The following is a 49,530-nucleotide window of genomic DNA, read 5'->3' on the forward strand; positions in this document are numbered from 1 at the left end:
AGCGGGTCATATTATTCTGACGTCCCGTCGGGAGTATATTGCATTTTTACACAAAAAGGTCGCAATCCCCTATGAGCGGGTCATATTATTCTGACACAAAAAGAATATAAGTTATGGGATTTTTCACGAGAGTCGCAATCCCCTATGAGCGGGTCATATTATTCTGACATAGAGAAATTAAATTTCAGTTCAATATATATATTTGGGTCGCAATCCCCTATGAGCGGGTCATATTATTCTGACAGTTTCGTGCATTTAAAGGAGCTTATGGCTGGTTGAGGTCGCAATCCCCTATGAGCGGGTCATATTATTCTGACTCAGTGCTATACCTGAAATTTGACCCGTCAGAAAGGGAGTCGCAATCCCCTATGAGCGGGTCATATTATTCTGACAATGAATAAAGGAAACTACTATAAAAAGAAGACAAAGGTCGCAATCCCCTATGAGCGGGTCATATTATTCTGACTGCGGCTTATCAAAGACCGCTTCTATCAAGGGGTTTAACCCCCTTTTCCGCAAATCCCCCTTTTTAAGGGTGTTTTTATATATACCATTTTTTTGTCAGTTTGTAAAATCCATTGTCTATCAAGGGTTTCGCTCTCCCGCAAAACCCCCCTACTTTTTGACCCAAAAGAGGTTTGCGGAAATTTTCATACTATATAAAAATCCATATCCTTTGTTATCTCTCCATTACCTGCTATATCTACCTTTTTAAGGCATATCTCGCACAATCTATAATATCTGATACTATCCTCTGCTTCATTTATAATATCTTTTGTTATTTCCTGAATCTCATCCAGTTGTTCTTCATCTATTATACATTCAAAAACAGAGTACTGAACACGAGTACCATAATTTTCAAGAAATTTTGATACTTTATTCCTTCTTTTATCATCCACTATGTCATAACTTATTATTACAAACATTATTTTATCTCAAAAGGGATATATGGTTCTTTTTTAATAAGCGTATTAGCAAATTTTTCTACCTGATAGTGGATAACCTCTCTATAGTTTATTGTTTTTTCATTATATACTATTACTGTTTGCATCCGTCTTTCATAGTTCATAAGATAGTTCTTTCTCGCTTTTTCATTAAGATAAAGTCCTTCTTCTTTCTCTTCAAACTCATCTGATTTTATGACTTCTTTATTTATTAATTCTAATACCAGACGGTCAATTAGTGGCTGTCTGAATTCTTCCATTAAGTCCAGTGCAAGTGCGGGTCTTCCATATTCATTGGAATGCAGAAACCCAAGATATGGGTCAAAACCTCTCGCTGATATAGAGGAGAACAGTTCATTGGTAAGTAATGCATATCCAAAACTTAAAAGTGAGTTAACAGGGTCTTTAGGGTGTCGTGGAATCCTTTCAGTAAAATTGAAATCTTTAAGTATCATCTTACCAAAACACTCAAAATAAACTGCAGATGCCCTGCCTTCAACTCCTAAGAGAGAAGATATTTTATTTTTTCTTGGGATTTCCTCCAGTAGTATATCTAATTCTTCTATATGTTTTACAAAATCAACTTCCGGATGATTACGGAAATATTTTAATAATATGGTCTTAGCATTTCTAATCTTACCTGTAATGATGGTCTTACTTATTTCCAACTTAAATTCCTCTGAGATATAATGATTATATTGGGCTATTCTTAAAGGGACATTCTTGGATTCTACAGGAACAAGCCGACCTAAAAATTTACCATAAAGTGTAAATAAAGATGTCTCTATCCCATTTTCTAACAGAAACTTCATTGCTTGAGTGGTTAACTGGATATTTCCAAAGATAAAAACTCTTTCTATCTTAAATTCTGGTATTTCAAGTAAAACATTATCATCCTTCTCAATGACAAACTTCTTACTCTCCTTCTTAAGTTTTGCCCCCTGCTCTATAAGGAACAATGTGGACATAACCTAAACTTCTATTAATTGCGGCAGTTGAATAAATATGGGCTGGATTTTTATTGATTTACAACACTCATCCATGATAAATTTTTTAAAAAAATTTTCTATTTCTATCCAATCTTTTTCAGAAACAGGTTCATCACCGTGCGCAAGTTTTGATTTATTTCTGACAGAAAGGACATTCAGCAATTCATTCTTAAAATTTTTATAAACTTCGCCAATAGGGTCTTGCAATTCCATAAGCAGTTCATATGCATCGGTAAGCCCAATAGGAATCTCTCCATTTTCTTTTCTTTTCTGTTCCCACCTTTCTTTGTTTTTAAGTTTCTCCACACTCTTTTCAAGGTGGGATGTATCTATATCATACTGTCTCTTTAATCTTATCTGCACAAACATTTCAATTGCTCTATATATTCTTGCTACTGCATTATCATAATAACCGTTATATGCCTGCCTCTCTGCATTACAATATAAGTCAAATACTTTTTCATATCCAGTATTTTTATCCTTTTCTGTAAGTTTTAATAATATCTCCCAATGCTCTGGAAACTTCATACAATAATTTTTGAATACATCATATGCTTTCTCATATTCAAATCTATCCCAGTAGTTAAATGCTTCACACAGATAACATTTTGCGTCTATTTTTCTGTGAATTTCACTATTTACTGCTATATTTGATAAAAATTCTCTAAGTAAAAGAGAGGCAGAGTAATAAAAGTATCTTTTTATGAATAAGTCAGCCATTTTGGAAATATGTTCTGCTCTCGGTAAATCTACTGGTATCAAAGAAGGGTGAGATATACCTTTAACCTTTTCTAAATCTTCCCTTGGTCCTGTTGTAAGAGATGGTGTTACATAAAAATCCAGAGTTGCAAGCATACAAAGGACAGAAGACATTGTCTTTGTACCGCCTGTAAAATCTGCAATTATATCTTTCCCTTTTGATTTTGCCTTATCAATAGTATCTTTTGTTTTTTGATATACCTCTTCAAAACTATCAGGGTCTGCAATTTCTACTTTTTCGTATAATCCTTTATAAGAACTTTGTTTGATGATACTTTCATTACATGTATCTACTAATGGAGATGATGATTTTTTTGGAGTTCCTGTAGAACAGATAAAATAGATATAATCTGTATCTTCTCCATGCGTTTTGATAAAAGAGACGATAGGTTGTATTGACCCACCTACTGTAATTATCAATATCTTTGACATATTAAGAAATTTTTATTAAATATTTTTCGTATGTAATAGAATGCTTCTTGTCTTTCTCCTTAGCTGCTTCAAATTCTCTCCTATATTCTTCCTTTTTAGATGCTTTAGCCCCGTATGCTATTGAGATTATATATATTTTGTCTTTTTCTTTGTATAATATTCTGCAGGTATGTTCACCATGCCCTGTATATTTAAAAATTTTATAACCTTCTTCTAAAAGTTCAATATCCGATGTATTTCTTTTTGCGAAATTATCTTTTAAAATTCTCTGGATAACTGGGTTATCATCAATTTTTATTTTTGACTCAGCCGTTATCCAGAAGATAATATAAGAATTTTTATATTCTTCCCATAATAATTTTCCTAAAGGTGTGAAATCACATAAATTTTCTTCAGTGTATATAATACTCTTGATAAAATAATTATCCTCATATCCAATTTTGTCTTTTATTTCATTCCACTGAACATCTTTCCTTCTTTCAAGTTCTATAAAGATATCATTATATTTATTAAATATCTCTTTATTAATAATTATAGGAACATTAGGAATTGATATCAGATTTTCTTCCTCTTCAAAAATATAATAAATTGGGACTTTTTTTATCTGGGCTATAATTGTTAAGTAGGGAATAGTGGCTTTATAACCACCTGTAATGTTTAATACTGGAACAGAAGATTGATAGAAATTAATGATATCTAATAATGTATCTACAAGATTGTAAAGACCTTCTTTTTGAAATATCTGTAAGGCCTTTACCTGTAAACCTTTAATCCTTTTAATGTCTGCTTCACTTGAGAATTTTTCTTTCATGTAATCCTTCAAAAACTCACTACATAATCTACATTCTGCAGTATCACTAACTAACAGATAATTTTTCGTATTTTCATCAACACGAAGTTTTGCTAAACTTTTTATTTCTGCAGGTAGTTTTTTTAAGTGCTCTGATACTTTTAAATTATACTTTGATAAATTTTCATATATTTCTCTTTTCTTTTTAGCCAGGTCTTCCCTGAAAGTATCAAAATATTCATAGGGTTTATCTTTGAAAGTATCCGTGTTAATACCTGCCTTTTCTATTGCAGATGTTCCCACAGTTGTAATTACACATTTCATTTTTGTATTCCTTTACGTCGTTCATACCACTTTCTTGCTTTTTCGTATTGTTGTTCTTTTTTTTAGAATATTCTTTACCCTGGCTCATTACATATTTCCTTTACTCTTCTTCTGTTTTGAGGGTTCCATCAGAATTTAGAAACTCATCTTTCAATTCGGTTTCACTTTTTAGATAAGCCGGTAGAGGTTGAACATTTTGTTTTTTATCCTCTAACAAATCTCCACTTTTCTCTTCAATGTTTAATATTTCAACCTCTTTGAAGTATCCATATCCAACAGCAGTTTTAGCACCTATACCTAAATTTTCCAGTGCTCCCTTGATTAATGTTTCAACATCCCTTTTCATTTCGTCGTTCTCTGTAATAAAAGGGAAAATAAATTTTGTGTCCTTTTTTACCGTTAGAAATTTTATAGGATTAGGAGAAAGCCAGTCAGCAGGTGGAGTAAGTTGTCCATTTTCTGTATCACCAGAATAATATGGTTGGTAGTGACAATTCATTACATCTATTTCTAACACAGGGAAGTTTTCAGGATATGCATCTAAAAATGTTACATTACCTTTATTCTTTTGATTTCCAAAGAGTTTTATGTAATTTTCATCTTGTTCAGATGCAAACTCTTCAATAGTCGCATATTTCTTCTTATTTTCATTCTCATCATTTTCTTTATATTCTCTTAATTTTTCTTCTAATTGTTCTCTATTTTGTTCTATGTAGTATGTACTCAACATACCTTTGACTGCAGTACCTGGTATATAAGGAACTCCTAAAATGTGGTGTAAAGTCATAGATGTTTCAAGAACACTATTTGTACCAAGTCCAACTACTAATCTCCAGTGGACCTTCCCGTATATCTGCGTTGCTTTTATCTGGGAAAGAAAGTATTTATATCTATTAACAAAATTCTTATAGAAGTTTTTACTTATAGAGGTAGATTTGGAATATGCCACTGCTCTATTTAAAACTTTGCTTTTGCCTTTTATTTGGTTTTTACTTCCTTCTTTTTCATATTCATATCTATTTTTATTTATTATCCAAAAATCTATATATTTATTAAGCAATAAACTTAGGTTTTCTATACCATTTATATTACTGGTCAGGATATTCTCTACATCTTTAGGTAAGATTATTCTTCCTTTCATAATTTGTTCTCCCTATGCTTTTGTTTCTAAATCTTCAAGTTCTGCTTCTGCAAATTTTCTAATCCATATTAAAAGTGAAAGAACTTCCTTTGTATATAAACGATACCTTGAACTATCACTATTTAAAATAGATTCTAAAATATCAGAAATTTTAAATTTTACTTTACACCACTCGTTGATATGTTCATATAACATTAAATGATGGTCTTTACCTTTTGCTTTAAGAAAAGCCAGAGATTGTCCCAATCCATTCTGTAAAATCATTGAAGCAAAACCCCTTGATAATGATTTATATTCTTTGTTGTTTTTATTCTTTACGTCCTGTATTTTAGTAAAAGCAAATTTAGCCCTTTCTTGTTCTATCGTCTTTAACATTTTCTATCCTCCTGTTATAACCAATTAATTCTGACAAATCCCTTTCCTACAGTTTCATTACCCCCTATTTGAATATAAGATGTCATTTCCGTTAATTTATCTACAATATTTTTCGCTTCAATAACCTGTTTTTTATCTCTTGTTTTAACTACAAAAAGAGAAAAGTAAAGTATTGTATCCATAGGGAGATACTCTTCTGACCATAAAGCACCTTCCTGAACTACTCCTGTGTTTTTGTCTATTCTTATTCTTGTAATAACCTCTGTTGACATCTCTACAAAGTCCCTGAAAACATCATCTGAAACAATACATATCTTCTTTTTGAGGGATTCTTTCAGATACTTATATTCATCCTCCTTAGGAACTATGGCTTCAATGATTGAATCAAAAGAAGATGGTTCAATATCCTGCTTATTAAATAGATATTCTTCAAGTACTACTTGATTACCTATACATATAGAATTATCCGAGACAATAATATGTTCATTCTCCACTGGTTCAACATCAGGAACCTGAATTGAATTTATACCTGCCATTGCGAGAGAACGTCTGAATTTTTCAAGAACATCTTTACAGGTAATCCATACATAAACATCCTTGAGGGATTTTACTGGATAAAAAAGCACTCTTGCATCACTGAAAGATACAGCAGATGCAAAATCACCACCTTCTTCTCCGCTTTTTTCAGGACCAAATATAGCATCAATATCGTCTCCTTTGTAATACTGTCTAAACACCCCTTTGATTTCTGACCCCTGAATTCTCGGATAGTTTGTGTATCTTTCCCGCTGGATTGGCTGGTCAATAATACCTACATCCTGTCCTACACCACAATGGATTGGACTTTCTGCAATCAAAAAACCGATTTTGTTTTGTTCAAACATTTATCCCTCCTATTAGTACTGTTCCAAATCCTGTTTTTTCGTTTTCATCAGAAAAATTATTGTTAAGAAAATAATCAAATATCTTATCTATTGCATCTTCAGAATTATCAGATAATTCAAAGTAATACACACTGCCAGATGGAACTACTTTCTTTATATGTTTTGGTTTCTGATTTGCAAGGTCCCAGCCAGATACAACCTCTGGTTTATTAAGGCATACTGAAATGAGTTTAATTTTAATTCCATATATTTCCAACTCAAAATTATCATTAAATCTCTCTGACAACCATCCTTTTTTGAATAAAGCAGGTGTAAGAAATATCAGTTTAAATTTCTTTGTATTTTGTACTATTTTTTTTATCTCATGAGTTATATCATAATAATACTTAAATGGGTTATCAGAAATTTCTTCATATTCACATACTCTATTTGCTCCTCCTAACTTTATAAATCCTCGTTTAGACAATAGAGAAAAATCTTTTACTTCAGCACACAGTGACCACTGGTCTTTATTACAATCCTTAAGTCGCACAAATCCCATAGTATAAAGCAATCCTTCTTCAGATACATTGGTTTCTCTGTTAATACCAAGTCCTGTGCGCATTTCATAATTGAATATCTCATCTGTACTCTTTATATCAGAAGTTTTAATAGAAACACCAAGAGAATATTCTGTGAAAGAAGAGATCGACATATAACCATTTATATCTTTTAGTCGTTTTTCTTTAATTGTATGGGGGAAAAAACATTCTAATTCCTTTAAATCTGTTGATATTCCATATCGTTTCCAGTCAAAAGGGGCTAATACACAAAGTTCATCGCTATCCTCTATTTTTTTAATATCAGATGGCACTCTTATAAAAACAGATTCACCGTTATGTAATAGAAATGGACCTTTTAGAGTAAAATCACCAAACTGGTTCGGAGTGCCTAATTCTTTTATTATTTTTTCTAATCCTGCTTTTTCAACCATTGCGGTATTGGAAAAACTGACATTGCCTGTTTTGTAAGTATCATAATCACAACCAAGTTTTTCAAGGACAGTAGTTCTCAATGCACCATATAGTGTCTGTGAGAAAGGTGGAAAAATTGATTTGGTAAAGTGTTCACTACCTCTACCAAATGGTTTTGAATCTCTGAAAAATAAAACATCAACCGGTTTAATATTGATAATCAATTTTTACCCCCTGATGATAAAAAACGTAAAACGAGAAAGAGATTTTCTATTGGCTCTTTACTTGTATTGTTGGATATAAGATTATTAAATTTTTGATACATCTTATTTATTAAAGAATTTTTTATTGCTATTTTTTCCTTCGCATCTTTTTTACTTTGAATAAGAATGTGTCTTGTCAATCCAAGTTTTAGTAAAGATTTTATTAAATCCTGACTCTCTCCAATCCTTCCAATATCGTTGAACATAGATTGGAAAAATGACATAGAAAGTCCATCACTATCTTGTTTTCCTGCAACATTTTCCAGGATGGTTTTTATCTCTTCTATAATCAAAGTATTCTCATTCTTCCATTTTGACCCATATTTTACAATATTACCTGAACGCTTTATTATTTTTATTACAAAAGCATCTCTTCCATAGATATCTTTTGCTTCTTTCTGAACACTCTGAACTGTCTTCAATGTATCTGTTAAATCGTGGTCTTTGTGGGCTATAACTATTCCTGCAGACATTGTTGCTTTATCTCCAAGCGTAGAATAGATCGTTTTATTTTTTCCTTCTCTTATTACAATATAACCATTTTTGTGGGCTAAAAATATATTGTTATCTTCGTTTATGTTGCCAGAAAATGTAAATCTTATTTTTTGCGCAACTTCAATGGCATATTCCACTGGAATAAAAGCAAGAACATCATCACCACCAGAGTATACCAGTTTACCAGGGTATTGATATTCAACAATATCTCTAACAAGTTTTAAAGAGAACTTGTTAAGTGCCCGGCTTATAAAAGAGTGAAGAGATGGAGATAAATTCCGCTTAAGATTTTGTGTATTTGGAGGGATTGATGATACAGCATCACTGTGAACTACTTCTTTCCATGAAGGAAAGTTCTCATGAGTTCCACTCAGCCATTTCCCCATATTATCTCCATCCATAGAGATAACTGCAAAATACTTGGAAGGTTTATCTCCAACATTTTTAATGATATGCTTGATTGAACCAATATCAGTTCCCCTGATTTGTTGAATAAAGTCCTTTTTCTCATTATACTTTATGCCATACTCAGATAAGTTTTTTTCAGTAAAACTTTCTTCAAAAAGCCATTGACCATCATAGCAAAGAAAATCTTTAATCGTATCATCATTAAGATTTAACTTCTTGATTTTATCTGAGATAAACCTTATAGAAAAACAGTTAAAAGTTTTTTGAATACCTATTTGTTTTAATAAATCTACATATTTTTTTACAGAACATGAGACATCAGGACTATTCCATTTTTCAATGACAGCAATTTTAAACGGAAGGGTGGCAATTGTTGCTGTAGAAGGGAAAGAAACTTCTTGATTATTAAATATCTCTTTAAAATATAGTTCACCTGCCATCCTTTTTATAAAACAAATTGCACAGAGTTTCTCTTTCCCATCAATATTTATCTTGAAATCACTCACTTTTGCAATTTCTTTCCAGAATTCTGTGGGATTTCCTTTGTTAACAAGAATTTCTCTTTCGCCACAGAGGGAACATTTATTAAGTTGTCTTGGTGAATTCGTTAATTGATTAAAAGTTCTGATATTTTTACGAGAGTTAAAAGCAGTATCTATTATTTTATAAAGGTGCTGCCAGAAATTTCCTATATTGGAATATTCTGTTTCTATCGTAGCTTTTGTTTCTTCTCCAAAGATGTCTTTATAGTTCTGCTGCAAGGTATCTATAGCAGGCAATTTATAAATTACATAATAGGTTTCAAAGAAATTTTCTATTTGACTAGACCAGATTTTTTCAACTTCACTATCAGAAAATTTATCTCTAAATGTTTCAGAATCTTTAATTTTCTTTGCTATTTCATAAAAAGATGTTTTTATTGTTTCTTGCATTGATTTTGCTATTGTTTCTGCTTGGTTATGAGGAAGTATAGCAAATATTATATTAGATAAAGAAGGTATAGAAATATTTCTCATAAAGTTATCATTGGCAATTTTTATTTCATATGTATTTTTCAAAAATCTATCAATTAGAGGTTGGTTTTTTATATTAGGTAATATTATATGTTCTGGTCCTGCATTATCTATTATAACTTCAATGGCTTTTGATGTAAGATATGAGATAATGTAACTACCCATCCAGTAGTCCTCAGTTCTTTTAGAAGTAAGGATAAAACTCTGAACAGGCCCAAAAGAGAATTTTAAAAAAGCAGGTTCTGGTAAAGAACCTGTAATAGCTACAGAAAGCCAATTATGGTCCAATATAGAATGGTCAGGAATTCTTGTATCAGCAGGTAATAAATTCCACAGATTTCCTAATTTAAATTTTTCTATTTCTAAATCTGTAAATATATCCGGGATATTCCGCCAGAGGTTAATTAAAAATGTTTTATCATTTTTAGAATTATTTTTGAGATTTACGATAGATTCAGATATAACTCTTTCTAATTCCTGATATTCAGGAGAAATATATCCATATTTAGATATCTCTAATCTTTCACTACCGAGTGGATGTGTTAGTTCTGGTTTTTTATTGAAATCTATTGTAATATTCTGTGTAAACCTGATTCTATCAGCAGCAGCCGAAATTCTATCACTCTCTTCAATTTCGTCTGTAAATAATTTTTCTTCTGGTTTTACAAGATTATAATATTCTTCTGCTTTTTCTTTATGTCTATAGATATTGAATGGTTTATCAATAGGGTCATGGAAAAACGCTCTTAGTTTGTTATTCATATCAATGTCTCCATTTTTTTACTCAAATAGTTATTAAAATTCTCACATATTTGTTCAAATTCTTTATTTTTCTGAATCCAGTCAGATAATTTCTTACCGTCACGGTCTTCTGTCATAGAAGCACAATAGTTTGATGGTAAAAATAATATATAAGCGGAGAATTTATTATCATCTTCCTTTATTACTTTTAAAAAATATGGCTTCGCATGTCTTTCTAAAAATGATTTAAACCCTCCATTTGGGTTATTACGTGTTGGGGTATTAAGTGGCGCTCCGATATATTGCCTTTTCATATATATGTGACTGCCTTCTAAATTCAATCTTGCCTCTCTATAAATTTTCCCTATTTCAGCAAGAGATTTATCCCAAGAGTCAAATATATTTTTTGCTTTGAACAGTCTTAATCCATTAGCAAAGGATAAATAATCAGTAGTATTTCTATTATTTATCATCTTATTTAAAATATCCTTTGTTGGTATAACATTTTTGATATATTCTTCTCCTATAGGCTTAAAAATTTCTCTATTTAACACTCTAAAACTCCCAAATCCATTTCTTGATTTTGCTCCAAGTCCACCAAAAGCATTGAGATAATAAAGAGATTTTAAAACATCTTTAAATTTATCAATGTTATTATAGAGGAATAAAATGATAAATCTTGTATTTGGAACAAAGTATTCAGAGATAACTTCATTACGTCGTATATTTTTATTGTATTCACAGCAACCATATGATAAATATTCAAGGATATTTATTTTAAAAGATTTCTTCCCAGATTTGACATCTATAAGGTGGCTCGGTAAAGAATTTTTAGAAGGATTAATAGAATCATATAGCAGTTTTATTGAAAAACTTGATTTTCCAGCATCACTGCTTCCAAAAATTTTATCTTCTTTTTCTTTCAATTGTTGAAGATTATCTGAATTGTTTATCGCACGCCACCAGAATCTCAACAGACCTTTAATTGATGGTGCTCTTAATTCAGCTGTCCTACCATCTGCACCTCCAAGAAACATAGGAGTTATTACTTCAACTTCACATTTCAATGTTTTCCACATTATCTCTTCTCCTTAGATTTTCTATCCTGTACTTTCCCAAGCCGAAGGTGGTGTTTTTGCCGGTATGGAGATAGGAACCGAGAATAATGAGAGGCAGGAAATCATCTATATTCCCTTTGTATGTTATCTCTCCCACAATTCCTCCAAGTTTCATTGTGGTTTTCTGACGGGTTGAATATCTTTCAAATTCAACCCATCTTGTTTCACATACTTCTATTCTAATATCTTCTGATTTTTTAATCAAGTCATTCCAGTGATATTCAATTTTTTTATCACACCAGTGTTCTGAAAGGAAAGTTATCCGATGGATTAAACTCCTTACAAGATAATGAAACTCAATTATAGAGACGAATTTTCCGTTATATTTTATTCTTGTTGGGGTTATAAACTTTAGAGTAAGTTTTGTAGTGGGTTCAGTCCCTATCTCTTTTACCCTTCCAATATCTGGTTTTGTCAGAGAACCTTCTTCTGCATTATATATTTCCTTTTCTTCAGGATATTGTTGTAAAACTGATTCTATTGTGAAATTTTTTCTCTGATATCCAAAACCGGTTTCTCCGAGGGTTTGTATGGAAACAAAAAAATAAGGAAGATATTTTATTGAATTCCCGATAAGTGTAAGTTGTAAAGGCAGGATATCATTTTTGTTATAGATATTCTTCCTATAAGTTTCAATATCTAAAATGTAAGGTCTTGGTATATCCAGTGTTTTGAGAGTGGCATTTGAGTTTTGTATTTTGCTTTCAAAGAGTAGAGAGTAAGCACATTCACCTGATAATATACAGTCAACACAGGTTGATTTATTTTTAAAAATACAGGTCGCTTTTTTAAAGGCATATCCAAAGCCACCTCTTATTGTACTTCCATAAAATTTATTTAATATAATTTCTTCATCAGGTCTTATTCTGAAAAGGAATATGGAGAATGGTATCTGCTGGAGCTGTTGCATAAGAGATGAAGATTTCATAGTTTCTTTATATCATAAAATAGAAATTCAGGCAAGATAATTTTTAAAGTATTTTAGAGTATGGTAAAGAATAGTTTTGTGAAAAAATGTGGAAGTGATGTGGGTGGAGGGAAGCCATACTATCGGAGGTCTTCCGAGTGCTTCCCACAGTTGGATTGTTGCTCTCACAGGAACGATAAGGTCAAATCTACCGTTAATCATAAGGACATTCCTCGGTTGGTTTAGATGTGCATATGTTAAAGGGTCTATTAAAAACCATTCTCTCGGACAGCAAATATCTTCTATTTCCTCAGGCATATTTACTCTTCTTACTTCTTTCAGGTATTCAATATAGTCCTTCGTCATATTTCTATAATCTCTGATACGGAGTCCTTTAATCATTTCACCCACAACGATGGGAAGTGTTGCAATACCTCTGGTGAATATGTAGTGAAGATTACCTCCTCCTAATATAGATACGCCTGCTTTAATACGTTTATCAATCCCCATTACGGTGTTAAGAATGATAGCTCCTAAACTTATTCCAACCATACCTATCTGTCCTTTAATTATTTTTTCTCCATCTTCCAGCCAGTCGCAGAGTGCCATAATATCTATTACTGCCTGACGATATGCATTTACAGACCGGTTTACATCAGTAGTAATAAATAAAGAGCCGCTTTTGTATCTTTTGTGTGCTCTGTTCATATGATAAGGAAGGTGTAAAAGGTATGCACCAAATCCTCTTTTTGCCAGTTCTCTGGCAAACCATTCAGTAGCACCATTTTTGTTTTCCATCCAACTATGTATAAGAACAATGGGAATCCATTTCTCCATATTTAAGGGCTCAAATACATCAACATATACAGTGTCATTGAAAGGATATCCTGAAGTAAAACCAGAAGGGAAAGAAAGCATGCCTTTATTGTAAAGGGCGCTTCTTTCTGTGATAACATAATGGAACCCAGTTATCTTTGCATATTGATAGAACTTTATCATAAAAGTATTTCTCCTACTTCTTAATTATCTATTCTATAAAGAGAATGTCAAGAAAATTCTTTTACCCCTATTCTCTCCCCCAGTTGAGTGAGAAAGAAAAGGGGAAATTAACTTGACTGGTGTATAATAGTTATAAGGAGAAATAATGAAGATAGGCGCACATATATGGATAGGTAAGGGACTGGGAAGTGTTGTTGAGACCGCTGATTTTTTGAGTTGTGATTGCTTCCAGATGTTTCTTCAAAATCCCCGTTCATGGAAAAGGAAGGAAAGAGAAAATACAGAAGTTATGAAGTTCAGAGAAGGAGTTAGAAAGCATAATATTGCTCCCGTAGTAGTTCATATGCCGTATATAATGAATCTATCTTCCCCTGATAGAGAAATTTTGTATAAGTCCAGAATGTTATTTGAATATGAAATGGCAGAAGCAGAAAAACTGGGTGCTGACTATTATGTTATACATCCAGGCAGTCATAAAGGAGAAGGGATTAAAACAGGTATTAAAAACCTTGCGGAAAGTATTAAATCGTTTGTTGTAAAAAAACCAAAGATACTTGTTGAAAATACTGCAGGACAGGGTAATACAATAGGTGGAAGGTGGGAGGACTTTGTTTATCTTTTTGAAAGATTTGGAGATAGCATTGGAATATGTTTTGATACCGCACATGCTTTCCAGTCAGGGTATGATATAAGAGATGAAGAGAAACTTTTAGAGATGCTGAAAATAATAGATGCGAAACTTATACGTAAAGGAATTCTTATAGTCCATTCCAATGATTCTTTTTCTCCTCTGGCTTCACATCTTGATAGACACCAGCATATCGGGAAGGGGCATCTCGGAATAAAAACATTTGAGATACTTATAAAAAATGGTTATATCGGAACACTACCATTTATAATTGAAACACCAAAGCTGGATATATCTGCGGATGAAAAAAATCTTGATATATTGAGAAAAATTGGTAGAAAATATCAACGTTATTAGGCATCCAGGGTTTTACCTTATAAGAACAGCATATTTGAATATGAAAAGTACTGCTATTACAATCAATATCCAGTTAAGTTCTCTGTATCTTCCCGAAGTAAGTTTGAAAATAACATAGGATATAAATCCCATAGCCATTCCATCTCCGATATTATATGTAAGAGGGATACCTAATAGAGTAAGGAAGGCGGGGATACTTTCTGTATGGTCTTCCCATTTTATCTTTTTAACAGTACCCATTATTAAACTTCCTATTATGATGAGTGCAGGTGCAGTTACAGGGTAAAGTGTTATTCCTCCTTCTCCGGGGATACCTGTTCCTACCATTCGGACAAAAGGATAGAAAAATAAAGCAAGTAGGAAACAGATAGCAGTTATCACTGATGCAAAACCGGTCTTTCCACCGGATGAGACACCCGCAGCACTTTCAATATAACTTGTTACAGTGGATGTTCCTAACATTGCACCTGCAACAGTTCCTACTGCGTCTGAGAATAAGATTCTTTCTGCTCTCGGTAGTTTACCGTCTTTCATAAATCCTCCTGCTTGTCCTATTCCTATGACGGTTCCCACTGTGTCAAACACATCCATAAAGAGAAATACAAATATTACAGTAAATATTCCATATCTTATTGCACCTACTACATCCATCTTCATAAATGTAGGAGAGATGGAAGGTATTTTTCCTGCAATACCCTGATATTCTACTAAACCCATGGCAAGTCCAATAAGCCCTGTAATGACCATACCTAAAAGGATTCCACCTTTTATCTTTCTGGCAATTAAAATTCCTGTGATGAAAAGTCCTATAACGGAAAGTAAGACCTCCTTTTGGTGGAAGTTTCCCAGTGAGACGACCAGTCCACTTTTTTTAATAATACCTGCCTGTAGAAAACCTATAAATGCAATAAAGAATCCTATACCTGCTGCTATTCCATACTGAAGTGTTTCTGGTATCGCGTTTATAAGTTTTTCACGCACCCGCCATAGTGAAAGGACTATAAATATAACTCCGGAAATAAAAACTGCTCCAAGAGCGGACTGCCAGGCAATACCCATACCGAGCACAACCGTGAATGTGAAATAGAAGTTCTGTCCCATACCCGGCGCAAGTGCGATGGGATAGTTAGCATAAATTCCCATCAGTAGGGTTGCTATGGCTGATGAGAGACAGGTGGCAACCATAACTGAACCAAAATCCATTCCTGCCTGAGATAAAACCGCTGGCTGGACAACTATAATATAAGCCATTGCCATAAATGTTACAATGCCTGCTAATACCTCTGTTTTTAGGTCGCTTCCATATTCCTTAAATTTGAAGAATTTTGCTATCATTATCCACCCCATCTTATTTTTTTGATTTTATAATTTTAAAAAATAAGTAGCAAATAATTCTTTCTTATTTCTCTTTTTCTGTGAAAGAGGAAACAGCATAGGTTTCACCCTCACTCTGTCTTGCCCTGACGGGCTTCGGGCACCCTCCTCACCATCTCGGCGGGCGTGCTATACGCTGCTCCTTACCTGTCGCACCAGCACCCCTCTCCCCTAAAGGGAGAGGGAATTATCTATCCTATCCGTACGTGAACTTGACAGGACATAAAACTAAAAATTACAATATAGAAAAAAAGGAGATGAAAATGTTTAAAAAATCAGGAATATTTTTCAGTATAATTTTCTTATTTTTCTCTTCTCTCCTGCTTTCTGCCCCATCTTCTCAGAAAACTACAAAGTTTGAATATAGAATACAAGGTGAGGATGTGTTTTTTACGACAGAAGGCAACATCTTTCTCGTCCAACCAGTAAGTATTATATGTAAAGATAATATGCTCTATTTCGCTGCACAGGATATTACTGCAAAACGGGACCTTATAGTAAGTAAAACAAAAGAAGTTAAGAATATTATAGACCAGGAGGATAGAAAAGTTGTAAAAGTCACATATCTACTCGCAGATGCCAATAATAATGCTATATATAAGGACTATGAACTTGTATTATTCTTGGAAATTCTTAAAGGATATCCGTTCCTTGCTATATCTTCAAAGTTTACATATACAGGAAATGGAGTCAATGAGTGTGCTATCAACTGGGCACTTGATTCTATATATGAACCATTTAAATATTACACAATCCCTGGAAAGACAAAAGAAGAGACATATAAACTTGTTAAGACAAAAAAAACAAAGATAGGACAGGCAAACTGGATATTTGCTAATATAGGAGACGGAACAGGAGGAGGACTTATAGCACCTGCTGCTATACTCGGTAGAGGAGAGGACTTTATATTTCTTAATAGTGTTCCACCGAAAAAGAAATTGAGAAAAGGAGAATCAATTGATTTATTTATGATTTTCCTTCCTATTAATAAAAACTATAAAATTCTCGGAGAAATCTTTGAAAAGATAAAAAATAGAAAATGGGAATATTAATATAACAAAGGAGGAATCAATGGCACTGAATGAAGATGAAAGAAAAAGGATTGAGGAGGAAGAAGAAATACGGACAAAAATCCGTCTTAAATATGAACAGAAATCATCAGGAATTGCTGGAGTTCTATCAAGTGTATGTCCCGGACTTGGACAGATTTATAATGGACAGGTTGGTAAAGCAACATTATGTATAGTAGTTGTGCTAATAGGTATTCTATTGTTAAGTGCTGGAATTTATTTTCAGATTAAAGGTATGCCTGTAAAAGGACAGCCCGTAGCAGTTATGGAACAATCAGAACAGGTTGAGATGAGTGAAGAAGGGGTTATTGTAGAAGAGAAATCGGAAGAGGTAAAAGGAATTACTCCTTCCGAACAAAAAGGGGAGAAAAAACCAGCAACACCGGTAGTTCTTATTGTTGTAGGAACTATAGGAACTCTCCTGGGATGGAATTATTCTGTAAAGGATGCTATAAGGTCGGCTAAAAAAATAAATACTTCTTATTAAGAAGTTTCTTTCATTCTGTATATAATACTACCGATTTCAGAAGCCATATCCACATTTGCTATATTTATATCCTCAGGAAGAAAAAGAACTACAGGAGCAAAATTAAGTATACTCTTTATCCCTGCTTCTATAAGGATATTAGATACATTCTGGGCTATCTCTGCAGGAACACACAGAATAGCAATTTTTACCTCATTTTTAACAATAAATTTTTTTATCTCTTCTATATTATATATCTTTATTCCTTTAATTGTTTGTCCTATTTTTTTAGCATCATTGTCAAAAGCACCTATAATCTCAACATTAATATCTAAAAAACCAGGATACTGAATAAGTGCAGTCCCTAATCTTCCTGCGCCTATTACTACTGCCTTAACTTTCTTATCCAGTCCGAGTAGTTCTTTAAGTGTCTTTATGAGTGTTTCAACATTATAACCAACCCCTCTTTTACCAAATTCTCCGAAAAAAGAAAGGTCTTTTCTAAACTGGGCAGGTGGTATATTTAACAAGGATGTTATATCTCTGGATGAAATTATCTTAATCCCTTTTTGCTTCTCCCTTTCAAGGTAACGAAGATATGTTATTGTCCTTTTTACTGTTTCTACTGGTATATTATGTTTCCTCGCTTTTTCCATTAAGTTAATGTTTGACTTTTTCGCTCAACCTCCTATAATAATTATACAGATTTGTTAAGTATTTTCAAAAAGGAGAAAAGATAAATGGAAAAATATAAGGTGCCTGTTGAAAAACTGAGGAAAAAATGTGATTTGAAAAGTTTTAAGTTTAACACAACAGAAGAGATATCCCCTCTTGAAGGATTGATTGGACAAGAACGGGCAAAGAAGGCACTTGAGTTTGGGCTTAAGATAAAAAGTGATGGATACAATATATTCGTTGCTGGAATTTCAGGAACAGGAAAAACCACCTCTGTAGAACAGGCAGTAAGAAAAACAGCAGAAGAACAAAAAGTCCCTGATGACTGGTGTTATGTATATAATTTCTCAAATCCAGATAATCCTGTTGCATTAAGATTACCTCCAGGAATGGCAGTGGCTTTTAAGAAAGATATGGAGGAACTGGTAAAAGAACTTCAGATAGAACTTCCTAAAGAACTTGAAAGTCAATTATACGAAGAACATAAAAATCAGATAATAAAGGAGTTTCAGGAAAAGAAAAATGAGATGCTTGAAGAATTTGAAAGTTCGGCAAAGTCATCCGGTTTTCTGATTAAAAAAACCCCTACCGGTGTAGTTATGGTCCCATCTATTGAAGGTAAACCACTTGAAGAGGAAGATATTGAGAAACTAACAGAACAGGCAAAGGAAGATATTAAAAAGAAACAGGAAATATTACATGAACATTTTAATCAAATCTCACGGGAAATCAGGAAACTGGAGAAGGAGGCACAAAGAAAATTGGTTGACCTTGAAACCCAGACAGCAAGGGCTACTATAAGTCCGAGGATAGAAGAGTTAAAGGAAAAATATAAAAAATTCCCGGAGATTTTAAAATATCTTGATGATGTAGAGAAAGATATGGTAGAGAATGCTGATAGTTTCAAGGAAAAAAGAGAAATAGAGATACTCCCGGGGATAAAACTTCCTGATAGACCATCTACTTTATATAAATATGAAGTAAATGTCTTAATAGATAATTCCTGTCTTAAAGGTGCTCCTGTAATTAAAGAGACAAATCCCACATCTTATAACATAAGCGGCAGAATAGAATATCGCCCCCAGTATGGAGCAATGGTAACTGATTTCACAATGATAAAGCCAGGTGCTCTCCATAAAGCCAATGGTGGTTATTTAATATTGCAGGTACTGGATATCTTTAAGAATTATTTTTCCTGGGAAACATTGAAAAGGGCTATAAAGAATAAAGAAATTATAATAGAAGACCTTAATGAACAATATCGTCTTATAAACACCCCTACATTAAGACCACAGCCCATACCTCTCGATGTAAAAGTTGTATTGATAGGAAATCCGCTTTTCTATTATTTACTTTTTACCTATGATGAGGAATTTAAAAAACTCTTCAAAGTAAAAGCGGATTTTAGCACAATTATGGATAGAGATGAAGAAGGTATTACTAATTATGTGGCTTTCATAAGTAAAATATGTAAAGAAGAGAAACTACTTCCTTTTGATAGAGAATCTACATCAGAAATAATTGAGTATGGAGCGCGGATTGCAGAAGACCAGAATAAACTAACAACGAGATTCAGTGAGATAGCAGACATTATAAGAGAAGCAAACTTCTGGGCACTGACAGAAAATTCTTCTGTTGTAAAAACATCTCATGTGAAAAAGGCACTGGAAGAGAAAATTTTCAGGTCAAACCTTATAGAAAAGAGGATAGAAGAACTTATTAAAGAAGGTACTATTATGGTAGATACTGAAGGCGAAAAAGTAGGTCAGATAAATGGTCTTGCCGTTCTCACAATGGGAGATTATTCTTTTGGAAAACCATCAAGAATTACAGCGAGAGTTTATACTGGAAGAAGTGGGATGATAAATATAGACAGAGAGGTAAAACTTTCAGGGACAATACATAATAAAGGTTTTTTAATACTTACTGGCTATATGGGAGAAAAATATGGTGTTGATAAACCACTCGTTTTCAGTGCCACGCTTTGTTTTGAACAACTTTATGAAGAGATAGAAGGAGATAGTGCTTCTTCTACAGAACTTTATGCCCTTCTTTCTGCGATATCAGGATTACCACTAAAACAGGGGATAGCAGTTACCGGGTCGGTAAATCAGAGAGGTGAAGTCCAGCCCATAGGTGGAGTTAATGAAAAGATAGAAGGATTCTATCATACCTGTAAGATAAAAGGACTGACAGGAGAGCAAGGAGTCATTATACCTAAAACAAACATCAGACACCTTATGTTAAAAGACGAGGTTATAAATGCGGTCAAGGAAGGAAAATTTCATATATGGGCTGTAAGTACTATAGACGAAGGAATAGAAATTCTTACAGGAGTTCCTGCAGGAGATAAAGATAAAAAAGGCGATTATCCAGAAGGAACTGTTAACTATCTGGTTTCTAAACGACTGGAAGAACTTACCAGAAATTATCTAAAACACCAGAAGATACACTCGCCTAAAAAAGGAAAGATAAATAAGTGAGCAGTAGAGAAAAATAAGGCACATCTTATCTTCTACATATTTAATTATTTTTTACTTTTAATATGTAATCTGTGTTTAAGAATATGAATAAAAATTTGAAGAATTGGGATTTTAACATTTTTCTTGAATATCTGAAACCATATAAAAAGTCGGTTATTATTGCACCTCTATTTATGGTTCTGGAAGTAATAATGGACCTTTTTCAACCAAAACTCCTTGCCCATATTGTTGATGAAGGAATAATGAAGGGGGATTTCAAATTTATAGTACATACAGGGATATTAATGCTTGGAATTGCAATTATAGGTCTGATTGGTGGGATTGGATGTACAATATTTTCAAGTATAGCAAGCCAGAACTTCGGACACGATTTAAGAAAAGCCATTTTTAAAAAAATTCAGAATGTTCAGTTTAAAGACAGCAATAAATTCTCCCCCTCCTCTCTTATAACAAGATTGACAAATGATGTATCTCAGACACAACAACTTGTACTTATTTCTTTAAGATTGCTTGTCAGAGCACCTCTTTTATGTCTGGGGGGAATTATTATGGTTTTTTTTATAAACATTAAACTTTCCATGATAATTCTTATTGTGATACCTCTGCTCCTTTTTATCTTCTATTCTATTACAAGGAAAAGTTTTTCTTTATTCACTGATATGCAGAAAAAAATAGATAGAATTAATCTTATAATCAGAGAGAACCTTGCAGGTATAAGAGTAATCAAAATTTTCAACAGGACACCATATGAAAAAAGACGTTTCAAAAGTGCAAATGAAGATATGGTTGAAGCATCTCTCAATGCAATTAAACTTATCGTAAACATAGGACCTCTGGTTATGATAATCGTAAATTTAAGTATAATCGCTGTCTTATGGTTTGGCAGTAATATGTCAATGAGAAATGAAATTATGATAGGTGAAATAGTGGCTTTTATCAACTATCTTATGATAATCCTTATGTCTCTTATGATGGTAAGTAATCTATTTATATTTATATCAAGGGCAGGTGCTTCTGTAGAAAGGATTAATGAGGTATTAAGGGTTAAAGAACCTGACAGAGAAGAAAAATTTTATCAATCTGTTTCCATAAGGGGACATATAGAGTTTAAAAATGTTTCTTTTAGTTATACACAACAGACACCATTTTTTCATAATTTATCTTTTTCAATAGAAGAGGGAAAAACAACTGGCATAGTCGGAATTACAGGTTCAGGAAAAACAACACTATTAAATTTGATGGCAGGATTATACCAACCGTTATCTGGAGATATTTTTATTGATGGAACAAAAATGAATGATATAAACCCTTCTGTACTGAAAGAAAATATAGGGTTTGTTACACAGGAAGCAATAATATTTTCAGGAACTATCAGAGAGATTATGAAATGGGCAAAAGAGGATGTATCAGATGGAGATATAGAAGAGGCATTAAAAATAGCGGAGATTTATGATTTTATCAAAAAACTTCCGGATGGGCTTGAAACATTCATTGGACAGAAAGGAGTAAATCTATCAGGAGGACAGAAACAGCGGTTAACAATAGCGAGGGCTATCATCAGAAACCCCAAAATACTAATCCTTGATGATTGCACAAGCGCTGTGGATTTTATAACAGAAAAACGGATACTGAAAAATTTAAAAAGTGGATTGAACACCTGTACAAAGATTATTGTTACTCCGAGGATATTTACAGTTATGGAAGCAGATAATATTATAGTTCTTGAAAAAGGAAGTATAGCAGGTTTTGGAACCCACAGACAATTGCTTAAAACATGTGATATCTACAGGGAGATATATGAATCACAGGCAGGAGAGAGAATAAATGTCTGAAAGAGATAAGTTTCAGGAACAGGAGAAATTCAGATTTCATCATGGACCATTCTTTGGTCCACCCGGACCCGGCAGGCATTTACATTTAACAACTGAAAGACCAAGACAAACAATTAAAACACTGAAAAATCTTTTCAAATATCTTAAGAAGTACAGATTATATCTTTTTCTAACATTTATCTGTTTGATTGGAAGTTCAGTCCTTTCACTTCTCGGTCCGTATCTTATAGGGAAAGGAATTGATAATTATATAATACCAAAATCTCTCTCTAAATTTGGCTTTTTTCTCCTTTTTTTATTAGTAATATATATCTTCAATTCTATCCTTTTATACATACAGGGTATTACAATGGCAAATATATCCCAGATGATTGGATTTGACTTAAGAAAAGATGTTTTTGAATGTCTCCACAAACTTTCTCTTAAAGTTATTGATAGAAGACCTATCGGGGATATAATGAGCCGTTTTACCAATGATATAGATATGATAAACACGAGTATTGCAACAGCAACAATCCAGTTTTTCTCTGGAGTTATTATGCTTATAGGAACCATTGTAATGATGGTTATTTTAAGTCCAATTCTCACATTATTCAGTATGATACTTATTCCTCTTATGGTTATCACAACAAAGATTATATCTGGAAAAACAAAAAGATACTTTTTACTTCAACAGACAAAACTTGGTGAGGTTAATGGAATTGTAGAGGAGAATATTACTGGTTTGAAGATAGTAAAAATTCTGGGGATGGAAGAAAAAGAAATAAGGAAGTTTGAAGAAAAAAATTCTGAACTCAGGGAATATGGTATTATGGCACAGAAACTTTCAGGTATTGTCCCTCCTTTAATGAATTTCCTGAACAATATAAGTTTTGCTATTATCGGTGGGATAGGAGGCCTTTTTGTTATAAAAAATATCATTACTATTGGCACTATAGCAAGTTTTATAAACTATGTGAGGTTTTTTACAAGACCATTAAATGAGGTTGCCAATCAGTTCAATGTTATTCAGGGGGCAATAGCAAGTGCGGAAAGGATTTTTGAAATCATGGAGGAAGAAAAGGAGAAAGAAGATACAGAAGAGGAAGTAAGAATTGATGATATAAAAGAAACCATTGAGTTCAGAAATTTGTGGTTTTCTTATAAAGATGAGAATTATGTTCTTAAAAATATTAATTTTCAAATTTCACCAGGTAAATTAATCGCAATTGTAGGACCCACAGGAGCAGGAAAGACAACTATAGTAAACCTCCTCGCTAGGTTATATGAGATTAATAAAGGTGAAATACTATTTGACGGTACAGATATAAGAAGAATAAAAAAGGAAAGTTTAAGGTCTATATTTGGAGTGGTACTCCAGGACACATATCTTTTTTCAGAGTCAGTGAGAGAAAATATAAGATATGGTAATCTGGAAGCAACAGACAGAGAAATTGAAGAAGTATGTAAAGCAATAAATGCTGATGAATTTATTTTAACTCTGCCATTAAAATATGATACGGTTCTTTCAGATGGAGCACAAGGGTTAAGTCATGGGCAGAAACAACTTATAGCAATTGCCAGGGCAATACTCTCTAATCCGAAAATTTTAGTATTGGACGAAGCAACAAGCAGTATAGATACAAAAACAGAGATGACTATCCAGAAAAGTATGTCAACCCTGATGAAAGGACGGACAAGTTTTGTGATAGCGCACCGATTAAATACAATTAAAAATGCTGATTTAATTCTTGTAATCAAAGAGGGAGAAATAATTGAAAAGGGAACACATAGAGAACTTATGGATAAGAAGGGATTTTACTGGGGTCTTTTTACCAGTCAGTTCGGAGAAATCTCTGAATAAATATCCTTTATCTACACCTTTAGTTTATTAATTTACCAGTATATGTATCTGGTAAAAAGGTCCTGTTCTGCCTTTGTAAGTTTTTCTATATCAGGGAGAAGATAACGGTCATCAAATATATCAAGAAGAATCTTACCTTTTTCTCCATAGTCAAGAGTTCTATGTGATGCCCATCTCATATAAAACTCTTTTGGTCCTTTATCTGTCTCAACTTTAAAATGCAGTACACCGAACTCAAGTTTTATACTGTATATAGATTCTATAATATAGGCAAAGTATTGTTTCTTCATTGCATCTAATATAATCTGCCTTGTGTCATCAGGAAATTGATTAATATCCTCTATCATTCCTATTTCCTGAATCCTGTCATTCTCATCATAATAAAAAAGAAGTATAAATTTATCCGGACATCTTACAGGAAATGCCCTTATAGCATATACTCCTCTATAAAGGGTTCCATCTGATGTCATAACATGCATAAGATTAAATGTACCTTTAAATATCCTAATATCTTCCGGTTTTAAACTCTTAATACCTATTTCTTCAAGACGACTTTTTTTATCTTCCATATAAACCCCTATTCATCAATAGAGGCAAGTTTTGTCTGCGCCTCAACAAGTTTGTAATAAATACCTTTTTTCTCCATAAGTTCTTTATGTGTTCCGTATTCTACAATTCTACCTTTATCAATAACATAAATCCTGTCCGCACCTTTCAGGGTTGAAAGGCGGTGGGCTATAGCAATCGTAGTCCTTCCTTTACATAAAACAGAAAGTGCTTCCTGTATCTTGATCTCTGACTCTGTATCTACGGAAGAAGTTGCTTCATCCAATATCAAAACCGGAGGGTCACATAGAAGTGCCCTCGCTATTCCTATCCTCTGCCTTTCTCCTCCAGAAAGTCCTGCTCCACCTTCACCGAGGTAAAAATCATATCCACTGGGCATCTGCATTATTGATTCATGTATATTTGCTGCCTTCGCTGCAGCAATAATTTCTTTATATGTTGCTGTAGGATTCCCATAGGCAATATTATCTGCTATTGTACCACGAAAAAGAAATGGTTCTTGCAGAACAAATCCTATACTCCTGTGTATTACTTCAAGAGAAATAGTCCTCGCATCATATCCATCTAAAAGAACCATTCCTTGCTGAGGGTCGTAAAATCTACATATAAGATTTACAACCGTTGTCTTCCCACTTCCACTTTTACCAACAATCCCTATCATCTCTCCTTTTTTAATCTTGAAACTCACATTTTTCAAAACAGGGTGATACGGTTCGTATCCAAAAGTAACATTTTTAAATTCAATATCGCCCTCTATCTTTTTTATATTTACTGGATTGGCAGGTGGTCTTAATGTGGGTTCTGTATCCAGCACTTCAAATATTCTGTATGTGGCTGTAATAAACCCACTGAACCAGTTTGAAAGAAGTGTTAAACTTGAAAGGGGGGTATAGAACATCGTTATATAACTTAAAAATGCCATCAGTTCTCCCAATGTTAATTTTTCAGCAAGCACATTTTTACCACCAGCATACCACACTATTAAACCACCCAAACTGAAAAAGAAAGCCATAAGCGGGTTAAAAGCAGCAACACTTAAATTCACTGCTCTATTTGCATCTCTTAAATCTTTCGCTCTACTATCAAACCGCTGAATTTCTCTTTCTTCCTGTGCAAAAGCACGAACAAGACGGATTCCTGATATAACACTGTGAAGAAAACTGGATATTTTTGACTGTGCATCCCAGAGTTTATAGTATCTCGGATAAATTTTATGCCAGAAGAACCATGTTCCAGATACTACAAATGGAATAGGAACAAGTACATATAAAGCAAGTCGTGTATTAATAGTAAAAAGCATAATACCTATACCAGCAAATAAAAGTATATTAATTAAAAATCCCTGCCCTATCTGTGAGACAAATCCGTGAAGTTGTTCTACATCCGAAGCAAATCTTGTCATTATCATCCCTACAGAGTTTTTATCGTAATAATCAATAGAAAGTTCCTGTAGTTTTCTAAACATTCTGTTTCTGAGGGAGTATGTTATTAAAGTACCAACAGAGGTTGAAAGAGTTCCTATTATCATATTTAACTGGGCACGGATTACCTCTGTTCCTATAAGAGCAAGCACCAGCCATATAAGCCAGTCAGTATGTCTTTTAGTAGTCAAAACTTCGTCTACTAAGACCCTTATAAGTTGAGGTGGCACAAGACTCAATCCAACCGCTATTGCAGTTATAAAAAATATAGTGACCATCCAGTGCATATATGGGACTATTAGAGAGAGTAATCTTTTCAGTATCCCCCCTTCTTTTTCACATCGCGGACAGAGGGCACCTTCTGCTCTGAGTGGCATACCACAGATACGACACAGTAAAGGATGTGGCTCTGCAAGTATCTTACTATCTATTGGTTTACCTGATTTCAAGTTTTCAATCTGATGAGAAAGCCGTTCAAATCTATAACGTAATACATTGGTAAACCTTGCTATATCAATATATACTCCTTCAATTCTTGCTTGGAAAAAGGCACTTCCAACTGTACAATAGACCCTTGTACTTTCAACATCTTTCATATCTACTACTACTTCCGTACCTTTACCTTTTTCAGGAAGTGACATAATTTTTTCAGGGGATACAAGAACCCAAATAGTGTTAAAATCACCCTGAATATCAAGGTCAGCAATAGCTATAAGTTTAATATCCTTCAAAGAAACACCCAAACTCTCTAATCTATCTATAACTGTTTGTGGAATAGACATTTCTTAATATGAAATAATAAGTTAACAATTATTCTATTTTACTTTACTACTTTACTACAATTCTCCTTACTGTCAAGCAGTTATAAATTATACCATTGCAATACAGTTATAATTCATTGTATAATATTTTATTATGGATCTAATTAAATCTTTACGGGTGTATAAAAATATAAAAAATATATCAGGTCCCTTAATGTTAGTTGAAGGGGTTGAGGGTGCATCTTATGGAGAGCTCGTTGAAATCTCAACAGAACATAATATAAAAAGATTGGGAAAAGTGCTGGAAGTTTATCAGGATAAAGCACTTATCCAGGTCTTTGAAGGTACATCCGGATTGAGTACAACCACTACGAAGGTCCGTTTTACTGGCAGAGGTATAAAATTTGGAGCTTCACCTGATATACTGGGCAGAATATTTACTGGACTGGGAAATATAAGAGATGGTGGTCCTGATATAGTACCTGACAGGTATCTTGATATAAATGGTTCTCCTATCAATCCTACAAGACGTGATTATCCATCTGAGTTTATCCAGACAGGTATATCAGCAATAGATGGATTGAATAGTTTAGTCAGAGGACAGAAACTTCCTATATTTTCAGGTGCAGGGCTTCCACATAACATTCTCGCCACCCAGATAGTAAAACAGGCAAAAATACCTGCTGAAAAAGAAGATACACGATTTGCAGTTGTGTTTGCTGCAATGGGTATAACATTTGAAGAAGCAGAATTTTTCCAGAAGGAATTCAGAGAAGCAGGTGCAATAGAAAGATGTGTAATTTTTATAAACCTTGCGGATGAACCAGCTATAGAAAGGATAGCAACCCCACGTGTAGCACTTACATCAGCAGAGTATCTTGCTTTTGAATTGGGTATGCATGTGGTTGTAATATTGACAGATATGACTAACTATGCAGAAGCGCTAAGAGAAATTTCTTCGGCAAGAAATGAAATACCAGGAAGACGTGGTTATCCTTCATATCTATATACAGACCTTTCAACCATCTATGAGCGAGCAGGGAGAATTAAAAACAGAAAGGGAACTGTCACACAGATACCTATACTTACAATGCCTGAAGATGATAAAACACATCCTATACCTGACCTGACGGGTTATATAACAGAAGGACAGATTATACTCTCACGACAACTACATCTGAAAGGCATATATCCTCCCATTGATATACTTACATCCCTTTCAAGGTTAAGAGATAAAGGTATAGGTGTTGATAGAAAGACAGGGAAAAATCTTACACGCGACGACCATCCTGCTATAGCAAGCCAACTATTTGCATCCTATGCGAGAGGTAAGGAAGCAGAAGAACTTGCTGTGGTTTTAGGAGAAGCATCTCTTTCTGAAGTAGATATTGCACACCTTACATTTGCGAGACAACTTGAGAAGGAGTTTATCTCTCAACAACCTGATGAGGAAAGAACCATAACAGAGACACTTGATATTGGATGGAAACTACTACATATGCTTCCTCTCTCAGAGATAAAACGAATCCCTCCTGAAATTCTTGAAAAACGCTGGAGTAAAGATGAAACTAAAGGTTAATCCAAACAGGATGGAACTTTTAAAACTTAAAAAGAGATTAACCCTTGCAAAAAGGGGACATAAACTCTTAAAAGATAAAGAAGAACAACTTTTAATAGAATTCAGGTCTCTTATCTTTACAGTCAAAGAAAAAAGAAAGGACGTTGAAGAAGAAACACTACAGTTCTATATGGATATAATTAAAATGAAGGGACTGATGGACGAGAAAATATGGAAGTCATTTATTGAAGAAAGTTTTTTCAAAACGATATTTTTACAGGAGATATTACGATTTTTTAATATACCTGTTTCAAAAATTTCTTTCAATGTGTCCACAGAAAAAACTCTACCAGATTATTCACTCTCGCCATATCACTACTATCTTCTGGATAAGGGAAAAAAAGTATTAGAAAAATTAATGGAACTTGCTTTCCTTGAAAATAAACTTATAAGTTTTTCTATAGAGATTGAAAGGACAAGAAGGAGAGTTAATGCACTTGAATATGTCCTTATACCCAATATTGAGGAGACAATAAAATTTATATCTTTCAAACTTAATGAAATAGAGAGAACTTCTCTCGTTATGTTAAAACATATCCAATTAATCCGAGAATAAAAACAGATAGAATTTTTTTATCCCGTATTTTTATTCACAAACAACAGGATTTCGTAAAATTCCTATCCCTTCTATTTCAACTTCAACATTATCCCCTTCCCTTAAAAATACCTGAGGTTCCCTTGCAAATCCAACACCTGAAGGGGTACCTGTCATAATAAAAGTACCTGGAAGGAGCGTCATCTGTCTTGAAAGATAAGAAACAATTTCTGAAACATTAAATATCATATCAGATGTGTTTGCATTCTGCATTAAAACACCGTTGACCCTTGATTGAATTTTTAAATTATCTGGACTGATATCTGTTTCTATCCATGGACCTATCGGTGCAAAGGTATCAAACGATTTTGCTCTTGCCCACTGTCTGTCCAGTTTCATCTGGCAATCTCTTGCTGAAACATCATTACCACAGGTGTATCCAAAGATAAAATCTGAAACATCTTCTTTTGAAACATTTTTTGCCCTTTTACCTATAACTATAACAAGCTCTGCTTCATAATCAACAAAATCAGGTGCCTCTCTCGGTAATACTATGGGACTTAAATGACCTGTTATTGCAGTAGTTGCCTTTAAAAACACAACAGGTGCTGGACATAATTCCATTTTACTTTCCTTTGCGTGTTCTTTATAGTTAAGCCCCAGCGCAATAATATTGGGTGGGTCTACAGGTGGTAAAAACTTTTTTACAGAATTAAGAGGCACTTTTATTCCTGTATATTCAGGAGGGGAAAGAAGTGGAGATGTTTTTATTATATGGACTATCTCATCTTTAACTATACCATAACTACCACACCTATCCAGCCCCTCTACAACAACTCTTACATATTTCATTACTTCTTATCCTTATCATCAACCTCTTTGTATTCTGCATCAACAACATTACCTCTATCCTCCTTTTTCTCTGGTTCCTGTTCAGGTTGTGCTTGTTGCCCGGAGGTCTGCTGTTGTGCCTGTTGATATATAACCTGTGCAAGACCATGGACTGCCTGTTGAAGTTCTTCCATTGCCTTCTGTATATTATCTTTATCTTTAACCTCTGCTTTTATCAATTTATCCAGTGCATCTATTTTTTCCTGTATATTTTTTCTATCTGTTTCACTAACTTTATCCCCATGTTCTTTCAACGTTTTATTAACATTGTATATCAGAGAATCTGCCTGATTGACAACCTCTATAATCTCTCTCTGCTTCTTGTCCTCTTCTGCATATCTCTCAGCTTCCTTAACCATCTTTTCAATCTCCTCCTGTGATAGTTTTTTAGAAGCAGTTATTTTAATGGACTGTTCCTTTCCAGTTCCCTTATCTTTTGCTGTCACATGCAAAATACCGTTTGCATCAATATCAAAAGTAACTTCTATTTGAGGAACTCCTCTCGGAGCAGGAGGAATACCTTCAAGGTGGAATCTACCTAAACTCAAATTGTCTTTTGCCATAGGCCTCTCACCCTGTAAAACATTGATTTCAACAGACGGCTGGTTATCTGCAGCCGTTGTGAATATCTGACTCTTTTTTACAGGAATGGTTGTATTCCTTTCTATAATCTTTGTAAACACACCTCCTAATGTCTCAACACCGAGCGAAAGAGGAGTAACATCCAGAAGAAGTATATCCTTATCTTTCATATCTCCACTCAAAATAGCCCCCTGTATTGCAGCACCTATAGATACACACTCCATAGGGTCAACCCCTCTCTCTGGTTTTATTCCAATAAAGTCCTCTATAAACTTCTGAACAATAGGCATTCTGGTAGGACCTCCAACGAGAATTACCTTGTTAATTTCTGATGGTTTTAATTTTGCATCTTCCATCGCCTGTTTTACAGGGCCTTTACACCTTTCTATGATGGGCTCTACCAGTTCCTCAAGTTTTGCCCTTCTTATCTTCATTTGAAGATGCTTGGGGCCTGTATGGTCTGCTGTAATAAATGGCAGGTTGATTTCTGTTTCCAGTGTTGAAGAAAGTTCTATTTTTGCCTTTTCCGCTGCTTCTTTAATTCTCTGCATAGCCATCTTGTCTTTACTAACATCTATACCTGACTCTTTTTTAAACTCTTCTACAATATATCTTATAAGAACTTCATCCATATCAGTCCCACCCAGCTGTGTATCTCCATGGGTAGAAAGAACCTTAAACACACCTGCCATCATTTCCATAATGGTGACATCCAGTGTTCCTGCCCCAAAATCAAACACGAGGATTTTAAGTTCTGCCTGTAATTTATCAAGTCCATAGGCAAAGGAAGCAGCGGTTGGTTCATTTATGAGACGGACAACTTCAAGACCTGCTATAGTCCCTGCATCCTTTGTCGCCTGTCTCTGGTTATCATTAAAATATGCAGGAACAGTTATTACTGCTTTCTTTATCGGATATCCGAGGAACGCTTCTGCATCCCTTTTTATCTTTTGAAGGATATAAGCAGATATCTGTTCAGGAGTATAGGTCTTCCCATAGATATTATATTTATAGTCAGTTCCCATCTTTCTCTTAGCAGCAAAAACAGTACCTTCAGGATTTACTGCCGCCTGTCTTCTTGCCGGTTCTCCAACAAGAACCTGTCCATCTTTTGTAAAGGCAACATAAGAAGGGAACGCCTTACCACCAACTATAGTAGTCCCTTCTGCACTGGGGATAATAACTGGTTTTCCTGCTTCCATAACTGCTGCGGAAGAATTACTTGTCCCGAGGTCTATACCTATAATTTTCTCTGTCATTTTATACCCTCCATTCTGTTTATTAACTTTAGATGAGAGAGATATTGAAAAGTTTCAAATTTTCTTATAAATCTTTTTTAAATTTGGTGGGCGGTGCAGGACTTGGCGCCCTCGTCTCCCAAAACGTCTCGGGTCGGCCACCCGCTGAAATTGCTGCGCCCACTCGCAATTTCTCACTTCGCTCCCTTCAAGTCCTTTCCAGAGAAGAATTTGGTGGGCGGTGCAGGACTTGAACCTGCGACTTCTACCTTGTAAGGGTAGCGCTCTTGCCACTGAGCTAACCGCCCCTTTATAAAAATTGTTTACACCAAAGGGATAATTGTGATATATTATACATCAACTTTTTTTTTATACAAGGAATTTTTCTTGACATTAAAAATAAATTATATATAATTGTAAAATGCAAGGAGGGGAACAATGGCAGAGGAAATTCTTACTGGAATTAAGGAAAGTGTTATATCTGGAAATGCAGGGAAGACAAAAGAACTGGTAGATAAAGCGGTAAAAGAGAATATTGACGTTGCAAGAATCTTGAATGAGGGTCTTATTGCCGGAATGAATGTTGTAGGTGTAAAATTCAAAAATAACGAGTTCTATGTTCCAGAGGTCTTGATTGCTGCGAGGGCAATGCATGCAGGTATGGGAATAATAGAACCTCTTATCGCTAAAGCAGGAATAAAACCTCTTGCAAAGGTTGCCATTGGAACAGTAAAGGGGGACCTCCACGACATAGGGAAGAATTTAGTAATTATGATGTGGAAAGGCGCTGGCTTTGAAGTAGAAGACCTCGGTATAGATGTACCTCCTGAAAAATTTGTTGAGGCAGCCCAAAAAGGAGCAAAGGTTTTAGGATTATCTGCACTCTTAACAACTACTATGGTAGCAATGAAAGATGTTATTGAAGCCCTTAAGTCAGCAGGTATTAGACAACAGGTAAAAGTTGTTATAGGTGGAGCACCAATAACCCAAAGTTATGCTGATGAAATAGGTGCTGATGGATATGCTCCTGATGCAGCAAGCGCAGTGGACAAAGTAAAAGAACTTTTAAGTATCCAATAAGTGATAATTATTCTATCTATAATATTGGCTTATCTGATAGGAAGTATCCCGGTGGGATACATCCTATGTCGTTTTATCAAAAAAATAGATATAAGAAAATATGGAAGTGGTAATATCGGTGCTACCAATGTATACAGGATTGCAGGTGGTAAATTAGCAAGTGTAGTACTGGTACTTGATATACTTAAAGGATTTTTACCTGTTTTTATAGCAAAATATTTTCTATCTACCCCTTATGTAATTTTTACAGGGATTACTTCAATTATAGGCCATAACTATTCTGTATTCTTAAAAGGGAAAGGAGGAAAAGGGGTCTCCACTGGATTTGGTGTAATTATAGGACTGTTCCCTATCCCTGCTTTATTTACTTTTTTTGTATGGATTGCTGTCGTCATATCTACCAGATATGTTTCTTTAGGTGCTATCAGTGCTTCTCTGTGCCTACCATTTTTTATCTCCACCTTTCAGAAAGATAAAATTCTTACCATTACAGGAATTATAATCTCTCTTCTTATTATTTATGCCCACAGGACTAATATAAAACGTCTATTAAATAAAAAAGAAAACAGGATATTACTTCCATGGAAGAAAAGATAGGAATACTGGGAGCAGGTGGCTGGGGAATTACACTAACACGTCTGCTTGAAAAAAAAGGATACAGAGTAATTTTATGGGAACCAGTAGAGAAAACACTTTCTGTTTTGCAAAAAGAGAGAGAAAGTCGTGAATATTTTCCAAATTTTAAAATCCCAGTAAATGTTGATATCACAGGGACTATAGAAAAAGTCGTTTTATATTCTGATGTTATTATAATAGTAGTACGTTCTACCTTTCTAAGGAATACATTGAGACAGTTGAAAAAATTTTATAGGAACCAGCCCATACTTATAGGGACAAAAGGACTTGAGGTATCTACAGGAAACAGTATGTCAGATATTTTAATATCAGAACTTGGAGAAAATATCCCGTTTGGAGTTCTATCAGGCCCAACTATTGCGAAGGAGATAGCAAAAGGGAGGCCATCAGCTGCTGTTGTAGCAACACAGAAAGAAAAGTTAGGTCTTCTTTTTCAAAAAATACTTGGATGTGAAACCTTAAGGATATACACAAGTAATGATGTAAAAGGTGTAGAGTTAGGTGGTGCATTTAAAAATGTTATTGCTATTGGAGCAGGAATAATTGATGGACTTGACCTTGGAATAAACACAAAGTCCGCATACCTTACACGTGGACTCAATGAGATGATTAAAATTGGTTGTAAACTCGGTGGTAAAGAAAAGACATTTAGAGGGCTCTCAGGGATAGGAGACCTAATTACAACTTCTTTCAGTCCTTATAGTAGAAATAGGTCATTTGGAGAGGCAATAATCAGGATAGGAAAGGAACCATATCTTAAAGAAACCAAGATGGTAATAGAAGGAATTTTTGCAACAAAGGCATTTTATAGATTGAGTAGAAAAATGGATATAGAATTGCCAATTACTGAATCAATATATAGAATTATATATAAAGACATAAGACCAGAAATAGAAATTAAAAGATTGATGACAAGAAAACCAAAAGAAGAATAATGAAAAGAGAGAAATTTTATTATATTGGGGAAGTAAGTAAAATCACTGAACTTCCCACTCATATAATAAGATTCTGGGAAAAAGAACTTTCTTTTATAAAACCATTGAGGGACCAGAAAGGGCATAGAATATATACGGAAGAAGATATTGAAAAAATTAACAGAATAAAATTTTTGGTCTATAATGAAGGATATAAGATAAAAGGGGTGAAAAAGAAATTAAGAGATATTAATGATAAAGAAGCAAAAAAAGATATGAAAAAATTCTGTGAAGATATCTTGCGAGATATAAAGGAGATTAAAAAATGTTTACAATAGGACTTCTCGCATCAGGAAAAGGAAGCAATATCCAGGCGATAATAGATAACATAAAGACAGATAATCTTCCTGTATATCCAGCAATCATATTGAGCGATAATCCAGATGCAGGCGCACTTGAAATAGCAAAAAGGGAAGGGATAAAACATTACTGTATACCTGAAAAAAAATATAGAACTATTCTTTCGCCTGATGTGGAAAAATCTTATGTAAAGATATTAAAGGAATATAAGGTAGACCTTATCTGTCTGGCTGGCTTTATGCGGGTAATAAAAGAAACGTTTTTAAAAAACTTTGCTGGCAAAATTATAAATATACATCCATCACTTCTACCTGCATTTCCTGGACTTGAAGCATGGAAACAAGCAATTGACTATGGAGTAAAATTTACTGGCTGTACCACCCACTTTGTTGAAGCAGGAGTTGACACAGGACCAATAATCCTTCAAGCAGTGGTTCCTGTATTAAAAGATGATACCTCAGAAACATTGCATAAAAGAATTCAGGAAAAGGAGCATATTATATATCCACTAACAATAAAACTTATAGCAGAAGGAAAAGTGAGCATATCTGGAAGAAAAGTATATATTAATAGTTAAGGGACATAAATGGAAAAAGTCATTATAAGAAAAGCAAAAATGGGTGATGTAAATTATATAAGACGACTCATAAACACTTTTGCAGCAGAAGGGAAAATGCTTCCTATATCTCTTAATATGCTTTACGAACGGTTAAGAAACTTCTGGGTTGTAGAGGTAGATGGAAAAGTTATTGGCTGTGCTGCCCTGAAAATCGTCTGGAAGGACCTCGGAGAAATAAGGTCTATCGCTATATCTAAAAAACATCAGGGAAAGGGTTATGGCAAGATACTTGTAAAGAAACTACTGGAAGAAGCAGAATTACTGGAAATAAAAAAGGTTTTTACACTTACATATGTCCCTGAATTTTTTGAAAAATTAGGATTTGATAGGATTATAAAATCAAAACTACCACATAAGGTATGGAGTGATTGCATCAACTGTCCCAAATTCCCACGGTGTGATGAAACAGCACTACAGATGATTCTAAAAAAATGAAAAAAATATACCTTATCTTTCTTTTTATTGTTATGCTTCCACCATTTCTTATGGAAGCAAAAATTGTTATGGGAGAATATGTTTCTATGGAAGAACCCTCAGAGGAAGAGGTATTTTTCATAGGAGATGAGATTAAAGTAAACTCCATTCTTAAAAATGAATTTATAGGTATCGGTAGAAATATAAGTGTTTTTACTGATACGAAAGGGGATTGTATTGCCATCGGCTATAATGTGAATTTTTCCGGTAATGCGGAAAAAGACATCTATATAATAGGCGGGAATATAACATTGGAAGGAGATTTCAAGGGAAGCATTACCGTTTTAGGAAAAAACGTCAAAATAAAAGGAAATACAAAAGGCAATGTTCGTGTGAGTGCAGAAAATATAGGCATAGAAGGAGAGATAAAAGAAAAAACAATACTATGGGGCAAGAATATTACTCTATCTGGTGTTTTCAATAACCTTTCTATCTATGGTACATACTTCCATTTCGCTCCAGACACAGTTATAAAAGGGGACCTCACATACAGCACACCTGAAAAAGTTGACCTTTCAGGTATCACTGTGTATGGAACAACTGAATGGAAAAAACCTATAAATGAACAGATGAAGGAGAAATTACCGCTAAAAACAATGCGACGCTTTTACGGGTTTTTCTCTCTTCTTATTCCTGTATTGTGTACACTTTTATTTTTCCCTAATCTATTCAGACAGACCGTTGACATATCAGGAAGAAGATTTATCCCTTCATTCTTTGCAGGGTTATTTATGATAATAACAACAACCGTATTTATACTGATATCGTTTATTACAATAATTGGTGTACCGTTAGGTCTCATCACTACTGTATTTTTCAGTTCATTTATTTATATATCAAGGGCCTTTCCAGCAATATTTGTAGGAAGAAAGATCCTTTTTAAGATGCAGGATAGGACTCACACATGGATACTTGCTACATTTATAGGGATATTTCTCTTTACATCCATATCATTACACCCAACTGCAAAAATTTTGATAAATCTCATATCTATCCCTGCTGGATGTGGAGCACTCTTTGCAGGACGATTAAAACTGATGAAACGACTAAGAGATGAAAAGATACTGTAAAGGAGGAGAAAAATATGAAGATAGTACTTGCATATTCAGGTGGACTTGATACTTCAGTAGCAATAAGGTGGTTAAAAGAAAAATATAAAGCAGAAATTATATGCTACACTTCCAATATCGGACAGACAGAAGATGTAAAAAAATTGAGAGAAAAGGCGCTAAAAACAGGTGCGAAAAAATTATATTTTGATGACCTGAGAGAAAAATTTGTGAATGAGTATATCCTGCCAACATTGAAAGCAGGTGCTATGTATCAGGATAAATATCCCCTGGCAACAGCACTTTCCAGACCACTTATTGTGGAAGGGATGGTAAAGATAGCACAAAAAGAAAAGGCAGATGCGGTTGCACATGGATGTACAGGAAAAGGAAATGACCAAGTAAGGTTTGAACTCACAACAAGATATTTAGCACCGGAACTGAAAGTCATTGCACCTGTTAGGGAATGGGAGTTTAAATCAAGAGAAGAAGAGATAGGATATGCTAAAAAATATAATATCCCTGTACCTGTAACAAAAGCAAAACCGTACAGTATTGACTGGAATCTGTGGGGGGTATCTGTTGAGTGTGGTATACTTGAAAATCCTTGGAATGAACCCCCAGAGGATGCATACCAGATTACTATCTCACCTGAAAAAGCCCCTGCAAAACCGGAATACATCACAATTGGATTTGAAAAAGGGATACCTTTATCACTGAACGGTAAAAAAATGGAAACAATAAAAATCATTGAGAAACTTACAGAGATAGGTGGAAAAACTGGGATTGGAAGGATTGATATGGTGGAAGACCGTCTTGTAGGAATAAAATCAAGAGAAATATATGAAGCGCCTGCTGCAGTTATACTCCACACTGCACACAACGAACTGGAAAAGCTTGTCTTCTCAAGAGACCTTTTTGAATTCAAGAAGATTGTTTCTCAGAGGTACTCACAACTTGTATATTTTGGTCAGTGGTTCTCTCATATAAAAGAGTGTCTGGACGCATTTGTAGAAGAAAGCCAGAAGTTTGTCACAGGAGAGGTACGGTTAAAACTCTATAAAGGAAACTGTATCATTGCAGGTAGAAAGTCCCCTTACTCATTGTATAGTGAAGTACTTGCGACTTATACAGAAAAGGATATATTTGACCACACTGCTGCAAAGGGTTTCCTCGAGATATTCGGTCTCCCTTCAAAACTTGAAGGTATTCGAGAGAAAAATAATTAGTAGTTTAAGACCCAAGTATAGGATGAGTAGCAGGAATAACACCTGTTAAAAAATCTATAAGCATCCACATACCTGCAGTGAAAAATGTACCCAATAACATCCCGAGGAAAAAAGGTTGCATATTTTTATATGTTCTCTGTCCTCCGTATTTTAATATCATAAATTTAAACAACCATCCAAGAAAAATAGAAAACCATGTGAATATCACAGGAACAGTTGATGCAATCGTCAGTCCTATTGGATGGACAGGAAAAGCAGGGAATTTAATTCTCATAAACCAGAACAGAAAGAAAGAACAAACTCCTATAAAGAAAGCAAAAAATTGATATTTCCCAAATCCATACGGATGTAGTACATATTCCTTTACCCATGACATAGTATATGGAACATAACTAGTAAACTGGAATCCTCCAAGATTTATTGCCCCATATCTGTAAGCAGTATTAATAACAGACCAGGCAGAGCCAATAAGCCCCAGCACCACAGCAATAACTCCTGCAATTATAATTTTACGAATATTTATCTTAAAAACATGTCCAAGTTTTATAAAACCTGCTATAGAAGTCATTACCATCGTACGTAAATCACATGCCCAGGGAGAAGTAAATCCCAGTGTGGTGATACCGTGAGGACCTATAGTTTTACTTCCAAAAATGTTAAGAGTCATCCCAGCTGGAACAGCTCCACTCCTTGCATAAGGAGTACCCGCCTGACAGACAACTCTGGTAATACCTATAAAAGTTAAAAAAGCAAGACAGGTAAAAACAATGCTGTATTGGAACTTAAGTCCAGCGTAAGTAAGCCAGATAACTACTATAAAAAAACATATTATGCCTGTAAAAATCAATGGATAATTACTCTTATCTTTGAAAGTTTTACTCCAGAAAAACCGTTCCTGCCACAACATCAGAACAATCATAGCTAACATTGCCCCCATAGTGATATAACCAGAAAATAATCCTCCACCCATTACCCATGGTTCTGGAGAAGAAAAAGAGATTCCCATAATATTACATAAACCTCCAGTCATAAATAGAATTAAATAGAAAAGCCATAGTCCCAGAGAAACATCCAGAGGGACAAAAAACATCAGTGCTATAACTTCAAAATATATACCTATATAAAGCTCTGTCGTTTTTCTAAACAGGAAGAAAATTCTTCTGAGTTGTAAAGAAGGAATTACAGGGAAATAGATATGTAAACAATCTATACTTAATATTAGAAGAGGGATTAAAACACCTGCCAAAAAGTTCTTATTCCTGAAAATTTCAGGGAAGTTACCCTCTCTATCCGAAAGTTTCTCAGGCATAATGGTCAAAGGATACATCAATCTTTCTTCTTCTATCCATCTTTTTCTTATCAAAACCATAATGAGCACAGATAATAAATAAACTGTCATTATCAGAATAAACCATAAAAGTAATGGAAATAACCATTTATCCCATGGTATTGAAGTACCCGGTGGAAGTCCTTCAAAAAACCACTGAATAGCATTTCCATCTGATACAGTTATTTCCTTCCTGACAAAAGGCATAACTGAATTTTCCCATGTTTGGTCAGCATAATAGTATATGCCGGGAAGAAGAGGTATCAGATTGAGTGTAAAACCCCATGTGGGTATTGCACAGCCAACCAGCATCATACCATAGATAATTATGAGTTCACCGGCAGAAAGGGCAAATCGTTTATTGAAACGGCTTATAACTCCATTAATCAATATGATAATGAAAAAATAGAAGAAAGATGCTCCTGCACTATAATCCGAAGTTAAAGAGGCACCTTTAGAAACTGTAACTCTAATAGGGTCAACTATAGCAATAATCAGTGTAAAAATCGCTCCTACAACAATTGCTCTGGTAAATCTTATATCATTATCCATATAACTCCCTTCCATTAAGGATTCTGAAGAACAACCTCAATTGTATTTTCTCCTTTAGGTACACTTATAAAAATCCAGAATTGTGAAAATAATTTCTTGATCCTAAATGGAAAATTTATTTTATTCACCTTCCTGTTATGTAAAGGAATCTTCACAATAATTGCTACATCAGAATATGTATTAAAAACAATTTTATTTTTCTCTATCTCTATATCATCTATTCTGGCTTTTGCACGAGCCAACCACCATTCTGTTAACCTGTCAGGAGTAGAATGAATAATTTTCAATTCCTTTTCCTTTCCAACCTCTTTAATTTTTTTTATTATCTCCCTGCAAGAAGAAACCCTTGCTATATAAACAGGGTGATAAAAAAAATTCATTGTTAAATTATAATAAGTGGCTATATTTATACATTTTTCCAGTACAGGAAAATCAACCTCATATTTATAACTCCAGTCCATATCTTCCCATCCACTTGAGTTAGCGGTATCAATATATTTATAACCACATTCATATGCTATAATAGGCAGATCAAGAAAATCCAATTTTTGATTTTCATATTTATAATCTGTCCAGTAAAAAAATGGAAAAGAGGTTCCAAAAGAAAATCCCAATCTATTTATAGGATTTATAGGCGGTACAGTAACCTGTATTTTACCATTAAAGGATTTTATACCCCTCTGTCCCATCCATAAAGCAGGTTCATATAATCCTGTCCATCTTAACCAGTGCGTATTACAGCAAACGGGGATTTTCTTAAATTCATCAATAAAAAGTTTTACTTGCTTTGCTACATCTGACTCGCTAAACCCAGAGGGATGGGAAAAGTTATCCATAAAATTTAAATGTAAGGAAATTTCTGTCCCATTCTCTTCAAGAATCTCTTTTTCTTTTTTATTAACTGCAAATTTATAATTTTCATCTGGCATTATATTAATATGGTATGGAAGTCCCATCTCTTTCATAAATTCACTTGCCGGTATATTAATACCGGGTGTTGCTTCATCATCTCCTCCATAATAAAAAAGTGCATCCGGGATATCTCCATCTTTCATAGAAGGCAAATAATGAATCAAAGGAATAGAGGAAACGGAGACCATATTTTGAAGCAGGAAAAGAAACTCATCTGTATATAGAATTTCCGGCTCATACCCGTTTATTAATATTCCATCTGCATTTCTCAAATACCCATCGCCATCATAGTCCTGTTCAACCGGTCTTCCTTGATTGAGAATCCAGAAGGTCTTTGTCAAATCAAAACCAAAATAAAAAAACCATCCCTTTCCAGCCCTTCTACATGTTATTACAGGATATCCATTACACTGAGCCAGAACCTCTGAATTTAATGTCTGCAACAGCCGTATATTACCAGAAACAAGAAGAGGTTTATCTTTATGTATCGGAGAATGGATATTCTCTGTAAAGAAATGCTTATTTAAAAATATCTCTCCTGTAATTGAAAAAACTCCTTTATCAGAAATACTCTTTACAAACTCATTCCCAAAGATACTATCCCTATCTAAACATACTCCTATAAGAATACCCCCGGATTCTACCCACTTTTCAATCTCTCTCCAAGGTAGTTCCTTTTCAGTTTGTCCAATAAACAGGACTGCATATTCTTTTATACCTCTTATCAAATCTTTTGTATGTATCCTTTCAGCAATAAGTCCAATATGGTTTAATATTTCCTCAATGTATATCCACCAGTAATTTTCACCTTTTTTATTTCTTTCTTTCCATTCATCTAAGTCCACAACATAACCTGCTTTAACCTTCATCTCACTTTCCTTCTAGTTTTCTTATCGCATTATAAATTTTTTCTGCTCTTCTTTTTGCTTCTTCTTCTGATATAACTGTATCTCCCAAAACTATCCTCGGAATAATCCTTTCTGCAACTGGACACAAACCGTCTGGATATTCAATTTTCTCTCTGTAATTTGCACAATGAAAAGCATGGGCTAATCTCTCTTTTATTACAGGATGTTTATAAGCAGGCATCTGTGTATAACCAACACTCAATCCTGTCTCCTCCTCTTTCAAAAACTTTTTAAATTCTTCCAGTTCCAAGCCATATTTATCTCCTTCAAATGTTACAGCCCATAAATGATATGTGGAGATAGCATCCGGATGTTTTTGCTGTATCAGCCATTTACATTCTGAAACTGCATTGTTATAGTATTCAGCAATTTTCTGAAGACCTTTTATGAACAAATTTAATCTTTCCAGTTGTGCTATTCCAACCACTGATGTAAGTTCATTCATCCTATAGTTATAATGAAGCCCGTGTGCTACAGAAAAGAAAGTAGGTGCACCTGCATTTAAATTAAGTTTTTTGGAAAGTTCCTCATTATCTGTAATTGCCATTCCCCCATCTCCGAGAGACATCTGTTTACTTCCCTGAAAACTGAATGAACCTATATCTCCCCAGGTTCCTGCATACTTACCTTTATAGGTTGCCAGAATTGCATGTGCACAATCTTCTATAACTAAAAGTTTATATTTACGGGCAATCTCTACAATTTTATCTATTTCAGCAGGTAATCCCCATGCATGAGTTACTATCACTGCTTTTGTTCTTTCAGTTATCGCTGATTCTAATTTTTCCGGGTCCATATTGTGGGTGTACGGTTTTATATCTACAAATTTAGGTATTGCATTGTTATACAAAACTGCCTGGGCGCCGAAGACAAAAGCAGAATCACATATAACCTCACTCCCAGCACCTGCACCAGCACAGATAACTGAAGAGTGTAAAACACTCATTGCAGAATTCATAGCAACACCATATTTTACACCCATCATCTGTGCAAATTTCTCTTCAAATATATGGGTATATTTTCCATCTAGCGAACATAATCTTTTTGAATCCAGTACTTCCTTTAAGAGTTCCAGTTCCCTTTCCCCATAAATCCTTTCTGCCATTATTCCTCCTCTTTTTTTCATTCTGAGTTAGTTTAACTCAGTTGATACTGTTTTCTATTTTACTTTTCATTCCAGGGGTATTTGATAGCAATCATTTTTCCACCTGCTTTAGCGGACTCTAATGCATATACTCCAGGTAAAGACATTTTGAGTGCCTTTTTCACATCAATCGGTGAAGGGAGATTTTTAACGATTGCCTTAATAAAATCTTTTACCATTAGATAGTCCGCTCCTCCATGACCTTCACTGATAAGGTCAATATTAGAAGTTGGTAATTCCATCAATCCATCCATACCCCTGATTTGAGTGGTTGAAAAAATTGTCTTCTGTAGATGAGAGGATACTCTGTCAGGCAGTGGAGAAGATCTTTCAAAATATCCTTTAGTACCATAATACACATAACGGTGGAAACATGCAGGATGATTGTTAATGAAACTACATAATATTTTTACTACTATATCTGATTTCGTCCTGAAAACCGCTACCATTGCATCATGTTGATATCTTTTCTTATTGATATGACTCCCTGTATCCATACAGGCAACTGCAATTAGTTCTTCCTCTATCCATTCAATAATAGGACCGAGAGAATGGGTAATATAAAGAATCGGAGGCAAAGTTTCTCTCCATGGTGTCTGACTGAAAAGATACCTTATATCGTGGATGTATTCTGCTTCAAGATAGACAGGGTCTCCTAATAGTCCTTTTTCTTTTAATTCCTTACATGTCTTTATAAAATCCCAATAATTCACATTCTCTCCAAACATATATATCGCTTTACTCTTCTGTGCTACCTTCCATAGTTGTTCTCCTTCTTTTATAGAAACTACTGCAGGACAATCAGAAAGCACATGTATATTTTTTTCCAGTGCTGCTATGGAATAGGACGCATGATAGGCAGGAGGTGTTTCTATCAAAACAGCATCTATATTACCTGAACTAATCATTTTATAATAGTCAGTATAAAAAGAAACTTCAGGATGGTCTTTTTTAACATGGTCTTGAATTTTAGGATTGCTATCACAAACTGCTCTCAATTCCACTTCTGGAAATTTTTTTAAAATATTGCATAAACCCCATCCCCGTCCATAACCCACAACACCTACTCTAATTTTTCCTATATTAGTATCTCTCATATCATATTTTCATAGTCCACTTATACTTTTATCGTGAAAACAACCCTCTCTTTCAGCCCATTTATAATTACTTCTCTACCATTATTCACTATAAAATCCCCTTCACCTAACACTTTTTTTATTTCACGAACCTTTGGTATATTTACAAGAATCTCTAAATTAACAGGTATAATCTCTGTTCTCATCTCTTCTTTGCTTGCAGGTCTACCCTGAGGAGATAACTCATTTACAAGATGAACCACATATCTATTTTCTTTTTTCTGTTTCCATAAAGAGAAAAAAACACTCGCTGGTGCTTTTACTTCTACAGGTAATGGACTGGCTATTTTAAAAATAAGTGAATATAAAAGTTTCTTTAAATTAGGTATTCCTTTATGTAAAACCTCACCTACATCAAAGTTTAAATAATAAATCTCCCCTTTTCCCCATTTTCTTTTCCCTATACCTACAGTTTCTTCCATTTTACTTTCAGGATGCTCTTTATATCCAAAAGGGAGGATAACTTCCCATTCTTCACTGTAATTTACCTCAAGTGCCTCTGCCGGAATATGTAAGTTTTTATCTAAATAACCGGGAATTTCATATTCTATCCAGCCACCTCCATCTTCTAAGAGAGAAAAGTCCAGATTAAAATTATCAATATCTTCTTCAGTTAGAAGAAGATATTGATTGTATTCAGGAGGGATATTAACCTGAAGGTTTCCCTTCTTATCTACCAGATAGGGTTTCTCTGTTTTTATCTGTTTTCTGAAAAACAAGCCAGCATTATGCCATAGCAGTTCCTTACCAATGCTTTTCCCATAGATACCAAATAGACCTGTTTTGTATGTTGCAAGTATCTTACCACCTTTCTCAACATATTTTTTGATATTTTCCCATCCTTTTTCATTCAGTGCAGCAACGTTCGGTAAAATCAACAACTTAAAGCCATCTAAATCCCCTTTTTCAATCTGTCCATCCCCTATAAACTGAAAAGGTAGATGTGCTTCAACAAAAAATTTAAACAATCCATGCATCTGAGTAAAAAAGGGATTATAATTTTCCTTATGATAAGCAGAAATAAAATCATCAGTAGGAATATCTTTATAATATGAATCCCTCGTTATATCCGAATAAACAATCCCTATACATCTTTCCTGTTCACTCTCATAGAGATATGGTTCTGTTTTTTTAATTTCTTCCATTATTCTTCTTATAGAAACATCGCATCCCTGAATACAGGGTACTCCACCACTAGCAAGAATAGTATTTATTTCAGTTATCACTTCTGCTTCCAAAGAGCCAGGGACTATGTATGTATAACAATGGGATCTTTTGCCTTCCTGTAACATTCTCGTTACATAAACACTGTAAGAAGTAAATGTGATAAGTGACCAGTTTTTTTGGGAAGAATACCTTATAGATGATGGCAGATATGTTTCTGTCCCTACTCTATCCAGATATTTTGCAGGGAGATAACTCTGTCCAAACCATGTGCTGAACCAGGCATAAGGACAGTTATATATGATTTCTATTTTAGGGTCAATTGAATGTATCGCATCACTTATCATCTCTGCAAAGTACTCTACCTGTCTGTACTTCCATCTCATATACTCATACCACTTCTTGTTATTCCAATCAGGCTTTTCAGGGATATCATATCCCATTTCCTTTTTAAATTTTTTCCTGCATGCTTCACAATAACAACCTTTGTCTCCTATTAACAAACCATCTATATAAAAACCGTCAGGTCTGTAATTTTCAGTAATTTCCTTCAACTCTCTACATATAAACTCTCCAAAACCAGTATTCCAGCATCCCCATGTCTTCCAGTGTGCTGTTTCAACCTTCGTTCCATCAGCCCTTCTCTGCTGCCATTCAGGATGTTTTTTCCACCATATCTCAAATGCTAAAGGCGCCACATACCCAACAAATTTCAACCCAAGATTTCTACATATATCAACACATTCTCTCACAAGGTCACGGTCTCCTAAAACAGGGTCTTTCACAAATACTTTTGTTTCATGGAGAGAATAACTCTGGGTTCTTACATCTACAACCACAACTTCTGCACCTATACTCTTAGCAAACTTTATAAATTTTTCTGGATTAAAATTTTTAAGTCGCATAGGATATGTCAAGTTTCTGAAAATCTGCCTGTATTTATCTTTTAAGTATGTGTTCTCTCCTTCCATAACTACACAATCCTCCTATCTTTTCTTATTTAATTCTGATTAACTGAGAATTACTGTCATATCCTTTCTGCTTTATATCATCAAATGTTTCAGCCCCTCCCCAGTTAAATTTAACAGGTGATTGTTCTCTTTCTATGAAGCAATTTTCTACAGAGATATTATTGGAATCCTTAAACGGCAGGACATTAGAAGAATGCCACTGGACAATAGCATAACCTTTATTATCTATAAGAATGTTTTTCCTTATTGTATTGTTATATACAAGATAATAATTTTCTTCAATTCTGTTGTTTGGACTATTGGTAGATACACATCTATCTCCATCAACAAATATAATACCATGAGCATTTTTAAACAGGATATTATTCTCTACAATACAACCAGCGGAGTTCTGGATAAGGATACCTCCACCGAGCCATATGTCTTCACCAGAGGGGAAATAAGAAGTATCATTAAATGCACAGAAATTATCTTTTATTATACCTGCATAACTTATTTCATACATTATCCCTGCATGAGCGTTATTGTTCATTATTACATTGTTAATAATAACAACATCTCTACTTCTATCATCAAACCATATACCGGGACCCTGATTTTCTAATACTTTACATCCTGATATTATATATTCACTTACAAGACAGAACTTCATTCCTCCACTACCGAGCACAGGATTAATATATTTCCAGTTGTTATAACTACTCTCACACTCTATAATTTTATTTCCATAAGTTCCCCAGAAAGCAAAAAATCCCAACCATCCATTATGAATGGACTTACATTTCCTTATGATATTATTATTCCCTCTAAGCATAATGCCAACACCAGCATTAAATATTGATGTGCAGTCCTCAACAAGCCAATTATTTCCTGATACAGTAATCCCACCTAAGGAAAGATGTCCTTCTCCATATGGTGGGTTGGCAAAATGTGTAAAGGTTAATCCTTTCAATACCACATCATCTCCACCTCCCTCAAAAGGAGTCCATTTTGTCCCAACCTCTATCATATGTTCATCAGGAGTTCTACTATCTGCCAGCCGAACATATATCCTTTTTGCACTTCTATCCCAGTAAAAAACATTTATTCTATCTCCCATTTCTTCCAGTGTTTCACATCTTTCAAGCATCTTTTCATCACAAAATACAATATCAGGAGTATTAGGATTTTTATTGCGAACATTGGATGCCAGAGGAACTTCAACTCCTGAAAAAGAAAACTCTAATCCTACACCATCTGCAAAATAATAATTCCCTTTCCTATCATACTGCCATCCTTTTACTATTTTTGACCCTTTGATTATTACCTCTTCCCCTTTCTTTGCAAAAATCTGTATACCTGTTTTTAAAGGTATAACCTCTCTGTACACACCTCCTGCTATCACTATTCTATCTCCTGAAGATGCTTTCTCTGCTGCCATTCTAATACTATTAAAAGGATGTTCCTCTGTTCCATCTCCTCCTGCTTCACTCTTCCAGTCAACATACAATATCTTACCGGTACTGTCAGGTATTAATTTTACTCTTGCTTTTTCCAATTCTTTCTCCCAGAACCAGTTTTTAGATAGATAGATACTGTATTTGTTTGTTTCAAAAAAACTTTTTGCTCCATCTCTCATAGTATAATCACGCCAGCATCTTGATACTCTTAACTCATCCATAATACCATCCACCAGCCAGCCAATTTTATCCGGCTCTTCACCACCAATAATAAATTTTGCTTCTTTTAAATCCATATTTAATGTTAACCCTGTCCAGTATCCTATCTGTTCTCCATTACAAAAAATCTTAACCTCATCCTTTCCCTCTCCATTCCCAAACTTCCATGAAAAACCAAGATGATACCATTCTTCAGGGGTCAAAAATACCTGAGGTATATCAAAACTAACAATTTTTCCTTCTTTATCTCCTACAACTAATCGTAATGCCTCTATCTGATAAAGAAATTGTATCCTGTTCTTCCACCAGTCCTGAGGAGTAAGATGGGAATATATAGTAAAGAAAACATGGGTGCTTTTTACCCATTTTTCTCCAGTTGGTCTAAACCAGAATTCTACTGTTCCGGACCGTAACTCCTTATTATTCCCTGATGAGTATACTAAAGGATAATAACCAGTAGAAGAAAAGATAAGCCCTGCCCCCCAATCAGTTTCCTTATAATCCACACCTGACATATGTTTATTTAAAAGTTCCTGTCCTGTTTCCACTTTATATTTCATATCTCCTGCATTGTCCCAGTGGGCAAGAAATACTGTATCTTTATCAAGTATAGGTGCAGTTAACCATGTAGTATCTCCACTATTGTTTCCAAATAATCCTGTCACAGCCAGTAGAAATACCCCAACCCAAAATAAAGATCTCTCCATCTTTTTTACCCCCTTTTTATCTGTCAGAATAGCAATCAGTAAACTGTAGAGCAAAGATTTATATCATCTCTACTTGTTATATATAATAAATAGGGTAACAAACAGGGGTATTCTTCCATACATCTCATTATAGAACCTGTAAACTCAAGAACACCCTTTCTTTTATTTCTTACGGATTTTCCCAGAAGTCAGATGTTTTTAACTGTCCATACTTAGCCATCCCTGTATGTCCATCAAAATACACAAAGTTGGCAAGTCCATTATGCCGATACTCTATTACTGATTCTCCGTTTGGATTACCATCAGCTATACTCTTTTCATTATCAACAAAGAAATTAAACCACATAGCATCAATGGCATAAATGAGTTGACTGGGTTTTTTAATCCTGCTGTATTTCTTAAAAGGTATACCATCAACCGCTGCTCTTCCTACAAAAGAACCACACACCGCATAAGCAACTCTTCCAGCCCAGTTACCATTTTTATACAAACCCCAGTAATAGTTAGAACTCGGACAGTTAAAAACACCTCCTCTTTTACCATGATAGGGCTTCTCATTTGGTCCCAGATATGGATATAACTTCATATGCCAGTTTTCATTCCATCCACCAGTAAGTATATCCTCTACAGACCTCGGGATAAATTCATTGTAGTCAGATATATACATATGAAGTGCAAGCCCTATCTGTTTTAAGTTATTTATACAGACCGACTGTCTCGCCCTTTCCCTTGCCTGAGAAAGTGCAGGTAGGAACATTGCGGCTAAAATCGCAATAATTGCTACCACAACCAGCAACTCTATTAAGGTAAAACC

General features: G+C 34.4%; 41 protein-coding genes, 1 tRNA gene and 1 CRISPR repeat array. Of the genes, 16 read left to right on the plus strand and 26 right to left on the minus strand.

What is annotated here, in order from left to right; translation table 11 throughout:
- Positions 1–58: 58 nt before the first annotated feature.
- Positions 59–466: a CRISPR direct-repeat array (repeat unit 37 nt; unit sequence GTCGCAATCCCCTATGAGCGGGTCATATTATTCTGAC).
- A 184-nt stretch (positions 467–650) separates the two neighbouring features.
- The 12 genes from cas2 to N3D17_04835 form a co-directional block, all read right to left on the minus strand.
- On the minus strand, positions 651–926 hold the full coding sequence (gene cas2, locus N3D17_04780) for a CRISPR-associated endonuclease Cas2 (GenBank protein MCX8082691.1): 276 nt from the start codon (positions 924–926) through the stop codon (positions 651–653).
- Positions 926–1,912 (minus strand): CRISPR-associated endonuclease Cas1, encoded by a 987-nt coding sequence (gene cas1 / locus N3D17_04785; protein ID MCX8082692.1) that lies wholly within the window; start codon positions 1,910–1,912, stop codon positions 926–928. Before cas1 ends, cas2 begins: the two co-directional genes overlap by 1 nt.
- Positions 1,913–1,915: 3 nt before the next feature.
- Entirely contained in the window at positions 1,916–3,124 is a 1,209-nt protein-coding gene (locus N3D17_04790; GenBank protein ID MCX8082693.1) for a TIGR02710 family CRISPR-associated CARF protein, read from the minus strand.
- Position 3,125: 1 nt separating this feature from the next.
- A complete protein-coding gene (locus tag N3D17_04795) occupies positions 3,126–4,238 on the minus strand; it encodes a putative CRISPR-associated protein (GenBank protein ID MCX8082694.1) in 1,113 nt (370 codons plus the stop codon).
- A 100-nt stretch (positions 4,239–4,338) separates the two neighbouring features.
- Positions 4,339–5,379: a type III-B CRISPR module RAMP protein Cmr6 gene (cmr6, locus tag N3D17_04800; protein MCX8082695.1), complete on the minus strand. Its 1,041-nt coding sequence runs from the start codon at positions 5,377–5,379 to the stop codon at positions 4,339–4,341.
- Between the two features lie 12 nt (positions 5,380–5,391).
- Positions 5,392–5,754: a type III-B CRISPR module-associated protein Cmr5 gene (cmr5, locus tag N3D17_04805; protein ID MCX8082696.1), complete on the minus strand. Its 363-nt coding sequence runs from the start codon at positions 5,752–5,754 to the stop codon at positions 5,392–5,394.
- A gap of 14 nt (positions 5,755–5,768) precedes the next feature.
- Positions 5,769–6,638, minus strand: a complete 870-nt coding sequence (cmr4, locus tag N3D17_04810) for a type III-B CRISPR module RAMP protein Cmr4 (GenBank protein MCX8082697.1) — start codon at positions 6,636–6,638, stop codon at positions 5,769–5,771.
- Positions 6,631–7,815, minus strand: coding sequence for a type III-B CRISPR module-associated protein Cmr3 (cmr3, locus tag N3D17_04815; protein MCX8082698.1), 1,185 nt, complete (start codon positions 7,813–7,815; stop codon positions 6,631–6,633). Before cmr3 ends, cmr4 begins: the two co-directional genes overlap by 8 nt.
- The gene (cas10, locus tag N3D17_04820) at positions 7,812–10,532 is read right to left on the minus strand and encodes a type III-B CRISPR-associated protein Cas10/Cmr2 (GenBank protein ID MCX8082699.1); all 2,721 of its coding nucleotides are present in this window, start codon (positions 10,530–10,532) and stop codon (positions 7,812–7,814) included. The genes cmr3 and cas10 overlap by 4 nt, the downstream gene beginning before the upstream one ends.
- The gene (cmr1, locus tag N3D17_04825) at positions 10,529–11,590 is read right to left on the minus strand and encodes a type III-B CRISPR module RAMP protein Cmr1 (protein MCX8082700.1); all 1,062 of its coding nucleotides are present in this window, start codon (positions 11,588–11,590) and stop codon (positions 10,529–10,531) included. The genes cas10 and cmr1 overlap by 4 nt, the downstream gene beginning before the upstream one ends.
- Positions 11,568–12,557 (minus strand): CRISPR system precrRNA processing endoribonuclease RAMP protein Cas6, encoded by a 990-nt coding sequence (gene cas6 / locus N3D17_04830; GenBank protein MCX8082701.1) that lies wholly within the window; start codon positions 12,555–12,557, stop codon positions 11,568–11,570. The genes cmr1 and cas6 overlap by 23 nt, the downstream gene beginning before the upstream one ends.
- A 27-nt stretch (positions 12,558–12,584) precedes the next feature.
- On the minus strand, positions 12,585–13,535 hold the full coding sequence (locus N3D17_04835; protein ID MCX8082702.1) for a hypothetical protein: 951 nt from the start codon (positions 13,533–13,535) through the stop codon (positions 12,585–12,587).
- Between the two features lie 145 nt (positions 13,536–13,680).
- Here N3D17_04835 and N3D17_04840 point away from each other — a divergent pair, with 145 nt between their 5' ends.
- Entirely contained in the window at positions 13,681–14,520 is an 840-nt protein-coding gene (locus N3D17_04840) for a deoxyribonuclease IV (GenBank protein ID MCX8082703.1), read from the plus strand.
- Between the two features lie 12 nt (positions 14,521–14,532).
- Here N3D17_04840 and N3D17_04845 read toward each other — a convergent pair whose 3' ends face one another.
- Positions 14,533–15,855, minus strand: coding sequence for an NCS2 family permease (locus tag N3D17_04845; GenBank protein ID MCX8082704.1), 1,323 nt, complete (start codon positions 15,853–15,855; stop codon positions 14,533–14,535).
- Between the two features lie 302 nt (positions 15,856–16,157).
- On the opposite strand from N3D17_04845, the gene N3D17_04850 reads away from it, so the two are divergent.
- Positions 16,158–16,946: a hypothetical protein gene (locus N3D17_04850; GenBank protein MCX8082705.1), complete on the plus strand. Its 789-nt coding sequence runs from the start codon at positions 16,158–16,160 to the stop codon at positions 16,944–16,946.
- A gap of 19 nt (positions 16,947–16,965) precedes the next feature.
- Positions 16,966–17,451 (plus strand): hypothetical protein, encoded by a 486-nt coding sequence (locus N3D17_04855; GenBank protein ID MCX8082706.1) that lies wholly within the window; start codon positions 16,966–16,968, stop codon positions 17,449–17,451.
- On the opposite strand, the gene N3D17_04860 is transcribed toward N3D17_04855, so the two are convergent.
- Positions 17,448–18,086, minus strand: a complete 639-nt coding sequence (locus N3D17_04860) for a redox-sensing transcriptional repressor Rex (protein MCX8082707.1) — start codon at positions 18,084–18,086, stop codon at positions 17,448–17,450. The two genes, N3D17_04855 and N3D17_04860, sit on opposite strands and share 4 nt — an antisense overlap.
- Before the next feature lie 84 nt (positions 18,087–18,170).
- Here N3D17_04860 and N3D17_04865 point away from each other — a divergent pair, with 84 nt between their 5' ends.
- From N3D17_04865 to N3D17_04875, 3 genes are all read left to right on the plus strand, one after another.
- Positions 18,171–20,588 carry an AAA family ATPase gene (locus N3D17_04865; GenBank protein MCX8082708.1) on the plus strand — a complete coding sequence of 806 codons (2,418 nt, stop codon included), beginning with the start codon at positions 18,171–18,173 and terminating at the stop codon, positions 20,586–20,588.
- 83 nt (positions 20,589–20,671) lie between these two features.
- Entirely contained in the window at positions 20,672–22,420 is a 1,749-nt protein-coding gene (locus N3D17_04870; protein ID MCX8082709.1) for an ABC transporter ATP-binding protein/permease, read from the plus strand.
- A complete protein-coding gene (locus tag N3D17_04875; protein ID MCX8082710.1) occupies positions 22,413–24,263 on the plus strand; it encodes an ABC transporter ATP-binding protein/permease in 1,851 nt (616 codons plus the stop codon). Before N3D17_04870 ends, N3D17_04875 begins: the two co-directional genes overlap by 8 nt.
- Positions 24,264–24,295: 32 nt before the next feature.
- Here the strand turns inward: N3D17_04875 and N3D17_04880 are convergent, their stop codons facing one another.
- Together N3D17_04880 and N3D17_04885 are read right to left on the minus strand one after the other, a co-directional pair.
- Positions 24,296–24,832 carry a DUF1854 domain-containing protein gene (locus N3D17_04880; protein MCX8082711.1) on the minus strand — a complete coding sequence of 179 codons (537 nt, stop codon included), beginning with the start codon at positions 24,830–24,832 and terminating at the stop codon, positions 24,296–24,298.
- Positions 24,833–24,840: 8 nt separating this feature from the next.
- Positions 24,841–27,033, minus strand: a complete 2,193-nt coding sequence (locus N3D17_04885) for an ABC transporter ATP-binding protein/permease (GenBank protein ID MCX8082712.1) — start codon at positions 27,031–27,033, stop codon at positions 24,841–24,843.
- A gap of 133 nt (positions 27,034–27,166) precedes the next feature.
- Here N3D17_04885 and N3D17_04890 point away from each other — a divergent pair, with 133 nt between their 5' ends.
- Positions 27,167–28,591 (plus strand): V-type ATP synthase subunit B, encoded by a 1,425-nt coding sequence (locus N3D17_04890; GenBank protein ID MCX8082713.1) that lies wholly within the window; start codon positions 27,167–27,169, stop codon positions 28,589–28,591.
- Entirely contained in the window at positions 28,575–29,186 is a 612-nt protein-coding gene (locus tag N3D17_04895) for a V-type ATP synthase subunit D (protein ID MCX8082714.1), read from the plus strand. The genes N3D17_04890 and N3D17_04895 overlap by 17 nt, the downstream gene beginning before the upstream one ends.
- Positions 29,187–29,216: 30 nt before the next feature.
- On the opposite strand, the gene N3D17_04900 is transcribed toward N3D17_04895, so the two are convergent.
- The 3 genes from N3D17_04900 to N3D17_04910 all read right to left on the minus strand — a co-directional run bounded on the left by N3D17_04900 (position 29,217) and on the right by N3D17_04910 (position 32,184).
- Positions 29,217–30,017: a fumarylacetoacetate hydrolase family protein gene (locus tag N3D17_04900; protein ID MCX8082715.1), complete on the minus strand. Its 801-nt coding sequence runs from the start codon at positions 30,015–30,017 to the stop codon at positions 29,217–29,219.
- Complete coding sequence (gene dnaK, locus N3D17_04905; protein MCX8082716.1) at positions 30,017–31,897, minus strand: molecular chaperone DnaK; 1,881 nt, start codon at positions 31,895–31,897, stop codon at positions 30,017–30,019. The genes N3D17_04900 and dnaK overlap by 1 nt, the downstream gene beginning before the upstream one ends.
- A 211-nt stretch (positions 31,898–32,108) precedes the next feature.
- Positions 32,109–32,184: transfer RNA gene (locus tag N3D17_04910), tRNA-Val, on the minus strand.
- 130 nt (positions 32,185–32,314) lie between these two features.
- On the opposite strand from N3D17_04910, the gene N3D17_04915 reads away from it, so the two are divergent.
- Genes N3D17_04915 through N3D17_04950 form a run of 8 tightly spaced genes read left to right on the plus strand, consistent with a single transcriptional unit; the run spans position 32,315 to position 38,237 of the window.
- Entirely contained in the window at positions 32,315–32,956 is a 642-nt protein-coding gene (locus N3D17_04915; GenBank protein ID MCX8082717.1) for a corrinoid protein, read from the plus strand.
- Entirely contained in the window at positions 32,957–33,553 is a 597-nt protein-coding gene (gene plsY, locus N3D17_04920; protein ID MCX8082718.1) for a glycerol-3-phosphate 1-O-acyltransferase PlsY, read from the plus strand.
- Positions 33,538–34,527: an NAD(P)-dependent glycerol-3-phosphate dehydrogenase gene (locus N3D17_04925; protein MCX8082719.1), complete on the plus strand. Its 990-nt coding sequence runs from the start codon at positions 33,538–33,540 to the stop codon at positions 34,525–34,527. The genes plsY and N3D17_04925 overlap by 16 nt, the downstream gene beginning before the upstream one ends.
- Positions 34,527–34,844 carry a MerR family transcriptional regulator gene (locus N3D17_04930; protein MCX8082720.1) on the plus strand — a complete coding sequence of 106 codons (318 nt, stop codon included), beginning with the start codon at positions 34,527–34,529 and terminating at the stop codon, positions 34,842–34,844. Before N3D17_04925 ends, N3D17_04930 begins: the two co-directional genes overlap by 1 nt.
- The gene (purN, locus tag N3D17_04935; protein ID MCX8082721.1) at positions 34,832–35,443 is read left to right on the plus strand and encodes a phosphoribosylglycinamide formyltransferase; all 612 of its coding nucleotides are present in this window, start codon (positions 34,832–34,834) and stop codon (positions 35,441–35,443) included. The genes N3D17_04930 and purN overlap by 13 nt, the downstream gene beginning before the upstream one ends.
- Before the next feature lie 9 nt (positions 35,444–35,452).
- Positions 35,453–35,920 (plus strand): N-acetyltransferase, encoded by a 468-nt coding sequence (locus tag N3D17_04940; protein MCX8082722.1) that lies wholly within the window; start codon positions 35,453–35,455, stop codon positions 35,918–35,920.
- Positions 35,917–37,029 (plus strand): hypothetical protein, encoded by a 1,113-nt coding sequence (locus N3D17_04945; protein ID MCX8082723.1) that lies wholly within the window; start codon positions 35,917–35,919, stop codon positions 37,027–37,029. The genes N3D17_04940 and N3D17_04945 overlap by 4 nt, the downstream gene beginning before the upstream one ends.
- A 14-nt stretch (positions 37,030–37,043) precedes the next feature.
- Positions 37,044–38,237: an argininosuccinate synthase gene (locus tag N3D17_04950; GenBank protein ID MCX8082724.1), complete on the plus strand. Its 1,194-nt coding sequence runs from the start codon at positions 37,044–37,046 to the stop codon at positions 38,235–38,237.
- A gap of 4 nt (positions 38,238–38,241) precedes the next feature.
- Here the strand turns inward: N3D17_04950 and N3D17_04955 are convergent, their stop codons facing one another.
- The 7 genes from N3D17_04955 to N3D17_04985 form a co-directional block, all read right to left on the minus strand.
- On the minus strand, positions 38,242–40,116 hold the full coding sequence (locus N3D17_04955; GenBank protein ID MCX8082725.1) for a hypothetical protein: 1,875 nt from the start codon (positions 40,114–40,116) through the stop codon (positions 38,242–38,244).
- Between the two features lie 14 nt (positions 40,117–40,130).
- Positions 40,131–41,897, minus strand: a complete 1,767-nt coding sequence (locus tag N3D17_04960; protein ID MCX8082726.1) for a hypothetical protein — start codon at positions 41,895–41,897, stop codon at positions 40,131–40,133.
- 1 nt (position 41,898) lies between these two features.
- Positions 41,899–43,041: a DegT/DnrJ/EryC1/StrS family aminotransferase gene (locus N3D17_04965; protein MCX8082727.1), complete on the minus strand. Its 1,143-nt coding sequence runs from the start codon at positions 43,039–43,041 to the stop codon at positions 41,899–41,901.
- A gap of 59 nt (positions 43,042–43,100) precedes the next feature.
- Complete coding sequence (locus N3D17_04970) at positions 43,101–44,177, minus strand: Gfo/Idh/MocA family oxidoreductase (protein ID MCX8082728.1); 1,077 nt, start codon at positions 44,175–44,177, stop codon at positions 43,101–43,103.
- A 20-nt stretch (positions 44,178–44,197) separates the two neighbouring features.
- Positions 44,198–46,351: an alpha-L-fucosidase gene (locus N3D17_04975; protein ID MCX8082729.1), complete on the minus strand. Its 2,154-nt coding sequence runs from the start codon at positions 46,349–46,351 to the stop codon at positions 44,198–44,200.
- Between the two features lie 25 nt (positions 46,352–46,376).
- On the minus strand, positions 46,377–48,716 hold the full coding sequence (locus N3D17_04980; protein MCX8082730.1) for a right-handed parallel beta-helix repeat-containing protein: 2,340 nt from the start codon (positions 48,714–48,716) through the stop codon (positions 46,377–46,379).
- Between the two features lie 169 nt (positions 48,717–48,885).
- On the minus strand, positions 48,886–49,530 hold a 645-nt coding region (locus N3D17_04985; GenBank protein ID MCX8082731.1), incomplete at its 5' end, for a DUF1559 domain-containing protein.

The sequence above is a fragment of the bacterium genome (assembly GCA_026414725.1).
Lineage (GTDB): Bacteria > Ratteibacteria > UBA8468 > B48-G9 > JAFGKM01 > JAAYXZ01.

Coding starts and splice junctions, on each gene's coding strand:
- cas10 (MCX8082699.1), bottom strand. CDS start 10,532: ATGAATAACAAACTAAGAGCGTTTTTCCATGACCCTATTGATAAACCA.
- N3D17_04955 (MCX8082725.1), bottom strand. CDS start 40,116: ATGGATAATGATATAAGATTTACCAGAGCAATTGTTGTAGGAGCGATT.
- N3D17_04960 (MCX8082726.1), bottom strand. CDS start 41,897: ATGAAGGTTAAAGCAGGTTATGTTGTGGACTTAGATGAATGGAAAGAA.
- N3D17_04855 (MCX8082706.1), top strand. CDS start 16,966: ATGGCACTGAATGAAGATGAAAGAAAAAGGATTGAGGAGGAAGAAGAA.
- N3D17_04895 (MCX8082714.1), top strand. CDS start 28,575: ATGAAACTAAAGGTTAATCCAAACAGGATGGAACTTTTAAAACTTAAA.
- N3D17_04980 (MCX8082730.1), bottom strand. CDS start 48,716: ATGGAGAGATCTTTATTTTGGGTTGGGGTATTTCTACTGGCTGTGACA.
- N3D17_04915 (MCX8082717.1), top strand. CDS start 32,315: ATGGCAGAGGAAATTCTTACTGGAATTAAGGAAAGTGTTATATCTGGA.
- N3D17_04900 (MCX8082715.1), bottom strand. CDS start 30,017: ATGAAATATGTAAGAGTTGTTGTAGAGGGGCTGGATAGGTGTGGTAGT.
- N3D17_04885 (MCX8082712.1), bottom strand. CDS start 27,033: ATGTCTATTCCACAAACAGTTATAGATAGATTAGAGAGTTTGGGTGTT.
- N3D17_04845 (MCX8082704.1), bottom strand. CDS start 15,855: ATGATAGCAAAATTCTTCAAATTTAAGGAATATGGAAGCGACCTAAAA.
- cmr1 (MCX8082700.1), bottom strand. CDS start 11,590: ATGTGGAAAACATTGAAATGTGAAGTTGAAGTAATAACTCCTATGTTT.
- cas2 (MCX8082691.1), bottom strand. CDS start 926: ATGTTTGTAATAATAAGTTATGACATAGTGGATGATAAAAGAAGGAAT.
- N3D17_04975 (MCX8082729.1), bottom strand. CDS start 46,351: ATGGAAGGAGAGAACACATACTTAAAAGATAAATACAGGCAGATTTTC.
- N3D17_04950 (MCX8082724.1), top strand. CDS start 37,044: ATGAAGATAGTACTTGCATATTCAGGTGGACTTGATACTTCAGTAGCA.
- N3D17_04945 (MCX8082723.1), top strand. CDS start 35,917: ATGAAAAAAATATACCTTATCTTTCTTTTTATTGTTATGCTTCCACCA.
- N3D17_04850 (MCX8082705.1), top strand. CDS start 16,158: ATGTTTAAAAAATCAGGAATATTTTTCAGTATAATTTTCTTATTTTTC.
- N3D17_04860 (MCX8082707.1), bottom strand. CDS start 18,086: ATGGAAAAAGCGAGGAAACATAATATACCAGTAGAAACAGTAAAAAGG.
- cmr6 (MCX8082695.1), bottom strand. CDS start 5,379: ATGAAAGGAAGAATAATCTTACCTAAAGATGTAGAGAATATCCTGACC.
- cas1 (MCX8082692.1), bottom strand. CDS start 1,912: ATGTCCACATTGTTCCTTATAGAGCAGGGGGCAAAACTTAAGAAGGAG.
- cas6 (MCX8082701.1), bottom strand. CDS start 12,557: ATGAAATCTTCATCTCTTATGCAACAGCTCCAGCAGATACCATTCTCC.
- N3D17_04870 (MCX8082709.1), top strand. CDS start 20,672: ATGAATAAAAATTTGAAGAATTGGGATTTTAACATTTTTCTTGAATAT.
- N3D17_04875 (MCX8082710.1), top strand. CDS start 22,413: ATGTCTGAAAGAGATAAGTTTCAGGAACAGGAGAAATTCAGATTTCAT.
- purN (MCX8082721.1), top strand. CDS start 34,832: ATGTTTACAATAGGACTTCTCGCATCAGGAAAAGGAAGCAATATCCAG.
- N3D17_04840 (MCX8082703.1), top strand. CDS start 13,681: ATGAAGATAGGCGCACATATATGGATAGGTAAGGGACTGGGAAGTGTT.
- N3D17_04890 (MCX8082713.1), top strand. CDS start 27,167: ATGGATCTAATTAAATCTTTACGGGTGTATAAAAATATAAAAAATATA.
- N3D17_04930 (MCX8082720.1), top strand. CDS start 34,527: ATGAAAAGAGAGAAATTTTATTATATTGGGGAAGTAAGTAAAATCACT.
- cmr5 (MCX8082696.1), bottom strand. CDS start 5,754: ATGTTAAAGACGATAGAACAAGAAAGGGCTAAATTTGCTTTTACTAAA.
- N3D17_04865 (MCX8082708.1), top strand. CDS start 18,171: ATGGAAAAATATAAGGTGCCTGTTGAAAAACTGAGGAAAAAATGTGAT.
- cmr4 (MCX8082697.1), bottom strand. CDS start 6,638: ATGTTTGAACAAAACAAAATCGGTTTTTTGATTGCAGAAAGTCCAATC.
- N3D17_04835 (MCX8082702.1), bottom strand. CDS start 13,535: ATGATAAAGTTCTATCAATATGCAAAGATAACTGGGTTCCATTATGTT.
- N3D17_04925 (MCX8082719.1), top strand. CDS start 33,538: ATGGAAGAAAAGATAGGAATACTGGGAGCAGGTGGCTGGGGAATTACA.
- dnaK (MCX8082716.1), bottom strand. CDS start 31,897: ATGACAGAGAAAATTATAGGTATAGACCTCGGGACAAGTAATTCTTCC.
- N3D17_04970 (MCX8082728.1), bottom strand. CDS start 44,177: ATGAGAGATACTAATATAGGAAAAATTAGAGTAGGTGTTGTGGGTTAT.
- N3D17_04790 (MCX8082693.1), bottom strand. CDS start 3,124: ATGTCAAAGATATTGATAATTACAGTAGGTGGGTCAATACAACCTATC.
- N3D17_04795 (MCX8082694.1), bottom strand. CDS start 4,238: ATGAAATGTGTAATTACAACTGTGGGAACATCTGCAATAGAAAAGGCA.
- N3D17_04940 (MCX8082722.1), top strand. CDS start 35,453: ATGGAAAAAGTCATTATAAGAAAAGCAAAAATGGGTGATGTAAATTAT.
- N3D17_04880 (MCX8082711.1), bottom strand. CDS start 24,832: ATGGAAGATAAAAAAAGTCGTCTTGAAGAAATAGGTATTAAGAGTTTA.
- N3D17_04965 (MCX8082727.1), bottom strand. CDS start 43,041: ATGGCAGAAAGGATTTATGGGGAAAGGGAACTGGAACTCTTAAAGGAA.